This window comes from Pseudomonas sp. WS 5011, from assembly GCF_012985775.1.
GTDB lineage: Bacteria > Pseudomonadota > Gammaproteobacteria > Pseudomonadales > Pseudomonadaceae > Aquipseudomonas > Aquipseudomonas peli.
The window spans coordinates 55,237-111,211 of sequence record NZ_JAAQXA010000002.1 but is presented as its reverse complement, the minus strand read 5'-3'; the positions used below and the strand labels follow the sequence as shown (position 1 = coordinate 111,211).

General features: G+C 61.0%; 53 protein-coding genes and 1 tRNA gene (2 of these 54 running past the window's edge). 26 read left to right on the top strand and 28 right to left on the bottom strand.

Translation table 11 applies throughout. The features are described from left to right. The 3 genes in view from HBN63_RS02920 to yaaA are tightly spaced (at most 35 nt apart) and all read right to left on the bottom strand, a layout consistent with a single transcriptional unit that may run on beyond the window. A protein-coding gene (locus HBN63_RS02920; RefSeq protein WP_170048326.1) for an SDR family oxidoreductase crosses the window boundary here: on the bottom strand, window positions 1-282 show its beginning. It extends 549 nt beyond the left edge of the window; 282 of the gene's 831 nt are visible here — the first part of the coding sequence; the start codon lies at window positions 280-282; its stop codon lies beyond the left edge, outside the window. Window positions 283-317: 35 nt separating this feature from the next. Continuing rightward, the gene (locus HBN63_RS02915; protein ID WP_170048325.1) at window positions 318-782 is read right to left on the bottom strand and encodes a multidrug transporter; all 465 of its coding nucleotides are present in this window, start codon (window positions 780-782) and stop codon (window positions 318-320) included. 3 nt (window positions 783-785) lie between these two features. Further along, entirely contained in the window at window positions 786-1,565 is a 780-nt protein-coding gene (yaaA, locus tag HBN63_RS02910; RefSeq protein WP_170048324.1) for a peroxide stress protein YaaA, read from the bottom strand. Between the two features lie 139 nt (window positions 1,566-1,704). Here yaaA and dmeF point away from each other — a divergent pair, with 139 nt between their 5' ends. From dmeF to HBN63_RS02880, 6 genes are all read left to right on the top strand, one after another. Further along, complete coding sequence (dmeF, locus tag HBN63_RS02905) at window positions 1,705-2,706, top strand: CDF family Co(II)/Ni(II) efflux transporter DmeF (RefSeq protein WP_170048323.1); 1,002 nt, start codon at window positions 1,705-1,707, stop codon at window positions 2,704-2,706. Between the two features lie 301 nt (window positions 2,707-3,007). Further along, window positions 3,008-4,399: a PhoH family protein gene (locus tag HBN63_RS02900; protein WP_090248862.1), complete on the top strand. Its 1,392-nt coding sequence runs from the start codon at window positions 3,008-3,010 to the stop codon at window positions 4,397-4,399. 156 nt (window positions 4,400-4,555) lie between these two features. Continuing rightward, entirely contained in the window at window positions 4,556-5,032 is a 477-nt protein-coding gene (gene moaC / locus HBN63_RS02895) for a cyclic pyranopterin monophosphate synthase MoaC (RefSeq protein ID WP_170048322.1), read from the top strand. Next, window positions 5,029-5,271 (top strand): MoaD/ThiS family protein, encoded by a 243-nt coding sequence (locus HBN63_RS02890; protein ID WP_090248858.1) that lies wholly within the window; start codon window positions 5,029-5,031, stop codon window positions 5,269-5,271. The genes moaC and HBN63_RS02890 overlap by 4 nt, the downstream gene beginning before the upstream one ends. Before the next feature lie 2 nt (window positions 5,272-5,273). Next, window positions 5,274-5,732: a molybdopterin synthase catalytic subunit MoaE gene (gene moaE, locus HBN63_RS02885; protein WP_170048321.1), complete on the top strand. Its 459-nt coding sequence runs from the start codon at window positions 5,274-5,276 to the stop codon at window positions 5,730-5,732. Window positions 5,733-6,009: 277 nt separating this feature from the next. Beyond that, window positions 6,010-6,786 (top strand): ABC transporter substrate-binding protein, encoded by a 777-nt coding sequence (locus HBN63_RS02880; protein ID WP_170048320.1) that lies wholly within the window; start codon window positions 6,010-6,012, stop codon window positions 6,784-6,786. A gap of 58 nt (window positions 6,787-6,844) precedes the next feature. Here HBN63_RS02880 and HBN63_RS02875 read toward each other — a convergent pair whose 3' ends face one another. The 6 genes from HBN63_RS02875 to HBN63_RS02850 form a co-directional block, all read right to left on the bottom strand. After that, window positions 6,845-7,276, bottom strand: a complete 432-nt coding sequence (locus tag HBN63_RS02875; RefSeq protein WP_170048319.1) for a group II truncated hemoglobin — start codon at window positions 7,274-7,276, stop codon at window positions 6,845-6,847. Between the two features lie 66 nt (window positions 7,277-7,342). Further along, window positions 7,343-9,181: a sulfatase-like hydrolase/transferase gene (locus HBN63_RS02870; RefSeq protein ID WP_170048318.1), complete on the bottom strand. Its 1,839-nt coding sequence runs from the start codon at window positions 9,179-9,181 to the stop codon at window positions 7,343-7,345. A gap of 204 nt (window positions 9,182-9,385) precedes the next feature. Beyond that, window positions 9,386-10,015, bottom strand: coding sequence for a PAS domain-containing protein (locus HBN63_RS02865; RefSeq protein WP_170048317.1), 630 nt, complete (start codon window positions 10,013-10,015; stop codon window positions 9,386-9,388). 81 nt (window positions 10,016-10,096) lie between these two features. Continuing rightward, on the bottom strand, window positions 10,097-11,224 hold the full coding sequence (locus tag HBN63_RS02860; RefSeq protein WP_170048316.1) for an FAD-binding oxidoreductase: 1,128 nt from the start codon (window positions 11,222-11,224) through the stop codon (window positions 10,097-10,099). Beyond that, window positions 11,224-12,177 carry an ornithine cyclodeaminase family protein gene (locus HBN63_RS02855; protein WP_170048315.1) on the bottom strand — a complete coding sequence of 318 codons (954 nt, stop codon included), beginning with the start codon at window positions 12,175-12,177 and terminating at the stop codon, window positions 11,224-11,226. Before HBN63_RS02855 ends, HBN63_RS02860 begins: the two co-directional genes overlap by 1 nt. 99 nt (window positions 12,178-12,276) lie before the next feature. Next, window positions 12,277-13,224, bottom strand: coding sequence for a helix-turn-helix domain-containing protein (locus tag HBN63_RS02850; RefSeq protein WP_170048314.1), 948 nt, complete (start codon window positions 13,222-13,224; stop codon window positions 12,277-12,279). A gap of 119 nt (window positions 13,225-13,343) precedes the next feature. Here HBN63_RS02850 and HBN63_RS02845 point away from each other — a divergent pair, with 119 nt between their 5' ends. The 3 genes from HBN63_RS02845 to HBN63_RS02835 all read left to right on the top strand — a co-directional run bounded on the left by HBN63_RS02845 (window position 13,344) and on the right by HBN63_RS02835 (window position 15,175). Then, window positions 13,344-13,814, top strand: coding sequence for a nuclear transport factor 2 family protein (locus tag HBN63_RS02845; protein WP_170048313.1), 471 nt, complete (start codon window positions 13,344-13,346; stop codon window positions 13,812-13,814). A gap of 38 nt (window positions 13,815-13,852) precedes the next feature. Next, window positions 13,853-14,173, top strand: coding sequence for a GIY-YIG nuclease family protein (locus HBN63_RS02840; RefSeq protein ID WP_170048312.1), 321 nt, complete (start codon window positions 13,853-13,855; stop codon window positions 14,171-14,173). 66 nt (window positions 14,174-14,239) lie between these two features. Beyond that, the gene (locus tag HBN63_RS02835) at window positions 14,240-15,175 is read left to right on the top strand and encodes a glutathione S-transferase family protein (RefSeq protein ID WP_160085334.1); all 936 of its coding nucleotides are present in this window, start codon (window positions 14,240-14,242) and stop codon (window positions 15,173-15,175) included. Between the two features lie 33 nt (window positions 15,176-15,208). Here HBN63_RS02835 and HBN63_RS02830 read toward each other — a convergent pair whose 3' ends face one another. From HBN63_RS02830 to HBN63_RS02815, 4 genes are read right to left on the bottom strand one after another with little or no spacing between them, the layout of a single operon-like run. After that, complete coding sequence (locus tag HBN63_RS02830) at window positions 15,209-15,526, bottom strand: glutaredoxin domain-containing protein (protein ID WP_160085333.1); 318 nt, start codon at window positions 15,524-15,526, stop codon at window positions 15,209-15,211. A 47-nt stretch (window positions 15,527-15,573) separates the two neighbouring features. Next, the gene (locus HBN63_RS02825) at window positions 15,574-16,392 is read right to left on the bottom strand and encodes a hypothetical protein (protein ID WP_160085332.1); all 819 of its coding nucleotides are present in this window, start codon (window positions 16,390-16,392) and stop codon (window positions 15,574-15,576) included. A 2-nt stretch (window positions 16,393-16,394) separates the two neighbouring features. Next, window positions 16,395-17,402, bottom strand: coding sequence for a nucleoid-associated protein YejK (gene yejK / locus HBN63_RS02820; protein WP_170048311.1), 1,008 nt, complete (start codon window positions 17,400-17,402; stop codon window positions 16,395-16,397). Window positions 17,403-17,438: 36 nt separating this feature from the next. After that, window positions 17,439-18,773, bottom strand: a complete 1,335-nt coding sequence (locus HBN63_RS02815; protein ID WP_160085330.1) for a TAXI family TRAP transporter solute-binding subunit — start codon at window positions 18,771-18,773, stop codon at window positions 17,439-17,441. A 358-nt stretch (window positions 18,774-19,131) separates the two neighbouring features. On the opposite strand from HBN63_RS02815, the gene HBN63_RS02810 reads away from it, so the two are divergent. Next, the gene (locus tag HBN63_RS02810; protein ID WP_170048310.1) at window positions 19,132-19,824 is read left to right on the top strand and encodes a hypothetical protein; all 693 of its coding nucleotides are present in this window, start codon (window positions 19,132-19,134) and stop codon (window positions 19,822-19,824) included. Window positions 19,825-19,844: 20 nt separating this feature from the next. After that, on the top strand, window positions 19,845-21,692 hold the full coding sequence (locus HBN63_RS02805) for a zinc-dependent metalloprotease family protein (protein ID WP_170048309.1): 1,848 nt from the start codon (window positions 19,845-19,847) through the stop codon (window positions 21,690-21,692). 50 nt (window positions 21,693-21,742) lie between these two features. Here the strand turns inward: HBN63_RS02805 and yjeH are convergent, their stop codons facing one another. Continuing rightward, complete coding sequence (gene yjeH, locus HBN63_RS02800; protein WP_170048308.1) at window positions 21,743-23,011, bottom strand: L-methionine/branched-chain amino acid transporter; 1,269 nt, start codon at window positions 23,009-23,011, stop codon at window positions 21,743-21,745. A gap of 128 nt (window positions 23,012-23,139) precedes the next feature. Between yjeH and HBN63_RS02795 the strand changes: the two genes are divergently transcribed. The 5 genes from HBN63_RS02795 to HBN63_RS02775 all read left to right on the top strand — a co-directional run bounded on the left by HBN63_RS02795 (window position 23,140) and on the right by HBN63_RS02775 (window position 30,470). Then, the gene (locus tag HBN63_RS02795) at window positions 23,140-23,559 is read left to right on the top strand and encodes an Lrp/AsnC family transcriptional regulator (RefSeq protein ID WP_170048307.1); all 420 of its coding nucleotides are present in this window, start codon (window positions 23,140-23,142) and stop codon (window positions 23,557-23,559) included. A gap of 2 nt (window positions 23,560-23,561) precedes the next feature. Then, complete coding sequence (sbcD, locus tag HBN63_RS02790; protein WP_170048306.1) at window positions 23,562-24,782, top strand: exonuclease subunit SbcD; 1,221 nt, start codon at window positions 23,562-23,564, stop codon at window positions 24,780-24,782. Continuing rightward, window positions 24,779-28,213, top strand: a complete 3,435-nt coding sequence (locus tag HBN63_RS02785; protein WP_170048305.1) for an SbcC/MukB-like Walker B domain-containing protein — start codon at window positions 24,779-24,781, stop codon at window positions 28,211-28,213. The genes sbcD and HBN63_RS02785 overlap by 4 nt, the downstream gene beginning before the upstream one ends. A 109-nt stretch (window positions 28,214-28,322) precedes the next feature. Then, entirely contained in the window at window positions 28,323-29,114 is a 792-nt protein-coding gene (locus HBN63_RS02780; protein ID WP_170048304.1) for a transporter substrate-binding domain-containing protein, read from the top strand. A gap of 36 nt (window positions 29,115-29,150) precedes the next feature. After that, entirely contained in the window at window positions 29,151-30,470 is a 1,320-nt protein-coding gene (locus tag HBN63_RS02775) for an AarF/ABC1/UbiB kinase family protein (protein WP_262498868.1), read from the top strand. Here the strand turns inward: HBN63_RS02775 and HBN63_RS02770 are convergent. Continuing rightward, a complete protein-coding gene (locus tag HBN63_RS02770; RefSeq protein ID WP_170048303.1) occupies window positions 30,467-31,609 on the bottom strand; it encodes an ABC transporter substrate-binding protein in 1,143 nt (380 codons plus the stop codon). The two genes, HBN63_RS02775 and HBN63_RS02770, sit on opposite strands and share 4 nt — an antisense overlap. A 121-nt stretch (window positions 31,610-31,730) precedes the next feature. After that, window positions 31,731-32,525 carry a transporter substrate-binding domain-containing protein gene (locus HBN63_RS02765; RefSeq protein WP_170048302.1) on the bottom strand — a complete coding sequence of 265 codons (795 nt, stop codon included), beginning with the start codon at window positions 32,523-32,525 and terminating at the stop codon, window positions 31,731-31,733. A gap of 172 nt (window positions 32,526-32,697) precedes the next feature. Between HBN63_RS02765 and HBN63_RS02760 the strand changes: the two genes are divergently transcribed. Continuing rightward, on the top strand, window positions 32,698-34,065 hold the full coding sequence (locus HBN63_RS02760; RefSeq protein WP_170048301.1) for a hypothetical protein: 1,368 nt from the start codon (window positions 32,698-32,700) through the stop codon (window positions 34,063-34,065). A gap of 233 nt (window positions 34,066-34,298) precedes the next feature. Beyond that, window positions 34,299-35,537 carry an SLC13 family permease gene (locus tag HBN63_RS02755; RefSeq protein ID WP_170048300.1) on the top strand — a complete coding sequence of 413 codons (1,239 nt, stop codon included), beginning with the start codon at window positions 34,299-34,301 and terminating at the stop codon, window positions 35,535-35,537. Window positions 35,538-35,547: 10 nt separating this feature from the next. Here HBN63_RS02755 and rlmF read toward each other — a convergent pair whose 3' ends face one another. From rlmF to HBN63_RS02710, 9 genes are all read right to left on the bottom strand, one after another. Further along, a complete protein-coding gene (gene rlmF, locus HBN63_RS02750; protein ID WP_170048299.1) occupies window positions 35,548-36,576 on the bottom strand; it encodes a 23S rRNA (adenine(1618)-N(6))-methyltransferase RlmF in 1,029 nt (342 codons plus the stop codon). Window positions 36,577-36,666: 90 nt separating this feature from the next. Next, window positions 36,667-37,230, bottom strand: coding sequence for a VTT domain-containing protein (locus tag HBN63_RS02745; RefSeq protein WP_170048298.1), 564 nt, complete (start codon window positions 37,228-37,230; stop codon window positions 36,667-36,669). A gap of 15 nt (window positions 37,231-37,245) precedes the next feature. Then, a complete protein-coding gene (locus HBN63_RS02740; protein WP_170048297.1) occupies window positions 37,246-37,542 on the bottom strand; it encodes a winged helix-turn-helix domain-containing protein in 297 nt (98 codons plus the stop codon). 53 nt (window positions 37,543-37,595) lie between these two features. Next, window positions 37,596-38,972 carry a sodium:proton antiporter NhaD gene (gene nhaD, locus HBN63_RS02735; protein ID WP_170048296.1) on the bottom strand — a complete coding sequence of 459 codons (1,377 nt, stop codon included), beginning with the start codon at window positions 38,970-38,972 and terminating at the stop codon, window positions 37,596-37,598. Window positions 38,973-39,183: 211 nt separating this feature from the next. Continuing rightward, window positions 39,184-40,647, bottom strand: coding sequence for a Na+/H+ antiporter NhaC (gene nhaC, locus HBN63_RS02730; RefSeq protein WP_170048295.1), 1,464 nt, complete (start codon window positions 40,645-40,647; stop codon window positions 39,184-39,186). Window positions 40,648-40,748: 101 nt separating this feature from the next. Beyond that, window positions 40,749-43,580: a valine--tRNA ligase gene (locus HBN63_RS02725; RefSeq protein ID WP_170048294.1), complete on the bottom strand. Its 2,832-nt coding sequence runs from the start codon at window positions 43,578-43,580 to the stop codon at window positions 40,749-40,751. Window positions 43,581-43,692: 112 nt separating this feature from the next. Beyond that, complete coding sequence (locus HBN63_RS02720) at window positions 43,693-44,091, bottom strand: DNA polymerase III subunit chi (RefSeq protein WP_170048293.1); 399 nt, start codon at window positions 44,089-44,091, stop codon at window positions 43,693-43,695. Window positions 44,092-44,100: 9 nt separating this feature from the next. Continuing rightward, entirely contained in the window at window positions 44,101-44,520 is a 420-nt protein-coding gene (locus HBN63_RS02715; protein ID WP_170048292.1) for a DNA polymerase III subunit chi, read from the bottom strand. A gap of 244 nt (window positions 44,521-44,764) precedes the next feature. Beyond that, the gene (locus HBN63_RS02710; protein WP_170048291.1) at window positions 44,765-46,255 is read right to left on the bottom strand and encodes a leucyl aminopeptidase; all 1,491 of its coding nucleotides are present in this window, start codon (window positions 46,253-46,255) and stop codon (window positions 44,765-44,767) included. Window positions 46,256-46,398: 143 nt separating this feature from the next. Here HBN63_RS02710 and lptF point away from each other — a divergent pair, with 143 nt between their 5' ends. Together lptF and lptG are read left to right on the top strand one after the other, a co-directional pair. Next, complete coding sequence (lptF, locus tag HBN63_RS02705; protein ID WP_167142121.1) at window positions 46,399-47,520, top strand: LPS export ABC transporter permease LptF; 1,122 nt, start codon at window positions 46,399-46,401, stop codon at window positions 47,518-47,520. Beyond that, on the top strand, window positions 47,513-48,574 hold the full coding sequence (gene lptG, locus HBN63_RS02700) for an LPS export ABC transporter permease LptG (protein ID WP_170048290.1): 1,062 nt from the start codon (window positions 47,513-47,515) through the stop codon (window positions 48,572-48,574). Before lptF ends, lptG begins: the two co-directional genes overlap by 8 nt. 62 nt (window positions 48,575-48,636) lie before the next feature. Here lptG and HBN63_RS02695 read toward each other — a convergent pair whose 3' ends face one another. From HBN63_RS02695 to HBN63_RS02685, 3 genes are all read right to left on the bottom strand, one after another. Continuing rightward, the gene (locus HBN63_RS02695) at window positions 48,637-49,131 is read right to left on the bottom strand and encodes an RDD family protein (protein ID WP_160085310.1); all 495 of its coding nucleotides are present in this window, start codon (window positions 49,129-49,131) and stop codon (window positions 48,637-48,639) included. A 193-nt stretch (window positions 49,132-49,324) separates the two neighbouring features. After that, window positions 49,325-49,537, bottom strand: a complete 213-nt coding sequence (locus HBN63_RS02690) for a cold-shock protein (protein ID WP_090248782.1) — start codon at window positions 49,535-49,537, stop codon at window positions 49,325-49,327. A 361-nt stretch (window positions 49,538-49,898) separates the two neighbouring features. Further along, window positions 49,899-49,983 (bottom strand) — tRNA-Leu (locus tag HBN63_RS02685). Between the two features lie 113 nt (window positions 49,984-50,096). Between HBN63_RS02685 and queA the strand changes: the two genes are divergently transcribed. The 6 genes from queA to HBN63_RS02655 form a co-directional block, all read left to right on the top strand. Continuing rightward, window positions 50,097-51,146 (top strand): tRNA preQ1(34) S-adenosylmethionine ribosyltransferase-isomerase QueA, encoded by a 1,050-nt coding sequence (queA, locus tag HBN63_RS02680; RefSeq protein ID WP_170048289.1) that lies wholly within the window; start codon window positions 50,097-50,099, stop codon window positions 51,144-51,146. Window positions 51,147-51,160: 14 nt separating this feature from the next. Next, on the top strand, window positions 51,161-52,276 hold the full coding sequence (gene tgt, locus HBN63_RS02675; RefSeq protein ID WP_167142112.1) for a tRNA guanosine(34) transglycosylase Tgt: 1,116 nt from the start codon (window positions 51,161-51,163) through the stop codon (window positions 52,274-52,276). 39 nt (window positions 52,277-52,315) lie between these two features. Then, window positions 52,316-52,651 (top strand): preprotein translocase subunit YajC, encoded by a 336-nt coding sequence (gene yajC, locus HBN63_RS02670; RefSeq protein WP_167142106.1) that lies wholly within the window; start codon window positions 52,316-52,318, stop codon window positions 52,649-52,651. A 62-nt stretch (window positions 52,652-52,713) separates the two neighbouring features. Next, window positions 52,714-54,582: a protein translocase subunit SecD gene (secD, locus tag HBN63_RS02665; RefSeq protein WP_167142102.1), complete on the top strand. Its 1,869-nt coding sequence runs from the start codon at window positions 52,714-52,716 to the stop codon at window positions 54,580-54,582. Between the two features lie 9 nt (window positions 54,583-54,591). Then, window positions 54,592-55,497 carry a protein translocase subunit SecF gene (secF, locus tag HBN63_RS02660; protein WP_167142098.1) on the top strand — a complete coding sequence of 302 codons (906 nt, stop codon included), beginning with the start codon at window positions 54,592-54,594 and terminating at the stop codon, window positions 55,495-55,497. A 126-nt stretch (window positions 55,498-55,623) separates the two neighbouring features. After that, window positions 55,624-55,975: the 5' portion of a glycine zipper 2TM domain-containing protein gene (locus HBN63_RS02655; RefSeq protein WP_090248648.1), read on the top strand. The gene runs 185 nt beyond the window's last position; the window shows 352 of its 537 coding nt (coding positions 1-352); its start codon is at window positions 55,624-55,626; its stop codon lies off the right edge, out of view.

Sequence of the window (55,975 nt, the reverse complement as noted above, 5' to 3'; positions counted from 1 at the left end):
ACCGCCATCGAGCAGTGGGCCCATGGCGCCGTAGCCGGCGTTATTGATCAGTACGTCGAGCCCGCCGATCTCCGCTTTCAGGCGTTCGGCCAGTTGGCCCAGGCCCAGGCCATCGTTAACGTCCAGTTGTACGGCGTTAAAGCCCGCTTCGCTCAGGGCTGTGAGGTCTTCAGTTTTGCGCGCAGTGGCCCAAACTTGATAACCGGCCTGCTGGAACACCTCGGCCAAGGCGCGGCCAATGCCGCTGGAGCATCCGGTGATCAGTACGCTGGGCTGGGTCATGCAACTTTCCTTATTGTTTTAATGGGGGGTAGCCGTCAACGGCTAAAGCTGCCTTGCAGTCGCTCAGCACGAAACTCCAGGGTCTTGGCGCGGTAGCCGCTGCGCAGCGTGGGCAGCGGCAGGCAGGCTTGCCAGTCGTCACCGGGCAACAATTCGCCAGGGCCACTGTAGTGCGGGGTTTCATACAGGCGCTCGGCCAGGTTGACGCTGTCGCCAGGGCGGTAGGCGGCGATCTGCCAATGCAGCTCAAGCAGTGCGGCTTCGCTGCCATTCTTCAGGTTCAGGGCCAGCGGGCGATCCGCCGGGCAGCGCTCGGGGGCATAGTCGAGGCGTAATTCGAGGTGGGCCAGGTGGCGGTTCTCGCGGCTTTCCTGCCAGAGCACCCAACTGGCGACCAGGCCCAGGCCGATCAGCGCGCCGAGGGAGATTGGCAGTGCCTTGCTCGAGTAGCGGATCAGCAGTATCAGCCAGCTCAACAGCAGAATTGCGCCGAATAGCATTATTCAGGCCTCGGGTTGGTCACGCAGGAACACCAGACTATCAGCCTTGGAGTGTTCCGCCGAATAGCGATAGCCCTGGTAGTTGAAGTCCTTGAGGCCGGCTGGGTCAGTCAGGCGCTCTTTGATCACGTAACGGGCCATCAGGCCACGGGCTTTTTTCGCGTAGAAACTGATGATCTTGTACTGGCCGTTTTTCAGGTCTTTGAATTCGGTGTCGATGATCCGTGCATTCAACGCTTTGCGTTTCACTGCACTGAAGTATTCGTTGGACGCTAGGTTGAGCAGCACCTCGTCGCCTTGGGCCGCCAGCGCCTCATTCAGCCAGCCACTGATGCGCTCGCCCCAGAAGTCATAGAGGTTATTACCGCGCGGGTTGGCCAGTTTGGTGCCCATTTCCAGGCGATAGGGCTGCATCAGGTCGAGCGGGCGCAGCACGCCATACAGGCCGGAAAGCATGCGCAGGTGGGTTTGCGCGAAGTCGAAGTCGGCCTCGCTGAAATCCTCGGCGTTAAGCCCGGTGTACACGTCACCCTTGAATGCCAGCAGCGCCTGTTTGGCATTGGACGGATTGAACGGCCGCACCCAGCTACCGAAGCGTGCAGCGTTAAGGCCGGCGAGTTTGTCCGAGAGGTGCATCAGATCGGCGATCTGCGCCGGGGTAAAGTCGCGCAGCTGCTGGATCAGGTCCTGGGCGTGGTCGAGGTGTTCGGGTTGCGTAAAACGCGGGGTCGCTGGCGGCGTCTCGTAATCGAGGGTCTTGGCGGGGGAAATCACCATCAACATAAGCTGTGCTCCTGAAAGTCTGCGGCGATTCTAGAAGCTGCTGGCGCTTGAGACTACCTATAAGGCCAATTGAGACGCTTGACCCAGGGGCCGCCACGGGGTTGTAGTCTGCCCAGGTCGAATCCTCCAAGGAGCTGCCATGACCGCCTGCAACCATTCGCGCTGGGAGCCATCCCACGATTACCGTCCGCTGGAAACCACTGCTGAGCGTCAGGCCTGGCGTGTTGCCGCACTGACCGGGGTGACCATGCTGGTGGAGATTGTCGCCGGTTATGCGTTCAATTCCATGGCCTTGCTCGCCGATGGCTGGCACATGGCCTCGCATATGCTCGCGATTGGCCTCACCGCTCTGGCCTACATGCTGGCGCGACGCTATGCCAACGACCCACGTTTTGCTTTTGGCACCTGGAAGGTCGAGGTGCTGGCCGGGTTCGCCAGCTCACTGATGTTACTGGTGGTGGTGGCGATGCTGGCGTTCGAATCCTTCTGGCGTTTGTTGCAGCCCCAGGTGATTGCCTTCGAGATGGCGCTGTGGGTCGCCGTCGTTGGCCTGTTGGTCAACCTGGCTTCTGCCTGGCTGCTGCGTGATAGCCATGATCACGGGCATGCCCAGGGCCAGGGTCATAGTCACGCTGGCGCGCATGCGCATGCTGATCACGATCACGATCACGATCACGCAGCGCCAGCGGCGGGCAAGGACCTTAATCGCCATGCCGCCTTTATCCACGTACTGGCCGATGCGCTGACCTCGGTGGCGGCCATCATCGCCTTGCTCGGTGGCCTGCTGCTGGGCTGGGATTGGCTCGACCCGCTGATGGGCGTGATTGGCGCGGTAATTATCGCGGTGTGGGCCAAGGGCCTGCTGATCGAAACCGGCAAGGTGCTGCTCGATCGCGAGATGGACAGCCCGGTGGTCGAGCGTGTACGCAGCGCTTTGGCCGAGGAGGCGGACACTGAACTGGCGGACCTGCACCTATGGCGCGTTGGCCGGGCGCAGTTCGCCTGCATCGTCAGCGTGGTGACCCATGGCGACGACTCGGCAGATCGCTACAAGGCACGGCTGGGGGGGATTGCGGAGTTGGTGCATGTGACCGTGGAGGTCAATCGTTGTGCCGATGAGCACGGGGTGAAGCGAGGCTGACAGGTAAAAATCTTACGGCCCGAAAGCCGGTGCGACTTCCGACTTTAACGGCGACCGCACAGGTCGCCAAGCGCTATTTGTCGCTCCGATAAATAAACCGGTAAATGCCGAAAAAAACGTTTTTCTGTCATCTTTTTTGGAGTATCTAAAAGGCAAGACCGCCGAACCCTGCAGACAGGTGGCGGCCATTGGCCCTCACCTTTTTGCAGCCTTCTCAGCCTCGGCACTGAGGAGTCGACGGCCCCTCCGCGGCGCAGACTCGCCCCTGCGTTGCTTGGCTACTACAAGAAGGTGACCGAGTATGGATGACCACGGACGCTCCAAGCCCACCGCCCCAACCCTGTACGCCCTCGACACCAATGTGCTGATCCACGACCCCAACGCGCTGCTGAATTTTCAGGAGCACCACGTTGCGATTCCCATGACCGTACTGGAGGAACTGGACAAGCTTAAAACCGGCAAACAGGGCGTGGCCGCCGAGTGCCGCCAGGCCATCCGTCTAATCGACAAGATTCTCGGCAGCGCCAACCCGGAGGAAGTGGAACACGGCGTTGCCATTCAGCGTGACAAGAGCGGCCCCTGTGGGTATTTGTCGATTCTGATGAGCAAGAGCGCCACCCCAGTCACCTGGCTGCCGGAAGACCTCAACGACAACAAGATCATCAACCAACTGGTCGAGCTAAAGTCCCGCCGCCCCGGTCTCAACGTGGTGCTGGTCACCAAAGACATCAACATGCGCCTCAAGGCGCGCGCCTGTGGCATCGATTCCGAGGATTACCATACCGACCAGTTGGTCGACGACGTGTCCTTGCTGTCGCAGGGTTACCACAACATGGACGGCTCCTTCTGGGATCGCGTGAACAAGGTGGAAACCCGTCAGGACCACGGCCGTACCTGGCACCGCGTGCAGCTCATCGACAACTTGCCGGCGGTTCACGTCAACGAGTTCATCATCGACGAACAAGGCTTTGTTGGCTGGATCAAGGGCATCAAGCATGGCGAACTGCTGATTCTCGATATGCACCAGGAACCTTTGATGCATCAGGAAGCCTGGGGCCTGCGCCCGCGGGATATCTATCAGTCACTGGCGTTGTTTGCCTTGCTGGATCCGGACATCCATCTGGTCAACCTGTCCGGCGCGGCCGGTTCCGGTAAAACCATCCTGGCCCTGGCGGCGGCCATCGAACAGACCATGGTCAGCAAGCGTTATCGGCGCATTATCGCCACCCGCAGCGTGCAGGGGCTGGATCAGGAGATCGGCTTTCTACCGGGCACCGAAGCCGAGAAGATGGAGCCCTGGCTCGGCGCGATCACCGACAACCTCGAAGCCCTGCATATGGACGACGAGAATACCCATGGCAGCGTCGACTACATCCTGCAAAAGGTCCCGCTGCAGTTCAAATCCCTCAACTACATCCGGGGCCGCAGCTTCCAGCAGAGCCTGATCCTGATCGACGAATGTCAGAACCTTACCCCGCACCAGATGAAAACCATCATCACCCGTGCCGGCAGCGGTTCCAAAGTGGTGTGCTTGGGCAACCTGGCGCAGATCGATACGCCTTACCTGTCGGCGCCCAGCTCGGGCCTGACCTACCTGACGGAGCGCTTCAAAGACTTCGAGCATGGCGTGCATATCACCCTGCAGGGTGTGCCGCGCTCGATCCTCGCCGAGTACGCCGAAACCCATATGTAACGCCCCTCCACCTCGCTCGCCCTGCAGGCCGTTACGGCTGCAGGGCCGGGTGCGGACCTCGCCGCATAGCCTCCCGTCTGAATCACCTGGCATTCACAGGTGCCGAAACCTGACCCCTGGGTTTACAATCGCCGGACACCTGCCTGGAGTCTGTCTGTGTTAACCCATCTCGATGCCCAAGGCCGCGCCAATATGGTCGATGTCAGCGATAAAGCCCTGACCGTCCGTGAAGCCGTGGCAGAAGCCCTGGTGCGCATGCGCCCGCAAACCCTGCAGATGATTACCCAGGGCGATCACCCCAAGGGCGACGTGTTCGCCGTGGCGCGTATTGCCGGTATTCAGGCGGCGAAGAAAACCAGCGACCTGATTCCACTGTGCCACCCGTTGATGCTCACCAGCGTCAAAGTTGAACTGACGCCTGAAGGCGCGGATGCCGTGCGTATTACCGCACGCTGCAAGCTGACCGGGCAGACTGGGGTGGAAATGGAAGCTCTGACCGCTGCTAGCGTCGCCGCGCTGACCATCTACGACATGTGCAAAGCCGTGGATCGCGGCATGGTGATCGAAAGCGTGCGCCTGCTGGAGAAGGTCGGCGGTAAGAGTGGACACTTTGTAGCTGGGGACGAAGCATGATCCGCGTGCAGTATTTCGCCCGTTACCGCGAGGCCCTGGGTCTGGATGGTGAGCAGCTGAGCGCTGAATTCACCAGCCTTGATCAACTGCGCCAACACTTGCTGGCGCGTGGCGGGGTCTGGGAAGTACTGGCTGAGCAGAACCTGATGTGTGCACGCAATCAGGAACTCTGCAGCCTGGATGAGCCATTGGCCGCCGGCGATGAAGTGGCGTTTTTCCCTACGGTCACCGGAGGCTGAGTATGGCCATCCGCGTCCAGTCGCAACCCTTCGATCCGGGCGTTGAGCTTAACGCCCTGCATGCCGCCAACCTGGGCATTGGCGCGGTGGTCAGCTTTGTCGGCTATGTGCGTGACTTCAACGAGGGGCGCGAAGTCGGCGGCATGTTTCTCGAACACTTCCCCGGCATGACCGAGAAGGCCCTTGGCAAGATTGCCGAGGAGGCTACGCAGCGCTGGCCGCTGGTGGGAATCGAGATCATCCACCGCATCGGTCGCCTGGAGCCAGGCGAGCCAATCGTCTTTGTCGGCACCACCAGCGCCCACCGTCAGGCGGCATTCGACGCCTGCAACTTCGTCATGGACTACCTGAAAACCCGCGCGCCGTTCTGGAAGAAGGAAGACACCGCTGAAGGCCCGCGCTGGGTCGAAGGGCGCTGCTCCGATCAGGCTGCTGCCGAGCGCTGGAAACAACAACCTTAAGCGCATTGTGCATGCATCGCCTGTGCTGATATTTCAGTCGCAGTGATGGTTTTTGCCCGGTTGACGGTTTGTACATATAAGTCCAGTATGGAATTTAAAGTATAAATCGAGACTGGCAAATGACCCGTCCACGCGTGCTAATCAGCCATCGCTTTTCGCTCAGGTGTACACCTGATGCGCCTTTCTTCTGTCTTGCAGCAACCGTCGTTGCCCGCTCGACCTGCGCCGCAATGCCAGGTGGCACGGGCCTGTCACTCCCTCAGCAGGAATCCGCACAATGAAGAAAATCGTTCTGGCGGGCGGTATCGCCCTGAGCCTGATTGCATCCAGCCTGTTCGCCGCAGACAAACCCCTGCGCCTGGGTATCGAGGCTGCCTATCCACCTTTTGCCTATAAAGAAGCCAGCGGGCAGATCGCCGGCTTTGATGTGGATATCGGCAACGCCCTGTGCGCTGAGATGAAGACCGAGTGCCAATGGGTCGAGCAGGAGTTCGATGGCCTGATCCCCTCGCTCAAGGTGAAAAAGGTCGACGCCATCCTGTCGTCCATGACCATCACCGATGACCGGCGCAAATCGGTGGATTTCACCGGCAAGTACTACTACAGCCCAGCGCGCCTGGTGATGAAGGCTGGCAGCGAAGTGGCCGCCGACTTCAGCAACCTCAAGGGCAAGCGCATCGGCGTGCAGCGCTCGACCACCACCGACCGTTTCGCCAGCGAAGTGCTGGCCGCGCAAGGGGTTGAAGTGGTGCGCTACAGCTCGCAGAACGAGATCTACCTCGACCTGATCTCTGCGCGCCTGGACGGCACCTTGGCCGACGCCATCCCGGTGGATGAAGGCTTTTTGAAAACCGCCAACGGCAAGGGCTTCGCCTTTGTTGGTCCGGCGTTTACCGACCCGAAGTATTTCGGTGAAGGTGCCGGCATCGCCGTGCGCAAGGGCGATGCGGAACTGCTCGGCAAGCTGAATGCGGCCATCCAGGCGATTCGCGCCAGCGGCGAATACCAGAAGATTCAGGCCAAGTACTTCACCTTCGATATCTACGGCGACTGAGCCGCGACAGCGAAGAGGGCAAGGTCGCACATTGCGCGGCCTTGTGTTTTGCGCTGAGCTATTGGCCGGCTATACCATGCCGATTGCGACTGGCCTGCACGATCCGTTGGGCCGGCAAGCGCAGTTGGCGCAACAGGTAGTCGGCAAATGCCGGATCGTAGGGTTGCAGGGTAATGGCCTGGGCCATGCAGTTCAGCCAGCTCTGGCTCAGGGCTTCGTCTATTGGCCACTGGGCGTGAAAGCTGGGGATGGCAATGGCGCCATACTGCTCGCTGAATAGCTTGGGCCCGCCGAGCCAGCCGCTGAGGAAGCAGGCCAGCTTGTCGCTTGCCAGCGTCAGGCTTTCGCCGTGCAACTGACGCAGCGCACGGGCTTCGGGCAGTTCATCCATCAAACGGTAGAAGTCTGCCACAAGGCGCCGTAAGCCTTCGATACCGCCCGCTGACTGATAGGACACATCGTCCACACCGTACACCGCTGTTTGTTGCATCGTCTGCGCCTCTGAGCAAAGCGCGCAGTATACGGCGCGCGGTCAGGGTCGCTTCGGCCAGGGTGATCAGTGGGCGAGGAAGCGGCGCAGGTCACGCATTTCTATCTGGATCTGCGGTAACTGGCTCTGCAATACCCGGCTACTGTCTTGCAGCGGCCGGTCATCGGCATGGCTGGCCTGCAGCGCGGTAAAGCTGCCGCTGGTAAACGGCAGCACCACCTTGTACTGCTCACTGAGGAACGCCAGGCGATCCCAGTCACCGGCCAATAGTACGCGTCCAGGTTGAGCATCGAACAGGCTACGGCCAACGGCGTAATCCTGCTGCGGGTTCTGCACGCCGAGCAGGGGCATCAGAGTGGGCAGCAGGTCGGTGTGGCTGGTGCGCAGTTTTTCCTGCTGCGCAGCCTTGCCTGGAATCCACAGCACCAGCGGCACCCGCACCTGTTCGTCAACAAAGGTGGAGTTGTGGCCCCAGCGGCCTTGCTCCATAAACTCTTCGCCATGGTCGCCGGTGATCACCACCAGGGTGTTGTCCAGCAGGCCGTTCTTCTCCAGGTGCTGAGTGACACGCGCCAACTGGCTGTCGAGGTGGTTGACCGAGTTCAGGTAGCGTTTGTAGATGCCGCCGATATCGCGCTGCAAATCCATGCTGGCGTAGCTGAAGTCAGGCAGGTAATCCGGTTCGATCACCGACTCCGGCGGAAAGCTGTAATTGGCATGCGGTGACTCGAAGAACAGGAAGGTCATAAACGGCTTGGTCGGGTCGCGCTGATCGACGAATTTCAGCAGCCGATCCACATTGCGCCGATCACGCTCCCAGGTGTGGCCCTGGTCATCCTCGACCATCTGCTCACGCGGTACGTTGACGAAGAGGGTCTTGTCGAACTCCGGGTAGCTGAAGCGGGCGCTGGTGAGCAGCTTGATCTGGTAGTTCTGCTGTTGCAGGACATCGATCAGCGGGCTGCCAACGCGGGCGTCGAGCACCGGGAACCAGAGGTTCGCCGGCAGGCTGTAGAACTGGCTAAACATGCCAATGCGCGTGCCGTTACCACCGGAGTAATGGCTGACGAAATGCTGGGCGCGCTGGGCGAAGGCATGGGTCTGCGGCATCACGCGCGGGTTGAGGCTGTCGGCGCGCCAGGATTCGGCGACCAGCCAGACGATATTCAGCGGCTTGGCTGGCGGCTCGATACGCAGCGGGGCTTGCGGGTAGCGCAACTGGCCTTTCAACTCGACGCTGGCGACTTCCAGGCGTTGCGGGCGTTCCAGGCCGAATTGTCTTTCCAGCACGCGACGCATGGTCAGCGGCTGGTAGAAAGGCATGCGCTGGGCGTTTTCCAACAGCGGGCTGTAGCCGTAGAAGTGGCTGACGCCATAGCTGATGCGTTCGCCTAGGGTGACCACGATAAACAGCGGCAGCACCCAGGCCAGGCGCGCAACGGGCAGGCCGCGCATACGCGCCAGACCATGGGCCAATGCAAGCAGGCCAGCCTGCAGGGCGAAGATACCCACTGCGAGCAGCGCCACTTCGCGTTCGGTGGAGGCCGACGAGCCTAGCGCCGCGATACCGCCCGGGGTGCTGATAATGTTCCAGACAAACCCGTTGAGGTGAAAACCGTAGAGCTGCCACAGCATATGGTCGCCATACAGCGCCAGCTGCACCACGGCGGCGAGTATTACCGCCAGCACCGCAGCGGCTCTCGGCGAGAACTTCAGAGTCAGGCGAGTAATAGCCCAAACCGGCGCGATAAACAGCAGCGCATAACTGCCAATCAGCACCAGTTGGTAGAGCAGCAGCCAGGACGGTGCGGCCAGATCAAAGAAACGGCCCAGATTCAGGGCCACGGCCAGCCAGGTCAGCAGCCAATAAAAGGAATAGGGGTGACGCGATGCAACGAAAGGCATGGGCAGTCCTTCTTATAGATTTGGGACGTAATAAGGCGATAGTGCCGGCAGTCTCTCTGCTCAGGAAAACATCCCTGGCTTAACTGCGGCTTAAGCGATCTGCGAACGCGAATCAGACCGCTGCAAGTGGCTGGAGTTTCTAACTGGGTGATAGCGGATCGACAGCATTAATGCGTTAACAGGTGTGTCACCACGCGGTAGCGGTCACTCGCCCTTGACCTCTTTTAAATGCTTGTACACCGTCGCCCGGCCCATGCTCAGCACATTGGCCACGTAGTTGGCGGCGCTTTTGCCTTTGAAGGCGCCTTCGGCGTGCAGGGCTTCGACCAGCTCGCGTTTGTGCTCGCGGGTCAGCAGGTTGAGACCGAGCTGGCGCTGGCGTAGCCAGCTGTGCAGGAAGGTGTTGATGCGCTCCTGCCAGTCGTCGCGGAACAGCGCGTCGGGCTGCGGCACCAGTTTGCTGGAGGAAAGAAACAGATCCAGCGCCTGCTTGGCGGTCTCGAACAGCGAGATATTCAGGTTGATGCACAGCACCGCGATGGGCGTGCCGGTGGCGTCGCGTAGCACGCTGCTGACCGAGCGAATCTTCTGGCCGTCCCAGTTGAGCTTTTCATAAGGGCCGATGGTGCGTTCGTCGACGTCGCCACTGAGCATGTCTTCCAGCGCCGCGTCATCACCGATCACCCGTTTGGAGATGTTGTTGGCGATGTAGTCGACCTTTTGCGTGCGCAGGTCGTGCAACACCACTTCGGCGTGGGGGAAGAACAGCGTGGCGATGGCGTCGGCGATGGTGCGGTAGTTGTCCAGCTCGGGGGCAGGGCGGGGCGGCGTCATGCGGCTAACTCTTCGGGCTTGGGAGGCGTTGCGAGTGTGCCGCAAAGAGCCCGAGGCGTCATCCTCGGGCGCTGCGACTGATTATTTGAGCAGGCGGGCAGGGGAGAGCATGGCTTCCGTCAGGCCAAATTGGCGCAAGTGTTCGGGCAGCGATTCACCACGGGCCAGGGCGGCGCAGGCCATGCCCATGGCGGCGGAGGTCTGGATACCGTAACCGCCTTGCGCGGCGACCCAGAAGAAGTCCGCCACCTGCGGGTCGAAACCGCCGACCAGATCGCCATCGGCGACAAAGGAGCGCAGGCCGGCCCAAGTGTGCGCCGGGCGACGGATGCTCAGGCTGGTGTGTTCCTCGATCTGGTAGATGCCCAGGGCAATATCCAGTTCTTCCGGCTGTACATCGTGGGGCTCGACCGGGTCTGCATTGGCGGGCGAGCCGAGCAGCAGGCCGGCATCGGGCTTGAAGTAGAAGGATTCGTCCAGGCTGACCACGCAGGGCCAGGCATGGCAGTCGATGCCTTCCGGCCCGTTAAAGGTAAAGGCGGCGCGGCGTTTGGGGATCAAACCAATGGGAGCCACGCCCGCCAGAGCGGCGATCTGGTCGCACCAGCCGCCGGCGGCATTGATCAGCACCTTGGCGCGGTATTGCCCGCTGCCGCAGTCCACCAACCAGGCGTCTCCATCACGCTGGATGTGCAGCACTTCGCAGCTGTTGTGGATTTCCCCCCCCTGCTGGCGAATGCCGCGCAGGTAGCCCTGGTGCAGGGCGTCGGTGTCGATATCGGCGGCGCTGGGGTCGAGCATGGCGGCCTGCACCTTGTCGCGGCGCAGCACCGGCACCAGGGCGCAGGCTTCGTCGGCGCTAAGCAGGCGCATTTCCGCCACGCTGGCTTTGCCGCTGTCGAACTGGCGTTGCAGCTCGGCGGCATCTCCGGCGAAGTCCACCACCAGCTCACCGCGCGGGGTCAGTAGCGGGTGCTCGGCAAAACCGGCCGGCGGCGCATCGTAGAACGCGCGGCTGGCGGCGGTCAGGGCGCGCACTTGCTGCGTGCCGTAGGCCACGGTGTAGAGCGCGGCGGAGCGTCCGGTGGAGTGATAGCCGGGCAGCTGCTCACGCTCGAGCAGGATGGTTTTGCCATGGGCGGCGAGAAAGTAGCCGGTGGAGGCGCCCGCAATGCCGGCGCCGATGATCAGGTAGTCGGCCTGGTGCATCAGCAGGCCTCCTGCTTGAGCTGGTACAGCGCGTGGGCCAGGGCAACATCTTCCAGGCCCAGGCCGATGGAGCGGAAAAATACTGTGCGGCGATAGTCTGGGCGTACGGCCTTACCGCTGACGAGCTCAGCCAGATCACCCAGGATGTCGGCACTGCTCCAGCCCAGACGGCTGGCCAGGAGCATTTCCCCCGCGCTATCCGGGGTGGTAGCGCGGTAGTCGCAGTAGACATCCATATTCAGCAGGCTGGCGGGCGTTACTTCATGGGCGCGCGGCGCGTTGGTGCTGATTGAGGTGATCAGCGCCGGTTTATCCAGTTCGACGGGATCGAGCAACGGTTTCGCCGATGAAGTGCAGAGCATCACCACATCGGCATCGCGAATGGCATCTGCCTGGCTGGCGCAAAGCTGGATGCGTGGGTCGAGCTGCTGCAGCTTGAGTAGCTGCGCGCCGGTTTTGCCGGCCAGACCTGGCGAGTAGAGGCGGATGCTCTGCCACGGGCGTAGGTGTTTGGCGTAATGCACATGGGCTTGCGCCACGGCGCCGCTGCCGATCACCGCCAGGCGGTTGGCTTCGGGCGTGGCCAGGGCATCCACGGCCACTGCGGTGGTGGCGGCGGTGCGTGCGGTGGTCAGGCTGCCGGCATCACACAGCAGCAGTGGCTGGCCGGTTTGCATCGACATCAGCAGGGTCCAGGCGGTAATCAGCGGGCCTTGCTCGCGGACGATATAGGGCGAGGTTTTCACCCCGTACACACCCGCTCCGGCGAGTACGCCCAGGTAGTTGATAAAGTCGCCAGCCCCGTTGGGGAACTCCACCAGCTGCTGCGCGGGCTGCACCGCATGACCGGCGGCCAGCTCGCGGAACAGGGTGACCATGGCCTGGTGTACATCGACCTGGGCCAGCAGCTGTTCGGCAGCGGTTTTATCCAGCACATAAGGGGTGGTCGACATGGGCGGCTCCGTAACGAATTAAACAATTAATTCCATTTTGGACTTTAAGGTATTAATCGACAAGCGCCGACGCGGCATCTTGATACGCGGTGGCGACGTTCAGTGGGCCTGACGTAAGCGCTTGCGAAACGCCCCTGGGCTTTCCCCGCAGAGTTGCTTGAACAGCTTGGCAAAGGTGGCGCGGTCGGCGTAACCGACCTGCTCGGCGATCTGCTCCAGCGACGCCGGGCTGCGCAGGGCGCGCTGCGCGGCGCTGATACGCACGCGCTGCAGATAGTCGTTGGGCGTCAGCCCGGTGCTGGCCTTGAAGCGGCGCAACAGGGTGCGCGATGAGCAGTTGGCTTCAGCGGCCAGGCGGTTGAGGTCGATAGCTTCGCCGTGATGGCGGTGCAGCCACTGCAACACCCGTGCGAGCGGACAATCGCTGCTGGGCGGCGGCAGCAGCGGGGCGAAGCGTGATTGCTGACCGCGCTGGCTGTCGAACACTAGGGCATTGGCGACCTGTTGTGCCAGCGCGTCACCCGCATGCTGGCGGATCAGGTGCAGGCACAAATCGAGTCCGGCGTGTGCGCCGCCGGAGCTGAGCAATTGGCCGTCTTCGCAGACCAGTTGCTCGATCTGCAGATTGACCAGCGGGAAACGCTGGCGGAACTGGCTGGCCAGTGCCCAGTGGGTGGTGGCGCGGCGCCCATCGAGCACACCGGCAGCGGCCAGCAGAAAGGCGCTGCTGCACAGACTGGCCAGTTGTTGGGTGGGTGGGCGTTGCGCCAGCCAGGGCAGCAGGGCGGCGTTATCGCTCAGGGTGGTATCGATGGCGCTGCCGCTGGCGGCGAGCAGAATCAGCTCTGCATCCTCGGCCAGGCTCAGATCGCCATCGACCTGGATCTGCGCAAAGCCCAGATCAACCGCCTTCCCATCCAGACTGACGCGCTGCAACTCGAACAACCGTTGCTCGGCCAGGCGGTTGGCCAGCACAAAAGCATCCATGGCCATGCTCAGGCTGGAGCACACGGTTTGCGGGCAGACGTACAGGGCGATCTTCAGCATGACGTGCTCAGGCGCGATGAAATTTGGCGATTATTGACACAAGTATGTCTTTTGCGCCAATCGCGCGGCGGCGATTTAACGACAATACTGCTCGCACGTTCCCCACCGGAGTTCGCCCCATGACCCACCCCAACGCCGAGCTGATCACTCGTTTCTACCAAGCCTTCCAGCAGTTGGATGCCGAGACCATGGCCAGCTGTTACAGCGAGGATGTGCAGTTCAGCGACCCGGTTTTTACCGATCTACGTGGTGCGGCGGCTGGCGATATGTGGCGCATGCTCTGTGCCAAGGCTCAGGGCTTTTCCCTGACCTTTGATGGTGTGGCGGCGGATGATCATTCCGGGCGTGCGCGTTGGGTAGCTACTTACACCTTCAGCCAGACTGGCAATCAGGTGGTCAACCATATCGAGGCCAACTTCCGCTTCCGTGATGGCAAGATCGCTGAGCACCGCGACCATTTCGACCTGTGGCGCTGGGCTGGTCAGGCGCTGGGTATCAAGGGCCTGTTGCTGGGCTGGACACCCTTTGTGCAGAACGTCATTCGCCAGCAGGCAGCCAAAGGCTTAGCGGCTTTTCAGAAGAGCCGTTAAGCTCAGCGACCTTCTTTGCCTGTCTGCCGATCTTCGTGATGCCTGATGTGATCTCTGTGGAAACTCCTGCCGTCGCCAAGCCCTGGTTTGTCTACCTGGTGCGGGCGGCCAATGGCGCGTTGTACTGCGGCATCAGCGACGATCCACACAAGCGTTTTACCAAACACCAGAGCGGTAAGGGTGCGCGTTTCTTCCACTCCAGTCCGGCGCAGGCACTGGTGTATATCGAACCGTGCGCCGGCAAAGGCGATGCATTACGCCGTGAACGGGCGATCAAGGCCATGAGCAAGTTGGCCAAGGAAACCCTGGTGGCCGCCGTGCCTGTTATCGCCGTAGCTGATAACGCACCATCAGGCTAAGCGGGTAGGCTGCTTCGGCTTGCGCGGGTAAGCTGCTGGTTTACCTGACCCCTTGCGGAGCCTGCCATGCACGAGTTGATCCTGCACCATTACGATGCCTCACCGTTTGCCGAGAAGGCGCGCCTGATGCTGGGTTTCAAGCAGCTGTCCTGGCGCTCGGTGGATATTCCGCGAATCATGCCCAAGCCCGATTTAGTGGCGCTGACCGGTGGCTACCGCAAGACTCCTGTGCTGCAGCTGGGGGCCGATATCTACTGTGATACTGCACTGATTGCGCGTCGCCTGGACGCGGAGAAAGCAACCCCTGCGCTCTTCCCTGAGGGCCAGGAGTTCGTTACGGCGAGCTTTGCTCAGTGGGTCGACTCGCAGATTTTTCAGCATGCGGTGAGCCTGGTGTTTCAGCCAGAGTCGGTCGCGGTGCGTTTCGGCAAGCTGCCGCCTGAGGCGGTCAAGGCCTTTGTCGCCGACCGTGCCGGGCTGTTTAGTGGCGGTAGCGCCACGCGTGTACCGGTGGAGGTGGCCAAGCACAACTGGCCGTCGCTGATGGGGCGGGTTGAGCAGCAACTGGCGCGCGAGGCGGGCGACTTCCTGTTTGGTGAGCCGTCGATTGCGGACTTCTCCCTGGCCCATTGTCTGTGGTTCCTCAAAGGCACCCCAGTGACCGCGCCGCTGGTCGATGCCTATCCGAATGTCAGCGCCTGGCTCGGCCGCGTGCTGGGCTTCGGTCACGGTGCATCCAGTGCGCTGAGTGCAGAAGACGCTATCGCCATCGCCCGTGCGGCGACGCCGGCGGCTCTGCCGGACGAGCCGTTCGCGGAACCCAACGGCCTCACGGTCGGTCAGCGGGTGCAGATTGCCGCCACCGATTACGGTGTCGACCCGGTAGAGGGCGAGCTCGTGTTCGCCGGTGCTGAAGAACTGATCCTGCGCCGCGAGGATGATCGTGCCGGTACCGTGCATGTGCATTTCCCGCGGCTGGGCTTTGCCATCAAGGCGTTGTAAGAGCCTGCTTACGGTCTATTGCGCGCTGGCTTTTCAGTAGGCAGCGCGCATCGTCTGCGGATCGTAACCGTGAATCAGCGTGCCCTTGATATCCAGCAAGGGCACGCCGCGCCCACCCAAAGCCTTGAAGGTCGCCTGGCCGGCGGGGTCTTTCTCGATATCAATTTCCCGGTAGGCAATCTGATCCTGTGCCAGTTGCTCGCGGGTTTTCGCGCAGTAGCCGCACCATTGCGTGGCATACAACACCACTTCGCCTGGTCGATCAGCCAGCGGCGGTTGAAACCAGCGTTGCACCGTGTCCCAGTGTTGGAAGAGCGCCAGGGCGCTAAGCAGCAGAATGACTTTCTTCATGGGGCGTTCCTTTGCCTGCTTGTGTCGATGGTCTGGTGAACCGTGTGCTAGCTGCGCTGCAAGTCTTCCAGACTGAACGGCGGCGGGGTATCCGGCCAATCCAGTTTTAGCCGCTCCAGCTCGCGGGCCAGCAGGCTTGCCACCAGCCAGTCGCGCAGCCAGCGATGATCCGCCGGAATTACATACCAGGGTGCTGCGTCGCTGTGGCTGGCTGCAAGTTGCTCGGCCCAGCGCTGTTGGCGCAGGTCAAATTCGCGGTAGGACTGCAGGTCGCTGCTGTGCAGTTTCCAGCGTTTATGCGGTTGTTCAACACGCTCCTGCAGGCGACGCTTTTGTTCATCTCTGGATAGCTGCAAAAAGCATTTCAGCGGTTGAATCGACTGGCTGATCAGCTGCGCCTCGAAGGCGTGAATCGCCAGTTGGCGCGCGGGGAGTTCGGCGGCGCTGCACAGGCCATCCAGCGGATCGCTGATCAGCCCTTCGTAGTAACTGCGGTTGAATACCCCGAGCAGGCCCAGCCCCGGCAAACGCCGTTGATAGCGCCAGAGAAAGTCATGGCGCTGTTCGCAGGCATCGGGCTTCTGAAAACTGTGGATGCGCAGACCCTGGGGATCGAAGCTGCTGATCACCCGGCGAATCACGCCATCCTTACCGGAGCAATCGGTGCCTTGCAGGATCAGCAGCAGGGCATGACGCCGGTTGGCCCAGAGCATGCGCTGTTGCTGGTTGAGCCAGGGGCGCAGTTCTGCCAGAGCCAGTTTGGCCGTTTGCTTATCCAGGCCGAAATCGCGCGCCGGGTCCTGGGCAAAAGGCGCTGCCGGGTCACAGCGGCAGGCATCCAGCAGGCTATCCGGCAGGCGGCTCATGCTTAGTTTTTACGGCGCTTAAGCTGATCGGTCAGCTGCGTCGGCAGGTTACGGATCACCAGGGTGTCAGTGCTTTCGTCGTACTCGATCTTCGAGCCGAGCAGGTGTGCCTCGAAGCTGATCGACAGGCCTTCTGCACGCCCGGTAAAGCGCTGAAACTGGCTGAGGGTGCGTTTGTCCGCCGGAAATTCCGGGGCCATGCCGAAATCCTTGTTGCGTATATGGTCAAAGAAGGCCTTGGGCCGTTCTTCGTCGATCAGTCCGGATAGCTCATCGAGGGTGATAGGCTCGCCTTGTTTGGCCTGGTTCGCCGCATAGCTGACCAAGGTCTTGGTCTTCTCGCGGGCCTGTTCTTCCGGCAGGTCTTCACTTTCCACGAAGTCACTGAAGGCTTTCAGCAGGGTGCGTGTTTCGCCCGGGCCGTCGACGCCTTCCTGGCAGCCGATAAAGTCGCGGAAGTACTCCGAGACCTTCTTGCCGTTCTTGCCCTTGATAAAGGAGATGTACTGCTTGGAGTTGGCGTTGTTGCGCCACTCGGAGATGTTGATGCGCGCCGCTAGGTGCAGCTGGCTCAGGTCCAGGTGCTTGGCGGCGGTCACGTCCAACGCCTCGTTCACCGCCACGCCTTCACTGTGGTGCAGCAGGGCGATCGACAGGTAGTCGGTCATGCCTTGCTGATAATGAGCGAACAGCACATGGCCGCCGGTGGACAGGTTGGATTCTTCCATTAGCTTCTGCAGCTGCTCGACCGCCTGACGGCTGAATGCGGCAAAGTCCTGACCTTCGTCGAGGTAGTGCTTCAACCAGCCGCTGAACGGATAGGCACCGGACTCCTCGTGGAAAAACCCCCAGGCCTTGCCCTGCTTGGCGTTATAGCTCTCGTTGAGGTCGGCGAGCATGTTTTCGATGGCTTGCGAGGCGGCCAGCTCGGTGTCGCGAGCATGCAGCACGGCGGGAGTGCCATCAGGCTTTTTGTCGATCAGGTGAACGATGCAGTGGCGGATCGGCATAGCGGCCTCGTGGTGCGTAAACGGAAAGCGCGCATCTTACCCGACCAGCTGCTTGGCAGTCGTGCGCTGCTGCAGTGCATGCAGGCGTTCGATCATGTAGCGCAGGTGCATATGCAACTGGTACAGCTCGCTGGAGTAGGACAGCGGTACTTCAATCCGCGCCAATTCATCCTCCAGGCGTTCCAAGCGGAGGATCTCAGCATCCAGGTCGCTGGGCAGTTTGCCTTTGTAGAGCTGCTGGTCGATCTCGCGCAGGTGTTTGTACCAGCGGTAGATGCGCGCGCGGATGCGCCACTGGTAGATCGGGCCGATGGCCTTGAACAGCGGGAACAACAGCACCAACAGTGGAATTGCCAGGATGATGTAGCGGTCAGCCAGGGAGGCAATACGGAACGGCAGATAGCGCTGCAGGATGGGCAGGCCTTTGTCGTAGTAGTACTCGGCTTCGTTCAGGGTATTGAGTGATAGCGGCGGTTTGGCCGGATAGCTGCCGGCCGGGTCGAGCAGGCTGCCATTCTTCAGCACAGTTTTCGCCGCTTCGAGGATCAGCGGGGTGAGTGACGGGTGGAATTCCTCGCCGGCGACCAGCGTGGCGACCGGGCCCAGGGTCACGATGTCTCGGTCTGGTGTGTTGTGCTGCATATCGAGCATGCCTTCGCCCACCTGCAACTGACTTAAGTAGGGCAGGCGTGCTAGGTAGGCTTCGGTGCGGCGCAAGCTGACCAGGCGTACTTTGGGCTCCGCAGCCAGGCGCTGGATCAAGGCATTTTCGGCGGGGCCCACGAAGAAGGCCGCGTCCAGTTCGCCCGCTATCAGCGCATCAGCGGCCTTGCTGCCGCCCATTTGTTGCCAGCGCTGTGGGTACTGTGGCGGCTCGATGCGGTTGGCGGCAAAAAGTGCCGCGGTTACTGCCTGGGTACCACTGTTGGCGGAGCCGATGGCCAGGCGCAGCTTGATCAGATCGCTCAGGCGTTCGAATTTGACTGTGTCGCCGAGAAACAGCCACAGCGGTTCGCGGTACATCACGCCCAGGCCATTGAGGGTGCTGCGCGCCTCGTCGCTAAGGGTCAGTTCCTGGCCGCTCTGGACCATGGCCAGTTCCACGTCGCCGCGACCCAGTTTGCCTAGATTGTCTGCAGAGCCTGCGCTCTCCACCAGTTCCAGGCTGAAACCCTGTAGCGCCAGTTCGTCCCGCAGCCGCTCGCCAAATGCATGGTAGCCACCGCCCACTGCGCCGGTGGCCATGCGGGCATGCATGGGCGGTGGTGGGGCGACAAAGTAGAAGAGGGCACCGACCAAGGCGGCCACTACGGGCACGATCCACAGGTTGGTCAACAACATAATCTTTAGGTCGCGCAGGATTCTTCGCATTGCAGTTCCTTGGCCTTGCTCTGAGTGCGTAAAGGTTAACCGTCCGGCGTCTTTTTCGCCTGTTGCCCTTGTACACGTGCGTCGTGCGGGGGTGTGCCTAGCGCTCGATTTAGAGCGGAAACGAAGCGTCAGGCAGCTTTATAAGCTTCTGGAATGAGTTTTCCAGGGTTTCCCTATAGCGAATTCGTCTTTGTGGGCGGTGATGGCACTGTGATATCGATATTTTGGCGTCAATAAAACGAACAACAACCGACCGTTGCTCCACGACGGTTTAACCTGTTCCGCGGTCTGTCAGGGATGCTCTTCCGTGGTTTCGCTCTAACCCGGCTGTTGCGGGTTGAACGTAGGAAGGTGGCCTATGCCCCGACCCCTGCTTTATGTGGCAGTAGCCCTGCTTGCCTCAGGTGCCACGCTTGCCTTTTTACTGCACGAGCCTGCAACGGCTGACGTCGCTGTTACGCCTTCTGCCCCGTTGCCTTCTGCCCTGGCTGCTGCGGCGCCGTCCACCGGTTTGCTGCCGTCCAAGCCGTTCAGTGCGCCGTCGGTTGCTGCTGCGGGTGTGGTCGCGAGCACGCCAGTTAAAGACGTATCGGTACAAGCGGCTGCACCGGCTGACAACGTGATTGAGCTCTGGGACAGCCGTTCGCTGGTGCCTGAGCAGCAAGACGAAATGACCCTCTACCGCACCCACATGCCGGTTTCTGCCCTTGGCACCCTGGCCGTGGGCAAAACCCTGCAGCTGGCCGTGCCGGGGCGCAAAGAACCGCTACGCGCCACGCTGGACGAGACCCACAACACCGGTGTCGCCGTTTGGAGCGGGTCGGTGCAAGGGGGGCAGCCGGAAGACTCGCTGACCGTCGTGCGCGGGCAACTGGAGACCCACATCACCCTGGCAACCAGCGATAAGACCCTGTCGTTTGTGGTGGACAACGCCACCGGCAGCACGCTGATTACCGACCAGAACGAGCTGCTGCTGCGTGCCACCCCGGACGCCCTCGTGACCCCTGAATCCACGCCGTTGCAGCCACTCCCACCGCCAACCCGCGGCTGAGTGCTACAGGATTAGAAACCATGAAAAAATTATTCGTCTGCCTGGCCATGCTCTTGCTGGCCCCGTTGACTCAAGCTGCCACCGAACCGCGCACCGTCGATCTGCTGGTGCTCTACACCAAAGAGGCGCAAGCCCTGCCTAATGGGCGTGACATTGACGCACGCATCGCCAGCTACATCGAATTTGCCAATAACGCGTTCAAGAAAAGCAACGTCAACCTGCGTCTGCGTTTGGTCAACCGGCAACTGCTGAACTGGGCCAGCTACCCGACCATATCTGGCAAAGATTTGTCTGCGTTCGCCGCCGACCCGCGGGTACAACAACTGCGTGAAACCTACGGCGCCGACGTGGTGCAACTGATCAGCCGTACCCAAGTGGGCCAGGGCTATGGGGTGTGCGGCATTGGTTACGTGCTCTCCGGCCCGAAGAACAGCGGCACGTTCCAGAATGGCGCCTGGGCCAGTGCCTACGGCATCACCGGAGTGGATTGCAGCCTGAGCACCATGGCTCACGAGATTGGCCACAACCTTGGGCTGCGTCACTCCTACGAGCAAGACCAGACCGAGGGTTACTACACCTACCTGGCTCGGGGCATTCACCAAGGCACCTATGAGTGGGGTCGCGGCTATGGCGTGCAGGGTCGTTTCGCGACCATCATGGCCTACCCGCAGGCGTTTAACGCGTCGGTGCAGGCGCCGTTGTTTTCCACCCCAGCGCTGGCTGACAGTACCTGTGCCAACCAGGCGTGTGGCCGTGCCAGCTATGCTGACGCCGCTCGCGCGCTAAATGACATGGCCGCACACATCGCCGCACTGCGTCCGACAAAAGTGCCCGAAACGGTCAACCCCACCAGCACGCCGACCAAACCTACTACGCCCACTGCACCCACCACACCGATCTCGCCCGTAGCACCGCCGGTAACGGCTTGGTGCGCCAAGCCCGCCCTCACGAGCTTGGTAACCAACGGTGAGTTCCGCACCCTGGATGGTTGGAAAACCTTACTTAACGTGGCCAAGCTGAGCCAACTTAACGTCGGTAAAACCTGCCGTGACGACGCGTTGCAATTCGACCTGCCGGCTGGTCGCGACGATATGCTCGCCACCTCTGTCGGCGCGCTCAAGGTGGGCGCCACCTACCGGTTGAAAGCCAAGGTCATGCTCAAGGGCACCAACGTGCGCGGTAACGTGTACTTAGGCATGGTCCATGAGGAAAACGCCGGTATCAGCTACAGCAGCGCCAACGGCGCGATCAAGTCGGTGACCAGCAGCGAGTTCACGCCCATCGACATGACCTTTACCTACCAGCCGCCACCCACCGTCATTCGTAACACCTACCTGGGCCTATTAAGCGTCAACCGTTTGGGTGTGCTGCTGGACGAAGTCCAGCTCAGCGAAGTGACGCCCACCTCTGCGGTCAAGCCAGTTACGCCAGCGGCATTCAGTTGGACGTTCGACAGCGCGATCGGTGAGTGGACTGGCTTCTACGGCAGCAATCGGCTCACCGCGCTGGCGAAGACCGGCAAGTCGCTGGAGGTCTATGCGCGTAAGGCCGATGGCACTGGCGCTAGCCTGTTGTTAGCGGGCAAGGTGCAGCCAGGTTTGTCGTATCGCTTTAGTGCTGACGTGATGGTGAGCCGCACCGCCAGCGTCGCTGCGCTGTCCTATGCCTACCTCTACCTTGAAGACACGTCCGGCAAAGCTCGTACGCTGTCACTCGGTGTGGTGAATACCAAGGGCGGCGTTTGGAGCAAGTTGCAGCAGAGCTTCCAGGTGCCGGCCGGCGCTTATCGGCGCATGGAACTGCTGGTGCTTGGTACCCGCCCAGACCAATCGCTGTACCTGGATAACATCAGCCTTAACCGGCTCTAGCCGAAAAAAACTGGCGCCCGTGGTTGGGGCGCCAGTTTTTTTGCCTGACGTTAATGCGCCGAAGAGGGTGAGGTCGGCGTACGACGGCTGCGAATACAGTCCAGCGCCGCCAAGGCCAGCAGCAGGCCCATGGCATACCAGGCGTCGTTACCCAGGGCGATCATCACCAGGGCACAGAGCAGTGCGCTAAAAGCCGCTACCCAACGCCACAGCCCTTTTAACAGCACCCAACCAGCGGCCATGCTGAACAGATAAATCAGCACAAAGTTGCCATTGGCATAGCGGATGAGTTGGTCCACCGACAGTTGCATCACCGCTGCCAAGCTGGCGCACAGGGCGCAGATCACCACCACCAGCAACAAGGCGCGAGCCGGCACACCGTGATGGTTGCGTTGGGCCAGCGGGCGCGGCAATTTGCCTTCATCGGCCAGGCTCCAGATCAACCGCGCAAAGCCCTGCACATAGACATTCATCGAAGCAAAGCAGGCCAAGTAGCCGATCAGCGCACTAAGCCAACGGGCCTTGGCGCCGAACAGTTGGTCGAGCATACGCGGTAGGGACGCAGCATCGGTCTGCACATCGCCGTAGGCTTGAAAGCTCAACACCGCCACCGAAAAGGCCCAGTACACCAGGCCTGCCAGCAGCACACCCAACAGCAGCGCCAGTGGGAAGTCGCGTTCAGGGTTCTTGAACTCCTCGCCCATATGGGTAAAGGCTTCGATGCCGACAAAACACCAGAACATCACACCCAGCGCGACGGGCAACAGATGCCAGGAACCACTCAGTTCCGGCAGCAAAGATTGATTGGCGTGGGGCAAATCACCGGCCCACCAGATCAACCCCACCGTGGCAATAATCGCCAAGGCAATCGCCCCCTGCACCATGCCCGAGGCCTTTGCCGGGCGTTGGCCGAGAAGCAACATCGCCCCCAGCGTAGCGAGCTGAATCAGCAGCGCTTCACCGCGGGCGATGGCAAACAAGGCCTGGAAAAAACCGGTGGAAATATTCAGCGCCGCCGGCAAACCCACCGGCAACACCGCAAGAAACAGCAGCGCGCTGATACGCTCCATCCGCGGTCCAAAGGCGCGGCCAATCAAATGCGGCGCGCCGCCAGCGTGGGGAAAGTGCCGACCCAGCTGAGCGAAGGTAAACGCCACTGGCAGCACCAGAGCGATCAGCAGCATCCAGGCCCATAACGACGCCTCGCCGGCAGTAGTGGCGGCCAGCGCCGGGATCACAAAAATCCCGGTGCCCAGCAGTGAAGTACTTAGCAGGCCAATCCCTTGCAGCAGGCCCAATTCCGGGTTCAGACGACTCATGTTGTATGCTCTGCGGTTTCGTTCGCCATGTTAAATCGCCCGCCTGTTACAGGCTGCTGGCGAAGCGTCGGCTTTAACCGACGATCTGGCGCATTTGGCCGTCAAATTGCCTTTTTCGAGAGCCTCGCGTGGACAAGTTCGATCAGCAGATACTCGCCCTGTTACGCGCCGATGCGCGCTTACCCGTCAGCCAGATCGCCCGCGAGGTCAACCTGTCGCGTTCGGCGGTCAGCGAGCGCATTCGTCAGTTGGAACACACTGGCGTGATCAGCGGCTATCACGCTCAGGTCACGGTGCCGGGCGTTGCTGGGATCAAGGCCTATCTGGAGCTGTTCTATCAGGGAGGGCGCTGCGAGCACTATGTCGAGCTGATGCGCGTATACCCGGAAGTGCGCCGTTGCAGTGGCATCAGCGGTGAGACCGATATGCTGGTGTCCATCGAGGCCGCGTCGATGCAACGCCTGAGCGAGATTCGCGGCGAGATCGAAAACTTCCCCGGTATGCAGAAAGTGAAGACCCATATGGTGGTTAAGGATTGGGTGTTCTAAGCATGCGCATTCTGCATACCTCTGATTGGCACCTCGGCCAGCACTTTATGGGCAAGACCCGCCAGGCCGAGCATCAGGCGTTTTGTGCCTGGCTGATCGAACAGGTACGGGAGCTGGCGGTCGATGCCGTGCTGATCGCCGGCGATATCTTCGACACTGGCGCGCCGCCCAGCTACGCCCGCGAACAGTACAACCGCTTTATCGTCGAGTTGCGTGGCACCGGCTGTGTGCTGGTGGTGCTAGGCGGCAATCACGATTCAGTGGCCATGCTCGGCGAGAGCAAGACGCTGCTGGCGCAGTTGGGTACGCGGGTAATTCCCGGCGTCTGCAAGCAGCTGGATGAACAGCTGCTGGTATTGCATCGGCGCGATGGCTCGCCCGGTGCGATTCTCTGTGGTATCCCATTTATCCGCCCGCGCGATGTGTTGCTTAGTCAGGCCGGGCAGAGTGCCCAGGACAAGCAGCAGTCGCTGCAACAGGCGATCCAGCAGCACTACCAGGACCTCTACGCCTTGGCCGAGGCCAAGCGTGCCGAGCTGGGCGGCAACCTGCCGATTATCGCCACTGGGCATCTGACTACGGTCGGTGCCAGCGCCAGTGATTCGGTGCGCGAGATTTATGTCGGCAGCCTGGAGGCCTTTCCCACCAGCGCCTTTCCGCCCGCCGCTTATATCGCCCTGGGGCATATCCATCGGCCGCAGAAGGTCGGCGGGCTGGAGCATATCCGCTACTGCGGTTCGCCCATCCCCCTGAGTTTCGATGAAGCCAAACAGCAGAAAGAGGTGCTGCTGGTGGAGCTGGATAGCAGTGGCTTGCGCCAGATCACCGCGCTGCCTGTACCGCGTTTTCAGCCGCTGCTGTCCTTGCGCGGCTCGCTAAAAGAGCTGGACGTGCAGATCAAGCAAGCGGCGGAGCAAGGCAGCGCCGAACAGCCGGTTTGGCTGGAAGTGCTGGTCGGCACCGACGATTACCTAAGCGATTTGCAGCTGCGCATCGCCGCGCTGTGCGAAGGGCTGCCGGTGGAAGTGCTGCGTATCCGCCGCGAGCGCGGTAATGCCAGCGCGAGCTTGCAGGGCCAGGCCAAGGAAACCCTGGATGAGCTAAGCGTTGATGATGTATTCGCCCAACGTCTAAGCAGCGAAAGCCTGGACGAAACCGAGCAGCAGCGCCTGCTGGGGCTGTATCAACAAGTGGTAAGCGAGCTGCGCGAGGGCGAGGTATGAAGATCCTTAGCCTGCGCCTGAAAAACCTCAATTCGCTCAAAGGCGAGTGGAAGATCGACTTCACCGCCGAGCCGTTCAAAGACAACGGCCTGTTCGCTATCACCGGCCCGACTGGCGCGGGCAAGACCACACTGCTGGATGCCATCTGCCTGGCGCTGTATCACCGTACGCCGCGCATGAGTACGGTGTCGGCCAGTGCCAACGAACTGATGAGCCGGCACACCGCCGACTGCCTGGCCGAGGTCGAATTCGAGGTCAAGGGCGTCGGCTACCGCGCGTTCTGGAGCCAGCGTCGGGCACGCGACAAGGCAGATGGCGCGCTGCAAGCGCCCAAGGTCGAGCTGGCGGCCGCCGATGGGCAGATCATCACCGACAAGATCAACGAGAAGCTGCGTGAGACCGAGCGCCTCACGGGTCTCGATTTCGAGCGCTTTACCAAATCCATGCTGCTGGCTCAGGGCGGTTTCGCCGCCTTTCTCGAAGCCAACGCCAACCAGCGCGCCGAGTTGCTGGAAGAGCTGACCGGCACCGATATTTATGGACAGATTTCTCAGCGGGTGTTCGAGCAGTGCCGTGAGGTCAAGGTTGCCCTCGACCAGCTGCGTGCACGCGCTGATGGTGTCGAGCTGCTAAGCGAAGAGCAGCGTAGCGAGCTGCAAGCGCAGGCCAAGCAACTGGCTATTGATGAAGCTGCCCAGGGCACAGAGCAAACCGAGTTGCAGCGCCAGCGCCGCTGGTGCGAGGACCTGAGCAAGACCCAAACTCAGTTGCAAGCCAGCCAGCAGGCCGAGCAGGCGGCGCTGGAAGATTTACAGCAGGCCCAGCCGCAGCTGGCGCAACTGGCCGCCAGCGAGCCTGCGTTGCGTTTGCAACCGTTGCACCATGACTGGCAGCAGGCCCGCCAAAGCCTGGCGCAGACCGAGCAGGGCTTGCAGCAGAATGCCGCTGAGCAGCGCCAGATTGAGCAGACTGTTGCCGAGCACAGCTGGCAGGCCCGTGAACTTAGCGCCTTGCTGCTTGCCGATTGCCAGGCGCAGCGCCAGCAACTGGCCGAGCGTCTGCAGCAGGTGCAGCAACAACTGGCCGCGCAGCCGCAGCATGGCCGTCTGGGTGAGCAGCTGGGCAGTTGGGGCGAGCAGCTTAAGGCACGCGAGCAACAGATTGAGGAAATCGCCCAGCTGCAACTCAGTCAACAGCAGCTGCAAGAAACTATCACCGCGTTGCAGACGCAGCTGCGCCAGCAGACTGAGCAATTTGTTGCCGAACAGAATCGCCTGCAGCAGGCCCGCGAGCAGGCAGACGCCGCACAGCAGCAACAGCAGGCGCTACTGGCCGGGCGCAGTGAGGTGGCCTTGCGTGAACGCTGGCAGCAGCTGCATATCCAGGGCAGTGTGCTGACGCAGTTGGGCGAACTGGCAGCGGCCCAACAGCGCCTGACGGTCGAGCAAGAGCAGTTGGCCAGTGCGCTGACGCTATTGCGCGAGCAGCATCAGGCCAAAGGCGCCGAAGTGGCGCAGCTGCGCCTGAGCTACAAGGACTTGCAGCAACAGGTGCAGGCCCAGGAAAAACTGCTGGAGCAGGAGCAGCGCATTCAGGCCCTGGAAGCCCATCGTGCACAACTGCAAGCCGGGGAGGCCTGCCCGCTGTGTGGCTCCGAGTCGCACCCGGCAATCAGCGCCTACCAGGCACTGGATGTTTCGGCGACCAGGGCGCTGCTCAATAGCAAGCGCACTGAGCTGGAAGCCCTGACTGAACAAGGTCGGCAACTGGCTGGCGAGCTGGAAAAGCTCGCCGCCCGCCTGGAGCAGCAACAGCAGCAATTTGAACGTGGTCGGCAGACCCAGACCGAGCAGAGTGAGCGCTGGCAGGCGCTTAATGCCCAGCTGGAAACCCCGCTGGCCGATGCCATCGCCCTCGCTGAGCAGCAGGCGCAACAAAGCCTTGAGCTGCAACAACTGCAGCAGTGTCTTGAGCAACTGCAACAGCTCAACAGCCACCTTGAACAACGCCAGCAGGCGCGGCTGGGTCTGCAGCAGTTGTGTAGCGAGCTGGAACAGCAGCAGGCGCTTAATCGCCTGCAACTACAGCAACGTCAGGAGCAGGCGGAGCAAGGCCAACTGCGCTTGCAGCAGCTGCAGGGCGCTGCCGATAAGCGCACGGCTAGCCTAAGCCAAGCCCTGGCCAGCTTTGGCTATCAGTTGCCGGACGACGCCAGCGCCTGGCTGGCTGAGCGTCAGGCCGAGTGGCAGCGCTGGCAGCACAATCAGCAGCAGAGCCTGGATTTACAGCGCGAGTTAAGCGAGCTGGATCATGGGCTACAAAACGCAGCTCAGCTTGCCCAGTTCTGGCAGCAACGCTGGGATGCATTGGGTCTGGCCGATCAACCGCCCTTGGGCAGGCCAGCCGAAGCACAGGTAGCCTTGCAGCAGGTGCAGACTCAACTGGAAGAGGCGCAGCGCCGCCAGCAGCAGTTGTCCGGTAGCCGTCAGGCCCTGGCCAGCCGTTTGCAGGATGAACAAGCGCGCCTGCAACAGACCGAGCAGCTGTGGACGGCCGCTCTGGTTACCAGCCCCTTTAATGCCGAAGCCGATTATCTGGCCGCCTTGCTGGATGAGGCGCAGCGTGCCGCGTTGCAGCAATTGCGTCAGCGTCTGGATAAAGCCTTGAATGATGCTCAGGCCTTGGTCCGTGCCGCCACGCATCAATTGGCCGCCCTACAAGCCAGCCCGGCCACCGCACTTAGCCTGGTGCAGTTGGATGAGCAGCTGCTTGCTCTGAACGCCCAGCTAAAAGCCCTGAGCGAACGCCAGGGCGAAATTCGCGCCCAGCTGCAGGGTGATGATGTGCGACGGCAAGGCCAGCAAAGCCTGTTTGCCGGGATCCAAGCCAAGCAGGGCGAATACGACTTGTGGCAGCAACTAAACAGCCTGATCGGCTCGGCGGATGGCGCCAAGTACCGCAAGTTCGCCCAGGGCCTGACCCTGGATCATCTGGTCTACCTGGCCAATCAGCAGCTCGAACGCCTGCATGGCCGTTACCAGTTGGCGCGGCGTAGCAGTGGCGAACTGGAGCTGGAGGTGATCGACACCTGGCAGGCCGATGCGGCGCGTGACACCAAGACCCTGTCTGGCGGTGAGAGCTTTCTGGTCAGCCTGGCCCTGGCCTTGGCACTGTCTGATCTGGTCAGCCATAAAACCAGCATCGACTCACTGTTTCTCGATGAAGGCTTCGGCACCCTGGACGGGGAAACCCTGGAGGTGGCGCTGGATGCCCTGGATAACCTCAACGCCAGCGGCAAGATGATTGGCGTGATCAGCCACGTCGAGGCACTCAAGGAGCGCATCCCGGTGCAGCTAAAAGTGCACAAGGGCGTTGGCATGGGCTACAGCGGCCTGGATAAGCGCTTTGCGGTGAATGCGCAGGACAATTGATCTGCGCCAGCGTTGCTTGGGCTATGCCTACCTATACTGAAAAACAGCGCGCAGGAAGCCGCACCCACTATCAGGAAACGACGCTTTCCACTGTCTCGGAGCATTGCACTTGGCCAAGCTGTTGATCTGCCTGCTGTGCTGCTGTTGCCTGGTTTTTGATACCCACGCGGCCCCACGTTCGGCCGAGGCCTTGACCCTCTGTTACGAAGACCAGAACTCTTACCCCTGGGTAATGGCCGACGGCCGCGGGCTCAATCTGCAGCTGCTGCGCCTGGTTGCCGATGCCTTGCCAGTGCAGTTCAGCTTTGTTGCCGTACCCTGGAAACGCTGCCTGTCCGGGCTTGCTCAAGGTACTTATGACGGCGCTTTTGCCTCCAGCTTTAAAGAGGAACGTTTGCTTCTCGGTCGCTACCCACAGGATGCCGATGGCCGGCTGGATGAACGCAAGCGACTGCACACCTCGATCTATGCCCTGTACCGACGCAAAGACAGTCCGGTGAGCTGGAACGGTGAAGAGTTTCGCCAACTGCATGGGCGGGTGGGGGCTTTGAGCGGCTTTTCGATTGCCGATTTTATTCGCGCTCAGGGCGCCGAGGTGGATGAAACCAGCCGTGATCCCCTGGCGCTGTTGCAGATGCTCAGCCTTAAACGCATCGAAGCGGCGGCGCTACAGAGCCTGCGTGGCGACTTTGTGCTGCAGAGCAATCCTGAGCTGGCAGCGCTGCTGGAGAAGGTCAAACTGCCGCTGGAAGAGAAGGCCTACTACCTGATGCTGTCCAACGCCTATGTGGCGGATAACCCCGCGTATGCCGCACGTATCTGGGATGAAATTGAGCGTCAGCGCGAGTCGGTGACGTATCGGCAGCAGGTGCGGGATTTTCTGGCACGCTCGCAGCCCTGAGTCGGTTAATGCTTGGAGCCTGTCAAGGGCAGGTGCATGATCGTGCTTCGCCTCGATGAGTATTGCTGCATGGCCAAGCCTCCCGCCGCTCCACCGTCTGCCTCTGCGCTTGGGCGCTTTCTGACCTTGGCCGGCACTGCAACGCGTATCGGCGGTAGCGTATTGGGACAACGGTTGCGTCCAGGGCGCAGCGCGATTGATTGGCAGCCGGTGGGCGATCTGCTCACCGATGTCCTGGGTGAGATGAAAGGCCCGGTGCTGAAGCTGGGGCAAATGGCTTCGCAGTGGCAGGGTGTGTTGCCTGAGCCGGTGGCCAAGGCGCTGGCCTCGCTGCAGAACCGCGTACCGGCCTTGCCCTTTAGCGCACTTCGCGGGCACCTGCAGCAGGTGTATGGCGCGGATCTCAGGCACTTCTTCCAGCAGATTGATGAGCAGCCTTTCGCTGCTGCGTCCCTTGGCCAGGTGCATCGCGCTATAGCGGCGGATGGTCGGGCGCTGGTGCTCAAGGTGCAATACCCAGGCATCGCCGAGATCTGCCAGGCGGATCTGCGCCAGCTGCGCCGCTTATTGCCGCTGGGGCGTCTGTTCCGCGCGCCAGCCGCGCAGCTGGAAGGGCTGTATCAAGAGCTGGCAGCCGTGATTGAGGCTGAGTTGGACTACCCAGCGGAGATGCGCCGCTTGCAGGACTTTCGCGCGCATTTCGCCGATTGGCCTGGCTTGCGCCTGCCGCAGCCGCAGGAAGACCTGTGCCGGCCCGGTGTGCTGGCGCTCAGTGAGGAGGCCGGCTTGCCGTTTGCCGAGGTCAGCCAGGCCAGTGCCGACGTGCGTGAGCGCCTGGCCCTGACGCTGGTGCGCTGGTTGAGTGCCCAAGCCTTTGAGCTGGGCCTGCTGCATGCCGATCCGCATCCGGGCAATTTCGCCTACACCGCCGCCGGTGAGCTGGTGGTGTATGACTTCGGCTGTGTACAGGCGCTGTCCGCGCCCTTGCTGGCGGCCTATGTGCAAACCTACAAGGCGCTGCAGGCTCGCGACGGTGAGCAGCTGGAAAAGGCCTTCCAGGCGCTGGGAACACGCCAGCCGCAATCCACCACACCCTATGGCTTGTACCGTCAGCTGCATGGTTTGCTCGGTCCGCTGTTGCAACCTGGTGTGCACTGGGACTTTGCCGCCACGCCGTTGCATGAACAGGTGCAACGGCTGCTACCCGATGTGCTGGGTGCGTTGGGCAGCCTGCAACCCGCACCGGCCACCTTGCTGGTCAATCGCACGTTGGAAGGGCATTACTGGAACCTCAGCCGCCTCGGCGTGGCGCTGCCGGTGGCCGATCTGTTGCAGGTGCAGCTGGCTGGGCGTTAGCGCATGGTTTTAACGGGTACGGCTTGGCCATTTTCGATACGGGTCAGGAAGACCGCTCTTGAGCCCTGATGCTGACTGCGCGAGAACGCCACCTTGAAGCCGCCCAGGTCCGTTTCGAGGTGTTCAAGCGCATCGAGAAACGTCTCGCGTGTAGGCTCAGTACCGGCTTTGCGCAACGCCTGAGTAAACACCGCCGCGCCGATATAGCCCTCCAGCGAGGCATGGTCAAAATCGCCGGGTTGCATATCGGCCTGATAGGCGCGCACCAGCGCCAGTGAGCGGTCGTCAGGTGATGGCACTACCTGGGATATATACACCCCATCGCCGTCACTGCCGATCTCGCGGATAAACCCCTCGGTGCCGATAAACGACACGCTGATAAAGCGTGTATTGAAGCCCAGCGCTTTCGCCTGTTTGATCGAGGCCGCCAGTTGCCTGTAAGTGCCGACAAAGAACACCGCTTCCGGCTGGGTGCGCTGCAAGGCCTGGATGGCAGCAGTCACGTCCAGCGAATTGCGCTGGATGCGCGCCTGCGCATGAATCGTTAGGTCACGCTTGATCAGCGCGCCGTTGAGGCCACCCTTCACTGACTCACCGAAGGAGTCGTCCTGCATCAGGATGGCGATCTTGCTCAGCTTGAGGTCCTGGGTCATGCGCTCGACCAGTTGCTCGGTTTCCTCGATATAGGACGCGCGAATATTGAACACCCCAGGTCTTGCCGGTGTGCGCAGAAACTCGGCGCCGGTAAAGGGGAACAGGTAAGGCACTTGCGCCCGCAGCGCCAGCGGCACGGCGGCGCGTGAGGTGGGCGTGCCGACATAGCCGAGCAGGGCAAACACCTGCTGGGTTTTCAGCAGGCTGCGGGTGTGTGCGGCAGTCTGACTGGGCTCGTAGCCATCGTCCCGGCTGAGCAGGGTGATGCGCCGGCCATGCACACCGCCTTCGGCGTTGACGCGGTTGAAGTAGGCCTGAGCGCCATTGAGCATGCCCAAACCCAGGGCTGCCGCCGGGCCGCTCTGCGCATTGACCATGCCGATCCGCACTTCATTTGTGCTCAGGCCTGGCTCCGCTGCGCTGGCAAAACCCGGTATCAGCAGGCCGCTGATCACCAGGCAACGCAGCAGCTGTCTAGAAGTCATCGATACACTCCTTGCCCTGATCGCAGGCGACTGCAGGGCCTGCTCGTCCATTTTTTCTTATTCTGGCTGTGCATATGATTCTCTAAAGCACTCTAGTCAGTTGTGCATATAAGACCGGTTTTTACTCATTTGTGGGTGATGCTGACGGCTCCAGCTGGTACTTGCCTTGCTGTAGATCATCGAAATAACGCTGGTAACGGCCGCTGTCACGGTAAAGCTGCAGGCGCTTATTGAAGCGTTCGAGCAGCGCCGGGCTGCCTTCCAGGCTTTTCGGCAGCATCAGGTAGCTGAGGTTGACCAGCAGCGGTTTAGGGTGATGGGTGATCTTGGCCTGATCTTCTGCGCTGAAGTGGCTACGCAGGGCGGCGTAGCCGACGTTCATCTCCTGCGGGTAGAGCACCACACGCTCCTTGAGCAGTTTTTCGAAGTTCTGCTGATCGCTGGAGACGCGCTCCATCTTCACTTTGTTCTCGGCGAGAAAAGCATCGAACTGCGGGCCATAACTGTATTCCAGGCCGCCGCCGAGGGTCATGCCGGTGAGGTCATCAAAGCGCTGCCAGTCAAAGGGCAGGCTTTTCAGGTGAAAGAACACGAATTGCTCGTCGAGCAATGGCGCACTGAAGAGAAAGTCCGCCTCACGCTCGGCCTTGTGCATCCACACCGCGCTGGCGTCAAAGCGGCCCGCCGCAGCTGATGAATAAGCGCGTGGCCAGGGCAGAAATTGAAAGGTGACGCGATAGCCTTCATCGGCCAGCAGGTCACTGATCAGGTGGGCGATCACCCCGTTGTGTCGCAATTCGCTGGACAGATAAGGCGGCCAGTCGCCGACGCTGATCTTCAGTTCTGGCTGTTCGCTGGCTTGCGCGGGCAGCCCCAGCAACAGACAGAACCCGACGAACAGGTTTTTCCACTTCATCAAAGCCCCTTAGTGACTACCGGGAATATCGCCAACACGTGTTAATGACCTAGTAATACCACTGCGCAGGCGCAGATAAAACGCCATTAATGTTTCATTAAAACGTCATCGTGCGGGTGAAGACTGCTGCGGATTTGTTCAATCCCCATGTCTCTGCATAAGGATAGTTGCTGTGCTGCGAATCCCTACACTTTGCGCGCTTTTTGCCCTGGCTCCGTTGGCCTCTGCCCTTGAGCTTAAACCCCTGGCGCTGTACGAGAGCGGCTTTGCGGCCGGCACTGAAATTGTCAGCGCGCAGGCCTCGAGCATGCGCGTGATTGTGTCCAATAGCGCCGAAGGCTTGGTCGATGTGCTGCAGCTTGACCCGGCCAAGGGGCTCAATCGCATTGCCCGGCATAACCTGGTGGCAGCCGGCGCGGGGGAAATCACCTCGGCGATTTTCCACCCCAGCGAAGACCTGTTTGCCGTGTGCATCCGCAACAGCGATGGCCTGAAAAACGGTCGCGTCGAGTTGCGTTCGGTGGCCGATGGCAAGCTGCTCAATACCGTTGAAATTGGCATCTGGCCTGACAGCCTGGCGTTTTCGCCCAAGGGCGACTTCATCGTGGTGGCCAACGAAGGCGAAGGCTATGTGCGTGACGGCGAGGGTTTCCGCAGCGGTGAAGGCTCAATCAGCCTGATCGACCTGCGTGGCGGCGTGGCGGCGGCCAAGCACAGCCTGATCACCCTGCCGGACCTGAAAGGTGTCGAAGGCGCGACCCAGGCTGAGCACAAGCGTCTGGTGGAGCGGGTGATCGACGGCGAAGAGTTGAAAGTGCCGTTCGGCACCAGCCCTGAGCATATCGAACCGGAATACGTGACCTTCAGCCCGGACGGCGCACGTGCCTACGTCAGCCTGCAAGAGAACAACGCGATTGCTGTGGTGGATGTGCTGCAAGGCAAGCTGGACAAAGTCTTTGGCCTGGGCACCGTGCGCCATGCGGCGGACATCATCGATGACGGCAAGTACGCCCCGGCGGCCGAGCTGTTTGCTCTGCGCGAGCCCGATGCGCTGGCGGTGAGTGCCGATGGCCGTTACCTGGTCAGCGCTGATGAAGGCGATACCGACCCGAAAATTGCCAAAACCAAGGCTGGCTTGCCTAGCGGTGGCGGTCGCACGGTCAGTGTGTTCGATGCCATGAGCGGCAAGCTGCTCGGTGATACCGGCAGCCAGCTCGACGATATGGCCGCCCAGGCCGGTGTTTACCCGGATGCGCGCAGCCCCAACAAAGGCAGCGAGCCGGAAGGTGTGGTGAGTTTCGATGCCTTCGGCAAACGTCTGGCGGTGGCGACCCTGGAGCGTGCCGATGCCCTGGCCCTGATCGACCTGGACCAGGCCGAGCAACCCAAAGTGCTGCAAGTGGTGGGTGCCGGTGAAGGCGCAGGCTCCGGCAACCTGGCGCCGGAAGGGCTGGCCCATGTTGAGCGTGAGGGTCGGCATTTCCTGGTCACTGGCCTGGAGAAGAGCGGCAACGTGGCGGTGTTCGAGCTGCTCAAGTAATACGCCTGTTCCGGTCAGGCGCGCCGTCTGCGCCTGGCCGAGTCTCAAACAAGCCGGCCTGTGCGCCGGCTTTTTATGGCCCGCCATCCCTGGCTACTACCTTTCGCGTCGTCGCTGCGCGAGGTTGGAAATCGCGGCAGACGCTTTTTTCTTTACGGCCAGTTCCCCGTCAGCTTCAGGCCCTTTAGAGTGCTGCAGCGCAATCGCGCGGGTATGAGGGGGATAGCTGACGCATGACCGTTTGGGTCGTTTCAATTCTGTTTGTAGTGACCTACCTGGGCATGGCCGCAGGGGGCATCCGTGGCCTGCGCGTTGATCGCAGCTGGATTGCTGGCTGCGCGGCGGTGTTGCTGCTGGTCAGCGGCGCACAATCCCCTGCCGAGGCGGCCAGCCATCTGGATGCCGGTGCACTGTTGCTGCTGTTGGCGCTGATGCTGATCAGTGCGCAGTTCGATTTCTCCGGGGTATACGCCTGGCTTAACCAGCAGCTCAGCCACTATGCCGAGCAACCAGCGCTGTTGCTGCTGGGTGTGGTGGGTTTGGGCGGTGTGCTGTCGGCGCTGTTGGTTAATGACATCGTCGCCTTTGCCCTGACCCCGTTGCTGTGCCATAGCCTACTGGCCCGTGGCCTCGATCCACGGCCATTTCTCCTGGCATTGGCGCTGTCGTGCAATGCCGGCTCCTCCGCGAGCCTGATTGGTAATCCGCAGAACATTTTGATCGGCCAGGCCGGCGGTCTGGATTTCTGGTCCTATACCTGGATTGCCGCCCCGCCCGCACTGGCGGCATTGGCCATTACTTACGCGGTGATCTGGCTGCAGTGGCGCAAACGCTGGGGTACGGCCAAGCCGGCGGTACAGGCAGAGACTCCGGTGCAGCATATCTACGGCGTACGCAGCTACCTGAAGCCGCTGCTGGCCAGCCTGGTGCTGCTCGGGCTGTTTTCCACCAGCATGCCGCGGGAGATTTCCGCACTGTTGATCGCGGTGCTGGTGATGATCTCGCGTCGGGTGGACAGCCGCGATTATGTGCAGAAGGTCGACTGGAACCTATTACTGCTGTTTGCCGGGTTGTTCGTGGTGACGGGCGCGGCGATGAGCCTGCCGCAGGTCGCCGGTCTGGCCGGTAATCTGGCCGACTTGGGCCTGCTGCCGCACGGGGTGATCACCCTGGCGAGCCTGTCGCTGCTGGCCGGTAACCTGATCGGCAATGTGCCCTATGTGATGTTGCTGCTGGGCGTGTTGCCGGAGGCCAGTGAGGCCTTGCTGGTGGGCCTGGCGATCATGTCGACCCTGGCCGGCAACCTGCTGCTGATCGGCAGCGTGGTCAACCTGATCGTCGCCGAAAGCGCGCGGCGTCAGGGCGTGCCACTGAGTTTTATCGACTTTGCCCGCAGCGGCGTGCCGGTGACCCTGCTGAGTATGGGCCTGGCTGGGGTATGGCTGGCGTTGGGCGGCTGGCTGCCCTGGTAAGTCTCCGCGGTTATTGCCAGCGGTTCTGCCGCCAGCGCTGTTGCTGTTCCGGCGTTTGGAAGGTCCAGGCGACAAAGCGGCTCTGCTTCTGGCCCTGCGCCATCTCCACGGTCTGTACCTGCAGCGCGCCGGCTTTCTTCAACGCGCTGTACACGCCCGGCAGGTTGCCTGCCTTGGAAATCAAGCTGCTAAACCACAGCACCTGCTGGCCAATCTCGACACTTTCCTTGATCAACTGGCTGACAAACGCCGCTTCGCCGCCCTTGCACCACAGCTCTGCCGCCTGACCGCCGAAGTTCAGCACCGGCAGTTTGCGCTTGGGGTCGAGTTTGCCGAGGTTGCGCCATTTGCGCTTGCTGCCGCTGCTGGCTTCTTCCGCGCTGGCGTGGAAGGGCGGGTTACACAGAGTCAGGTCGAAGCGCTCATCGGCATGCAGCAAACCCTGGAAGATATGCGTGCTGTCGCGCTGCTGGCGCAGCTCAATCGCCTGGCTCAGGCCAGGATTGCCCTGCACGATGGTTTTGGCCGAGGCGATGGCGTTGGCAGCGATGTCCGAGCCGAGAAACTGCCAGGCATATTCGCGGTGACCCAGCAGTGGGTAGATGCAGTTGGCCCCCACGCCAATATCCAGCGCACGCACTTTGGCGCCGCGCGGGATATCGCCGCCGTTACTGGCGGCCAGCAGGTCTGCCAGGTAATGCAGGTAATCGGCGCGGCCTGGGATCGGCGGGCACAGATAATCCGCCGGAATATCCCAATGCTGGATGCCATAGAACTGCTTGAGCAGCGCCCGATTGAACACCTTGACCGCCGCCGGGTTAGCGAAGTCGATGCTTTCCTTGCCATAAGGATTGATGATCACGAAGGCTGCCAGCTCGGGGCTGGCCTTGATCAGCGCGGGAAAGTCATAACGGCCCTGATGGCGATTGCGTGGGTGCAACTGGCCTTTGCTCGCATCGGCCTTATTGGCCTGAGGTTTACTGGGCGCGGTGCGCGGTGCGGCAGGTTTTCGGCTGGGGCGTTTCGGCGGCAAGGACATGGCAGACGAATCTAAGGCTTGGGGCGCGGGATTTTCCCACAGCTGGGCGCAGGTTGCTTGCCGACTGTAGGTAAGCGCTGTGTGCCGGCCCTAGTGGGCAATATTGAGCAACATGGCCAGGTAGTCGAAGAACACGCAGTACAGGGCAACGGGCAGCGGCAGGCCGAGCAGGGTGCCGAGCAGGTAGATGCGAAAGGGCACGCCAGACAAGGCCAGCGTGTAGTTCAACGCCGGCACGGTCTGAAACAGCATGCGTAGACTGATGATGCTGACCAGCGGATTGCGATCAAGGCCGCTTAGCAGGCGTTGCGCCAGCGGGTTGTTCAACTCACGCAGGGCGTTTCCGCCCAGATAGCGAATGGTGATGTAGGTGACGGTGCAGGACACGCAGGCCGCGATATAGGTGACGACACCGCCATACACCCGTCCCAGGGCCAGCACTGCAGCGGCGAGAAATACCCAGCCGGGAATCTGGATCAGATTGCCCAGGGCAAATAGCAGGGTAAACAGCAGCAGACCGACGACCGGGTGCATCAGGAGCAGCGCTTGCAAGGCGTCGAGGTTGAACTGCGCGCGGATGCCCAGGGTTTCGAACAGCACGAACAGAGCCAGCAGAAACAGGATGACCAGCAGCAGGCGGGAGGAACTGCGCATGGCGGCCTCGTGGCTTCAGGGGTAGCCGAGTACGGCTTTTATCTGCGCCAGGTTGGCGGCAATCCACTGCGGATTGATCGCGCCCCAGTCACGAATCTCGTAGTGCCCGGCGTTATTGCGCTCACCGTTTTGCTGGGCAAAGGTGCACTCGATATCCAGCTCGGCCAGGGCGCTCAGGGTGTCCTGGGCGGTACGCCGGGGCATGCCGGTGGCGTCCATCAAGGCGGGTACGTTGGTTGCCGTGCCGCTGTCGATCAGCCAGGCCACGTACAGGCGGCGGTAGAAGCTGCTGCGGGTTTTGCTTACATCCATGGGCATGTACCTGGTGTTATGCCGTGCGCCGGGGCGCACGGCCTGATTGACGGTCAGCTCAAGGTGGCAATCGCGATATAGGTCGCGGCCCCTGAAATGTAACCGAGGAAGGCCAGCAGGCTGATCCTTTTCAGATACCAGATAAAGTTGATCTTCTCCATGCCCATGGCCGCAACGCCGGCCGCAGAACCGATGATCAGGCAGCTGCCGCCGGTGCCGGCGCAATAGGCGAGCATTTCCCAGAAAGTGCCGTTGACCTGGAAATTGCTCAGCCAGGCGGTGTCGGCACCGGCCAGCGCAAGAGCCTCCGGTGTGACCAGTGGGTACATCTTCATGGCGCCGGCTACCAGCGGTACGTTATCGACCACCGACGACAGCAGGCCGATGGCGATATTGATCGCATACACATTGCCCAGGCTTTCACGCAGTGCAACGGCGACCTGTGTAAGGTGGCCGGCGGTGGCCAGGCTGGAGACCGCCAGCAGAATGCCGAGGAAGAACAGCACGCTGGTGGTGTCGATACGTCGCAGTACGCCAACCACCGAGAGCGGGTGCTTGTCTTCGTCGTTCTTGCCGCGGTGAATCACTTCGGTGACCACCCAGAGCACGCCCAGACCGAAAAGGATGCCCATATACGGCGGCAGGTGGGTCACGGTCTTGAATACCGGCACGAACACCAGAGCGCCAATGCCCAGGGCAAACACCAGGTTGCGCTCGAAGGGCGTAGTCGGGTCGCGGCGTTCCTCGTCCGATTCGCTGATCAGGGGGCGCTGGATTTCGCCCTTCATGGTCATGCTGAGTACCAGCAGCGGCACCAGCAGGCAGACCACGCTGGGGATAAACAGGTTGGCGATGATGCCGCTGGTGGTGACTTGATTGCCGATCCACAGCATGGTGGTGGTCACGTCACCAATCGGCGACCAGGCGCCACCGGCGTTGGCGGCGATCACCACGATACCGACGTAGAACCAGCGCTCTTTTTGATCCGCTACCAGTTTGCGCAGCAGCGAAACCATGACGATGGTGGTGGTCAGGTTATCCAGCACGGCCGAGAGGAAGAAGGTGATCAGCGCCACAACCCAGAGCAGGGTGACGCGCTTGTTGGTGCGAATGCGGTCGGTGATGACCTTGAAGCCTTCATGGGCGTCGATCAGCTCGACGATGGTCATGGCGCCCATCAGGAAGAACAGGATCTCGGAGATTTCGCCCAGGTGATGGCGCAGCTCTTCGGTGACGTGATGGTCATTGCCACTGGCCCCGGCGGTGGCAGCACCGATCAGCGGCAGAATGCTGTCCGCACCGAGGACCAGCAGGGTCCAGCAAATCACCGCAGTCAGGATGGCCGACGCGGCTTTATCGATTTTCAGCGGGTGTTCGAGGGCGATGCACAGGTAACCGAGGACAAAGATCAGTGCCATCAACGCATACATGGTCAGAATTCCATTTGCAGGGCTTTTTTATTGATTTAGAGGTGCCGCGAGCTTTTGATGCGTGGACGAAGATGCCTGAAATGCTCAGAAATTGGGAGGGTATTTATCGTCAGTTAGCCTGCCTGCGACTTGCATAGGCGTTTTCTGACTGACCGGTTAGCGCTCACGAGCCCGGACTGCGCGGGATACGCAGTCGCGGGCGGGTTTTGGCTCAGGCCTGCGACAGGTCGTCGCGTTCAGCGCTGGCCGGCATCACGGGCTGCGGCGCGAAGATAAACGCCAGGCAGATGGCCAACAGCGGCATCAGTAGATTGAAGAAGCAGTACGGCAGGTAACTCAGGGTTGCCACGCCGAGGGTCGCGGCCATATACGCGCCGCAGGTGTTCCACGGCACCAGTACCGAGGTCAGGGTGCCGCCGTCTTCCAGGGCGCGTGACAGGTTGACCGGGGCCAGCCCGCGTTTTTCATACTCAGCGCGGTACATACGGCCCGGCAGCACCAGGGCGATGTACTGGTCGGCGGTGATGATATTGGTGCCGATGGTGGTGGCAATGGTGCTGGCGATCAGGCTGCTGGTGCTTTTCGCCAGGTGCAGGGTGCTTTGCAGCAGGCGTTGCAGCAGGCCGAGTTTTTCCAGCACGCCGCCAAAGCACATGGCGCAGATGATCAGCCACACCGTGGTGAGCATGCTGGCCATGCCGCCCTTGGACAGCAGGCCGTCCAGCGCCGGGTTGCCGCTGCTGGATTCATAACCGGCGAACAGTGCCGTCCACACGGTTTTCAGCGGCGCCAGGCTGCCGGCCGCAGGGTCAGCCAGGCGCGCCATTACTTCGGGCTGAAACACCACTGCGAACACGCCGCCGAGCAGCGCGGCAACAAACACCGCTGGAAAGGCCGCCCACTGGCGCACTGCGAGAAACAGCAGCAGGACTACCGGCAGCAGCAGGTGCCAGCCCAGGCTGAACTGGCTTTCCAGCGCCTGCAGCACTTCGGCGATGCGTGCGGTGTCATGGCTGCCGTTCGCCTGCTGGCCGAGGATAAAGAACAGCACCAGGGCAATGCCCAGCACCGGCACCGTGGTGCGTAGCATCAGGCGGATATGCGCAAACAGATCAGCCCCAGCTGCGGCAGGCGCCAGGTTGGTGGTGTCTGACAGCGGCGAGAGTTTGTCGCCGAAGTAGGCGCCGGAAATGATCGCCCCGGCGGTAATCGCCGGGTCCAGGCCCAGGCCCGCCGCCACGCCCATCAGGCCGATGCCGAGGGTGCCGGCCACGGTCCAGGAGCTGCCGATGGACAGTGCGGTAAGGGCGCAGATCAGGCAGCTGGTGACGTAGAAGTATTCCGCCGAGATCAGCTTGAGGCCCAGCCAGATCATGGTCGGCACGGTGCCGGCAAGAATCCAGGTGCCGATCAGCGCGCCGACCGCCAGCAGAATCAGGTTGGCCTTCATCGCCATATGGATGCCGGCGAGGATGCCTTCCTCAATCTGTGCCCACCGCAGGCCATTCTTCAGACCGACCAAGCCGGCGACAAAGGCGGCGCTCATCAGCGCGATCTGGTTCGGCCCGCTGGAGGAGCTGTCGCCGTACAGGTAAACGGAGAGGCCCAGCAGCAGCACCAGCACGCCAATCGGCAGCAGGGCATCCAGCAGGGACGGGGAGCGTGTATCAGTCATGGGTGTACCGGTCGATCAATGAAACTGTGGCTGGAAAGCCCAACCCAGAAAAAACGAAACCCGCGCCGGTAAGGGCGCGGGCTGCGGGTGTTGCCAGAGGATCAGAGTGCGGCGATCTTGCCGCGCTGCTCAACCATCTTGCTCAGGGCTTGCTCAGCTTCGGCCAGCTTGGCGCGCTCTTTATCGAGCACTTCGGCCGGCGCCTTGGCGACGAAGCCTTCGTTGCTCAGCTTGCCGCCGACGCGCTGCACTTCACCGGAGAGACGGGCGATCTCTTTATCCAGGCGCGCCAGTTCGGCGTCCTTGTCGATCAGCCCGGCCATCGGCACCAGCACCTGCATATCGCCGACCAGAGCGGTGGCGGACATCGGCGCTTCTTCGCTCGCTTCCAGCACGCGTACCGACTCCAGCTTGGCCAGCTTGTTCAGCAACGGCGCGTTGTCGGCCAGACGACGCAGGTCTTCCGCGCTGGCGTTCTGCAGGATGATATCGATGCGCTTGGCCATGGAAATTTTCATCTCGCCACGGATCTGCCGCAGGCCGAGCATCAGCTGCTTGACCCACTCAATGTCGCCTTCGGCGGCGGCGTCTATGCGGCTCTCATTGGCCACCGGCCAGGCCTGCAGCATGATGGTGTCGCCAGTGACGCCAGCCTGCGCCTTGATGCGCTGCCAGATTTCTTCGGTGATAAACGGCATAAACGGATGGGCCAGACGCAGCGCCACTTCCAGCACACGGATCAGCGTGCGGCGGGTGCCGCGCTGACGTTCGATCGGTGCGGCTTCGTCCCACAGCACCGGCTTGACCAGCTCCAGGTACCAGGCGCAGTACTCGTCCCAGATAAACTCGTAGAGCGCTTGCGCGGCCAGGTCGAAGCGGAAGGCGTCGAGCTGGCGGGTGACTTCGGCTTCGGTGCGCTGCAGCGACGAGATGATCCAGCGGTCCACCGAGGACAGCTCGACCGGCTCACCGTTGACGCCGGTGTCCTGGCCGTCGGTGTTTTCCAGCACGAAGTTGGCGGCGTTCCAGATCTTGTTGCAGAAGTTGCGGTAACCCTCGACGCGGCCCATGTCGAACTTGATATCGCGACCGGTGGACGCCAGCGCCAGGTTGGTAAAGCGCAGGGCGTCGGTGCCGTAGGCGGCGATGCCCTCGGGGAACTCGGCGCGGGTCTGCTTGGCGATTTTCTCGGCCAACTTGGGCTGCATCATGCCGCTGGTGCGTTTCTCCAGCAGCTCATCCAGGGTAATGCCATCGACGATATCCAGCGGGTCGAGCACGTTGCCCTTGGACTTGGACATCTTCTGGCCTTGGCCGTCGCGCACCAGGCCATGCACATAGACGGTCTTGAACGGAATCTGCCCGGTCAGGTGGGTCGACAGCATGATCATCCGGGCGACCCAGAAGAAGATGATGTCGAAGCCGGTGACCAGCACGTCGGTGGGGTGGAAGGTCTCCAATTCTTCGGTCTGCTGCGGCCAGCCGAGGGTGGAGAAGGTCCACAGACCAGAGCTGAACCAGGTGTCCAGAACGTCTTCGTCCTGACGCAGGTTGGCGTCGCCCAGGTTATGGGTGGCGCGTACTTCCGCCTCGTCACGGCCAACATAGACGTTGCCGGCATCGTCGTACCAGGCCGGGATGCGGTGGCCCCACCAGAGCTGACGGCTGATGCACCAGTCCTGGATATCGCGCATCCAGCTGAAGTACATGTTTTCGTACTGCTTGGGCACGAACTGGATCTCACCGCTCTCGACCACGGCGATGGCCTTTTCGGCCAGCGGCTTGGTGCTGACATACCACTGGTCGGTCAGCCACGGCTCGATGATGGTGCCGGAGCGGTCGCCTTTCGGCACTTTCAGGGCGTGGGCATCGATGCTTTCCAAGAGGCCGGCGGCCTCGAAGGCGGCAACAATCTGCTTGCGCGCCTCGAAACGATCCAGGCCGGCGTATTCGGCCGGCAGGCTGCAGTCGATCTGGCTGTTGACGCTGCCATCGACATTGAACGCCTGGACCTGTGCGAGCACGGCGGCGTTCTTGTCGAAGATATTCAGAAGTGGCAGGTTGTGACGCTTGCCGACTTCATAGTCGTTGAAATCGTGGGCCGGGGTGATCTTCACGCAGCCGGTGCCGAATTCAGGGTCGCAGTAATCGTCGGCGATGATCGGGATACGCCGGCCAACCAGCGGCAGCTCGACGAAGGTGCCGATCAGCGCTTGATAGCGCTCGTCACTAGGGTTTACCGCGACGGCGCTGTCGCCAAGCATGGTTTCCGGGCGAGTGGTGGCAACGATCAGGTAATCCTTGCCGTCGGCGGTTTTGTTGCCGTCGGCCAGCGGGTAGCGCAGGTTCCACAGGCTGCCTTTCTCGTCGTGGCTTTCCACTTCGAGGTCGGAGATGGCGGTGTGGAACTTGGTGTCCCAGTTGACCAGGCGCTTGCCGCGGTAGATCAGGCCGTCTTTGTGCAGGCGCACGAAGGCTTCTTTAACGGCTTCGGACAGGCCGTCGTCCATGGTGAAGCGTTCGCGCGACCAGTCTACCGAACTGCCCAGGCGACGGATCTGCCGGGTGATGGTGCCGCCGGATTGCTCTTTCCATTCCCAGACTTTCTCCAGGAATTTCTCGCGGCCCAGATCGTGACGGCCAATGCCGTCGGCGGCCAGCTGACGCTCTACCACCATCTGGGTGGCGATACCGGCGTGGTCGGTGCCCGGCTGCCACAGGGTGTTGCGGCCCTGCATGCGGCGGAAACGAATCAGCGCATCCATGATCGAGTTGTTGAAACCATGGCCCATGTGCAGGCTGCCGGTGACGTTCGGCGGCGGGATCATGATGGTGTAGGGCTCGCCCGAACCTTGTGGGGCGAAATAGTTGTTCGCCTCCCAGTTCTGGTACAGGGCGGTTTCAATGGCGTGCGGCTGGTAGGTCTTGTCCATGCGCGGCGGGACCCTTATGACGGCTAGACGGAAAAGCCGGCAAGTATAGCGGGGATGGCCTATATGACGTAAGAGCGCGCGTGGTGTGGCTGACTGGTGGGCGTGCGTGTGCTTACGGACGACGCGGCGGCAGCAGTCGCGTCAGGCGCGCATCCAGGCGGCGTTTCAGCTCGGCCTCGATCTGCGGCACGAAATCGTCGATCACATCCTGCAGGATCAACTGGGCGGCGGCGCGCAGTTCACTGTCCAGGCGGTTCAGTTCGCTGTCGCGGCTGACGCTCTGGCTCACGGTTTCACGCAGGGTTTGCGCAACCGTTGGCTTGGGCGCGGGTGCTGGGGCGGCGGCCACGGGCGGCGGAGTAACGATTTCCGAGAGCAGGGGGATGCTGTCCGGGTCGAGGGAATCGACCAGCAGCGGTGGTTCGAGGTTTTCATCGCCCAGCAGTTGGCGGATCGACTCCAGGTCGTTCAGCAGTTGGGCGGGTTTTTGCGGCGGTTTTGGGGTGTCCATACTGTGCAACTAGAGTTCGACTCGTTTGGGATCATACCCGCGCTGCCGGTAGCTGCGGAAATTCTCCCGGCAGGCGGTCAGCAGGTCGGGTTCCTGGTTGACGATTTCAATCACCCGGCTAAAGCGCTCGACCTGGGGTGAAAGGGTGCTGCCGAGGTTGATCAGCACGCCCTGAGTACTGCTGGGTTCTTCGTCCTGGCCAATCACCACCGGTGCGTACGCGTCATCCTGGTAGAGGCTGTGAGGCACAAAGCTTTCCGCTTTGAAACGCCATAACAGTTCATCCACCTCGCTGCATTGCCGCGCATCGCTGCCGCGCAGAAACACCGGCAGGCCGGCGCGCCAGGCTTTCATCGCCAGCTGGCAGGCTGCGCGCAGGCGCTCGGCCGGCACGGCAGTAGACAGTACATAGAATTCTATTCGGGGCATGACGGCACGGTTTGGCGTTAGTTGCAGGAGCGGCTTGCTGACAGGCGCGCAGCTTACCAGTCAATCGCGGTTAACACCGCTCCTACTAATGCGCCTGGAACGTAGAACCTGTTTCGGATCTCGCGAGCTAGAGCGAGACAAGGCAACAATGGCCGAGGAAGCGGAGTTTACGAGCTGTAAATGAGCATTCCGAGGCCATTTTTAACGCCGTATCGCCGACGCGCAGCAGATCCGATACAGGTTCTCAGGCGTTGCTGCGATCCAGCAGGTACTGCGTCAGCATCGGCACCGGACGACCGGTCGCGCCTTTGTCCTTGCCACCACTGATCCAGGCGGTGCCGGCGATATCCAGGTGCGCCCAGTTGTAGGCCTTGGCAAAGCGAGAAAGGAAGCAGCCAGCGGTAATGGTGCCGGCTTTTGGCCCGCCGATATTGGCGATGTCGGCGAACGGGCTGTCCAGCTGCTCCTGGTATTCGTCATACAGCGGCAGCTGCCAGGCACGGTCGTCGGCGGTCAGGCCGGCGCCGAGGATCTGCTGCACCAGTTCGTCGTTGTTGCCCATCAGGCCGGAGACATTGCTGCCCAGGGCCACGATGCAGGCGCCGGTGAGGGTGGCGATGTCGATCACAGCCTGCGGCTTGAAGCGCTCGGCATAGGTCAGGGTGTCGCACAGCACCAGACGGCCTTCGGCATCGGTGTTGAGGATTTCCACGGTCTGCCCGCTCATGGTGGTGACGATATCACCGGGACGCGTGGCGCCGCCGCTCGGCATGTTCTCGGCGCAGGCCAGCAGGCACACCAGGTTGATCGGCAGTTGCAGCTCCAGAACGGCCTTGAGGGTGCCGAACACGCTGGCGGCGCCGCACATGTCGTACTTCATCTCATCCATGCCGGCAGCCGGCTTGATGCTGATGCCGCCGGTGTCGAAGGTGATGCCTTTGCCAACTAGGGCGTAGGGCTTCTCGTTCTTTTTGCCGCCCTGATAGTTGAGCACGATCATCCGTGGCGGTTGGTCGCTGCCCTGGGCCACGGCGAGGAAGGCGCCGGCGCCGAGCTCATTGAGCTTTTTCTCATCAAGGATTTCGACCTTGAGGTTCTTGTAGGCCTTGCCCAGGTTCTTGGCTTCTTCGGCGAGATAGCTTGGGTGGCAGAGATTCGGCGGCAGATTGCCAAGGTCTTTGGTAAAGGCCATGCCGGTGGCAATCGCCTGGGCGTGCGTGCTAGCGCGCTCAGCGTCGGCCAGGTTGGCTTTGTCCGTGAGCAGGGTGAGCTTCTTCAGCGCGCCGGCTTCGGCCTTCTGGCTCTTGAAGCGGTCGAAGCAGTAGCCGGCGTCGGCCAGGCTTTCCACCATCAGGCGGGTTTTGCCGTAGGTTTCGCGGCCCTTGACCTGCAGCTCGTCGAGCGCGAGTACCGCGTCGCTGCCGCCGAGGCTTTTCAGGTTGTTGTAAACGGCTGTGATCAATTTGCGCAGTTGGCGGTCAGACAGTTCGCTGTCTTTACCGGTGCCGACCAGCAGCACGCGTTCGGCTTTGAGATTTGGCAGGTTGTGCACCAGCAGAGTCTGGCCGACCTTGCCAGCCAGGTCGCCGCGCTTGAGCAGTGCGCTGATCGCGCCAGCGCTGGCGGTGTCGATGGCCTTGGCGGTTTCACCGAGTTTTTTGCCCTCACCAACAGGGATAACCAGGGTGGCGGTTTTTAGTGTTTCTGGGCGTGCGCTTTTAACAATAAATTCCATTACGTGGTGTCCCCAAGACAAGGCGTCGGTATTGCAGGATAATGCCGGCTATTTTTCGATGGTTCGCCAGTTGGGCGAGCCGGCAAGCAGTGCGGCTAGTTTGATCTTAGCCGCCTGAGCCTGACAACCCTGGAGTGTCTGGTTTGATCGTCTTCCGTTATCTGTCTCGTGAAGTGTTGTTGACCCTGAGTGCCGTGAGCGCGGTGCTGTTGGTCATCATTATGAGTGGCCGTTTTATCCGTTACCTGGCTCAGGCAGCGCAAGGGCTGCTCGATCCCGGTGTGCTGCTGCTGATCATGGCGTACCGCATTCCTGGTTTTTTGCAGCTGATTCTGCCGCTGGCGTTGTTTCTCGGCTTCCTGCTGGCGTATGGCCGCATGTACCTCGACAGCGAGATGACCGTATTGTCGGCCACCGGCATGAGCCAGCAACGCTTGTTTGCCTACAGCCTGGCACCCGCAACCCTGGTGGCGCTGCTGGCCGGCTGGCTGAGCCTGGGGCTGGCACCGCAAGGCATTGAGCATGTGGCGCGGATTTTGAACCAGCAGAGCGCCATGACGGAGCTGGATACCCTGGAGCCTGGGCGTTTTCAGTCGATGAAGAATGGCTCGCGGGTGACCTACACCGAGGAGTTGTCCGAGGACCGCGGCTCGCTGGCTGGGGTGTTTATCTCCGAGAAGCAGCTGTCCAGCAGTGGTGATAAGGAGCGTGGTATCTCCGTGCTGGTGGCTGAATCCGGCCGCCAGGAGATTCAAGCGGACGGCAGTCGCTACCTGATTCTGGAAAATGGCTACCGCTATGACGGTAACCCAGGCCAGGCGGACTACCGCGCCATCCAGTACGAAACCTACGGCGTGCTATTGCCCAAGCCGGAAGTGGCAGTGGAGATCACCGATCGCGAGGCCATGCCTACGCGCGAGCTAATTGGCAGTGACAAGCCGCGTATGCAGTCTGAGCTGCAGTGGCGTTTGTCGATTCCAGTACTGGTCTTTGTCGTCACTCTGCTGGCCGTGCCCCTGTCGCGGGTTAACCCACGGCAGGGGCGCTTTCTCAAGCTGTTGCCGGCCATTCTGCTGTACATGGCTTACCTGGCGCTGCTGATTGGCGCGCGCGGTGCTTTGGATAAAGAAAAGATCCCCGCAGGCCTGGGCTTGTGGTGGGTGCATGGGCTGTTCGCATTGATCGGGCTGCTGTTGCTGTATTGGGAGCCGTTGCGCTTGCGCTGGGCGGCTCGTCGTGTGGCGTTGGAGGTGGCCCGTGGTTAAGTTGGATCGCTACATCGGCGCACAGGTGTTTGTCGCCATTCTTGCTGTGTTAGGCATCATCGTCGGTCTGGCACTGCTGTTTGCCTTTATCGATGAGCTTGGGGATGTCGAAGGCAACTACGGCCTGCTGGATGCCCTGGGGTATGTGCTGCTGACGGCACCGCGGCGAATTTATGAAATGTTGCCGATGGCCGCCTTGATTGGCTGTTTGATCGGGTTGGGCTCGCTGGCCAGTAACAGCGAGCTGACCATCATGCGTGCGGCGGGTGTATCGATCGGGCGGATTGTCTGGGCGGTGATGAAACCGATGCTGGTGCTGATGCTGGTCGGCGTGCTGATTGGCGAGTACCTGGCGCCTTACAGCGAAAATCAGGCTCAGGCCAGTCGCGCCATGGCCCAAGGCGGCGGCGAAGCGCAGAGCGCCAAGCGTGGCCTGTGGCATCGCCAGGGGCAGGAATATGTGCACATCAACGCCGTGCAGCCCAATGGCGTGCTGCTCGGGGTGACTCGCTACCGCTTCGACGACCACAAGCGTATGCAGTCCTCCAGCTTCGCTCGACGTGCGCAGTATCAGGGTGATCACTGGCAGCTGGAAGATGTTGCAACCACGCACTTCCGTGAGCGCAGCAGTGAGGTCATCAAGCAGGACAATGAGCGCTGGGATGTCGAGTTGACGCCGCAGCTGCTTGGCACCGTGGTCCTGGCACCTGATGCCCTGTCGATGACTGGGTTGTGGAACTATATCCACTACCTGGCCGAGCAGGGGCTGAATAACAGTCAGTACTGGTTGTCGTTCTGGACCAAAGTGCTGCAGCCGCTGGTAACCGCTGCGCTGGTGTTGATGGCGATTTCCTTTATCTTCGGCCCGCTGCGCTCTGTGACTTTGGGGCAGCGGGTGTTTACCGGGGTGCTGGTGGGTTTCGTCTTCAAGATCAGTCAGGACTTGCTCGGCCCATCGAGCTTGGTGTTCGGCTTCTCGCCGCTGCTGGCGGTGTTGATTCCAGCCGGTATCTGCGCGCTGGCCGGCGTTTGGTTGCTGCGCCGCGCCGGTTGATTCAGGCGTAAAAAAGCCGGCGTGCACTTAGTGTGCACGCCGGCTTTTTTGTATCTGGAGGTCTACTTCTTGTGGATGTTTTTCGGCAGCTGAATCACTTGGCTGTCCGAGTAGATGTCATGCCAGCTGCGCTTTTCTTTATCCCAAAGCACCCACAGAAACCCCAGGCCCAGCAGTAGCCAGGAGCCGATGGCAACCAGAAAACGCAGCAATGCCTGCCATAGGCTGATCGCCGTACCGTCGGGATTCTGAATGCGCAGGCCCCACACCTGCATGCCCAGTGTCTGGCCGTTATGCGTCCAGAACTTGGCGAAGAAGCCAAACAGGCTGAGAAACAGCACGGTCGAGAGCAGCGGGTCGCCATCCAAGGCACCAGCGTCGGACATCTGCTTTAGTTGCGCCTCGCCGTAGAAACCCATCAGGATCAGCTTGTAGACAAAGGTCACGACGATCAGCAGGGCGATACACAGCAGGAAGTCATAAAACATCGCGGCGAGGCGGCGGATTAGCCCCGCGGTGGGGAATTCACCCTGCGGGCGCAGCAGGTGTTTCGTCATGGTCGGCTCTTTAGTTATTCGGCTGGCGGAATGGCGGCAACAATAAGGCATCCGTGGGGGTGGTCGGCCATAAAAAATGATCGGTAATCATTTTTAGCCTTGCCCAGCGACGGCTCCCAAGGATGGTCGTCATGGATGGCAAGGCACAAAAAACCCCTGATGTTGCCATCAGGGGTTCTTCAATACGGCAGGATTATTCCTGGATTTGCACTTCGTCAGCCTGCATGCCTTTCTGGCCTTGCACCGCGATAAAGCTGACTTTCTGACCTTCTTTCAGGCTCTTGAAGCCGTTGCCTTGGATCGCGCGGAAGTGCACGAACAGATCCGGACCGCTTTCTGGCGTGATAAAGCCAAAACCTTTCTCGTCGTTAAACCACTTCACGGTACCGTTCTGACGATTCGACATGATGTATTTCCTTGAACCTTGAGTTGATGACAGCCGCTACTCGGCATGAGGGGCTGAATACTGGTTGCAAGGTGGCAGGCGACGTCGAGCGGGATGTAGCGGATCTGGATGATCTACTGCACCAGGTCACGATTTTCGGCGACCCATGCAAACACAGTGGGGCAGACTTTACGCCAACTTCCCGGCAAATGCCAAGCCCGTGCAGGGCATGTAATTGCTGGGGTTCAGATGTTTTCTGCGGCGCGTTGAGTGTGCCTTTATGGCGCGTTTGCGCGTGAGAAAGAGGCCGCATCTGCATGCGCCCGGCTTTTTCGTAGGCAATAAAAAAGGCCTTGAATCTCAAGGCCTTTCTTCGAATCTATGGTGCCCCGGGGGAGACTCGAACTCCCACTTCTTTCGAAAACGGATTTTGAATCCGCCGCGTCTACCGGTTCCGCCACCGGGGCACAATGGCGGCGCAGTATAGGGATGGTGTTGGGGTTGGTCAATCCACTTGCGTGGTCAGAATGCACTATTTCCGGTAAGCTCTGCCGCCCTGCTAGACGACCTCTTCCTGACCATGCGTGTTGCCGACTTCAATTTCGAGCTGCCTGACGCTCTGATTGCCCGCCACCCCCTCGCCGAACGCCGTGCCAGCCGCTTGCTGGTGCTTGATGGGCCGACGGGGGAGCTGGCGCATAAACAATTCAGTGACCTGCTGGATTACCTGCGTCCTGGCGATCTGATGGTGTTCAACAACACTCGGGTGATTCCGGCGCGGCTGTTTGGCCAGAAGGCCTCCGGCGGCAAACTGGAAATTTTGGTTGAACGGGTGTTGGACAGTCAGCGCGTGCTGGCCCATGTGCGTTCGAGCAAATCACCCAAGCCGGGCTCGACCATCCTGATCGACGGCGGTGGCGAAGCCGAAATGGTCGCGCGACACGATGCGCTGTTCGAGCTGCGTTTTGCTGAAGACGTGCTGCCGCTGCTCGAGCGGGTCGGGCATATGCCGCTGCCGCCTTACATTGATCGGCCGGACGAGCAAGCGGATCGCGAGCGCTACCAAACGGTGTATGCCGACCGAGCCGGCGCTGTTGCGGCGCCGACCGCCGGGCTGCATTTTGATCAGCAGCTGCTCGCGGCAATTGCCGAGAAGGGTGTTGAGCAGGCGTTCGTGACCCTCCACGTCGGTGCGGGCACCTTTCAGCCGGTTCGCGTTGAGCGCATCGAAGATCATCACATGCACAGCGAATGGTTGGAGGTCGGCCAGGATGTGGTCGATGCCGTTGCCGCTTGCCGCGCGCGTGGCGGTCGGGTGGTTGCCGTCGGCACCACCAGCGTGCGTTCGTTGGAAAGCGCCGCCCGCGATGGTGTGCTCAAAGCGTTCAGTGGTGACACCGATATCTTTATCTATCCAGGCCGGCCGCTGCATGTGGTCGACGCGCTGGTGACCAACTTCCATTTGCCGGAATCGACGCTGTTGATGCTGGTGTCGGCGTTTGCCGGTTACCCGGAAACCATGGCGGCCTATCAGGCGGCGATTGCCGGTGAATACCGTTTTTTCAGTTACGGTGATGCCATGTTCATCACCCGCAACCCCGCACCGCGCGGGCCAGAGGAACAGCTATGACGCGCACGTGCCGCATGTCTTTCGAATTGTTGGCGACTGAGGGCAAGGCGCGCCGTGGTCGGCTGACCTTTCCGCGCGGCGTGGTGGAAACCCCGGCGTTTATGCCGGTGGGCACCTACGGCACGGTCAAGGGCATGCTGCCGCGTGATATCGAGGCGATTGGTGCGCAGATCATCCTCGGCAACACCTTCCACCTGTGGTTGCGTCCTGGCACGGAAGTGATCAAGAAGCACGGCGATCTGCATGACTTTATGCAGTGGCAGGGGCCGATCCTTACTGACTCCGGCGGTTTCCAGGTGTTCAGCCTCGGCGCCATGCGCAAGATTAAGGAGGAGGGCGTGTACTTCGCCTCTCCGGTCGATGGCGCCAAGGTGTTTATGGGGCCGGAAGAGTCGATGCAGGTGCAGCGCGACCTGGGTTCGGACATCGTGATGATTTTCGACGAATGCACGCCGTATCCGGCCGAGTTCGATGTGGCCAAGCGTTCGATGGAGTTGTCGCTGCGCTGGGCCAAGCGTTCGAAAGAGGCGCATGGCGACAGCACGGCGGCGCTGTTTGGCATCGTTCAGGGCGGCATGCACGAGGAATTGCGCAAAGTCTCTCTGGATGGCCTAGAGCAGATCGGTTTTGACGGTTATGCCATTGGTGGTCTGTCGGTCGGCGAGCCGAAAGACGAGATGATCAAGGTGCTGGATTACTTGCCGCCGCAATTGCCAGCCGACAAGCCGCGCTACCTGATGGGCGTGGGCAAACCAGAAGACTTGGTGGAAGGCGTGCGCCGCGGTGTGGACATGTTCGACTGCGTGATGCCGACTCGCAACGCGCGCAATGGCCACCTGTTTGTCGACACTGGCGTGCTGAAAATTCGCAATGCCTTTCATAAGCACGACGATTCGCCGCTGGACCCAACCTGCGACTGTTACACCTGCAAACATTTCTCCCGTGCCTATCTGCATCATCTGGATAAATGTGGCGAAATGCTCGGTAGCATGCTCAATACAATCCACAACTTACGGCATTATCAGGTGCTCATGGCTGGTTTGCGTGAGGCTATTCAACAGGGTACATTGGCCGCCTTTGTCGATGCCTTCTATGCCAAGCGCGGGCTGCCAACGCCGCCTCTGGATTGATTCCCAACCTTTTAAAGACCCTTGCAACAGGAGTGTTACATGAGCTTTTTTATCCCCGCTGCTTTCGCTGAAGGCGCCGCACCGGCTGCCGGTCCTGCTGGTAGTGGCTTTGAATGGGTGTTTCTGCTCGGCTTTCTGGTCATCTTCTATCTGATGATCTGGCGTCCACAGGCCAAGCGTGCCAAAGAGCACAAAGGTCTGATCAGCGGCCTGCAGAAAGGTGATGAAGTGGTCACCAGCGGTGGTATCGCCGGCAAGGTGTCGAAGGTTTCCGATGACTTCGTAGTAATCGAGGTATCGGACACCGTCGAGCTGAAGATTCAGAAAGTGGCCATCGCCGCTTCGCTGCCTAAAGGCACGCTGAAAGCGATCTAAGCCATACACCTTTACCATTCGACGGGGCGCTTAATGCGCCCCGCGTCATAACGGGCGGCGTCATGCTCAACAAGTTTCCCATCTGGAAGTACCTGCTGATTCTGGCTGTGCTGGCAATCGGTTTTCTCTATTCCGCGCCCAATCTGTACCCGGATGATCCGGCGATCCAGATCAGTGGCAACAGCTCCGCCATGCGCGTCGAGCAGGCTGATCTGGATCGCGCCAGTCGCGCGCTGGAAGCGGCCGGTATCAGTGTAAAAGCCGCCAGCCTGGCCAATCAGGGGCGTGCCGGTTTGCTGCGCTTGAACAGCGCTGAAGACCAGTTGCCTGCCAAAGAGTTGGTACGCAAGGCGTTGAGCGATGAGTTCGTTGTGGCGCTCAACCTGGCGCAAACCACCCCGGATTGGCTGCGTAATCTGGGCGGCAGCCCGATGAAGCTGGGTCTGGACTTGTCCGGTGGTGTGCACTTCCTGATGGAAGTGGACATGGACAAGGCCCTGGATGCTCGTCGCAAGGTTTACGAAGGTGAGGTCAAGAGCCTGCTGCGCAAAGAGCGCGTGCGTTATCGCAGCCTGCCTGAGTTGGATGGCGCCATCCAGCTTGGCTTTGCCGATGAAGCGACGCTGGAGAAAGCGCAGCAGCTGATTCGCAAGGACTTTACCGATTTTGACATGACCACTGTGCAGCGTGGTGGGCAGCAGGTGTTGCGACTGGCGCTAACTCAGGCCAAGTTGGTCGAGATTCGTGAGTACTCGATCAAGCAGAACCTGACTACTGTGCGTAACCGGGTCAATGAGCTCGGTGTGGCTGAGCCGTTGGTGCAGCGTCAGGGTGCCAACCGCATTGTGGTTGAGCTGCCGGGTGTGCAGGACACCGCCGAAGCTAAACGTATTCTCGGCAAGACCGCCAACCTGGAGTTTCGTCTTGCCGCAGAGCCGGATGCTGCTAAGGCTGCGACCGAAAGTTTCGAGTTCCGTCAGGAGGGTCGTCCGCCAGCCCAGCTGGAGCGTGATCTGATCATCACGGGTGACCAGGTCACCGATGCGCAGGCCAGCTTCGATGAGAACGGTAGTCCGCAGGTGAATATCCGTCTGGATGGCCGTGGCGGTGACCTGATGAATCGCGCGACCCGCAACAACGTCGGTCGTAGCATGGCGGTGATCTTTATCGAGCAGAAGCCGGTAACCCGCTACGTGCGCCAAGTGGTTGATGGTGTCGAGAAAGAAGTCGAGCTGCAGACCTTCGTCGAAGAGAAGAAGATCATCAGTCTGGCCACCATTCAGTCGCCGCTGGGTAGTCAGTTCCGCATCACCGGTCTTGATGGTCAAGGCGAGTCGTCTGAGCTGGCTCTGTTGCTGCGCGCTGGTGGTTTGGCTGCGCCGATGTACTTCGCGGAAGAGCGCACCATCGGCCCTAGCCTGGGTGCTGACAACATCACCAAGGGCGTGACTGCTTCGATGTGGGCGATGCTGTTTGTTTCGCTGTTTATCATCGCCATTTACCGCTTCTTCGGTGTGCTGGCGACCATTGCTCTGGGCTTTAACATGGTGCTGCTGCTGGCGCTGATGTCGTTGCTCAGTGCCACGCTGACTCTGCCGGGTATCGCCGGTATCGTGCTGACCATGGGTATGGCGGTGGACGCTAACGTGCTGATCTTCTCGCGTATTCGTGAAGAGATCGCCAATGGCATGTCGATCCAGCGTGCTATCCATGAAGGCTTTGATCGGGCTTATTCGGCGATTGTCGATGCCAACCTGACCACCCTGTTGGTGGGCGGCATTCTGTTCGCCATGGGTACCGGGCCGGTCAAAGGCTTCGCGGTGACTCTGTCGCTGGGTATTCTCACCTCGATGTTTACCGCCATTCTGGTGACGCGTTGCATGGTCAACCTGACTTGCGGCGGGCGTGACTTCAAGAAGTTGTGGATTTAAGGGGCTGTGATGAATCGTACGATCAACTTCATGGGGGTACGCAATATTGCGTTCGCCTTCACCCTGCTGCTGACGTTGCTGGCACTGGTTAGCCTGTTTACCAAAGGGCTGAACCTGGGGCTGGATTTTACCGGTGGTACGCAAATCGAGCTGAGCTACGAGCAGCCGGCAGACCTCGGTAATATCCGTGAGCAGCTGGCTGGCGCTGGCTATGCCGATGCCGTGGTGCAGAGCTTTGGTGCCACCACCGATGTGGTGGTCCGCATGCAGGGCGATGACCCTGAGCTGGGTAATAAAGTAGCCGCAGCGTTGCGCCAAGCCGGAGAGCAGCTTGAGGTGAAAAAGGTCGAGTTCGTCGGCCCGCAGGTGGGTGAAGAGCTGCGCGATCAGGGTGGTCTTGGTCTGCTGCTGGCATTGGGCGGGGTGATGCTCTACCTGGCCTTCCGCTTCCAGTGGAAGTTCGGTTTAGGGGCGATTATCTCGCTGATCCATGACGTAATTGTCACTCTCGGCATTCTCTCGTTCTTCCAGATCACCTTCGATCTGACGGTGATGGCGGCGCTGCTGGCGATCATCGGTTACTCGCTGAATGACACCATTGTGGTGTTCGATCGGGTGCGTGAGAACTTCCGCGTGCTGCGCAAGGCAACATTGATCGAAAACATCAACATCTCCACCACGCAGACCCTGCTGCGCACCATGGCAACCTCAATCTCCACTTTGCTGGCAATTGCTGCGTTGCTGCTGTTCGCCGGCGACAATCTGTTTGGCTTCTCGGTAGCGCTGTTTATCGGTGTGAGTGCGGGTACCTACTCCTCGGTCTATATCGCTAACGTGGTGCTGGTGTGGCTCGATCTGACGGTCGATGACCTGATTCCGCCGGTGGTCGAAGAAGAGGTTGATGAGCGCCCATAATTCTGTGCGCTTTATCGCAAATGGTTGAATGAGCCGGGCAGGTGTTGAACTTGCCCGGTTTTTTTATGCTCCAAGGCTGGGAGTTAGGCGCGTTAAGCGCTAAGCAGCGGTTTCAAGGAGGCCTGTATGAACAAGTCAATGTTGGTTGGTGCTGTGTTGGGGGCGGTGGGTGTGACGGCGGGCGGAGCGGTGGCCACTTACAGCCTCGTCAGTGCGCCTGAATATGCCGAAGTGCTGGCCGTTAAACCGGTCAAGGAAACCATCAAAACCCCGCGGGAAGTCTGCAAGGATGTGGCGGTCACTCGTCAGGCTCCGGTCAAGGACGAGCACCAGATAGCCGGTACGGCGATTGGTGCTGTGGTGGGTGGTCTGCTCGGCAACCAGGTGGGCGGCGGTAACGGCAAGAAACTGGCGACTGTTGCGGGGGCGGTGGGTGGTGGCTATGCCGGCAATAAGGCGCAGGAGCACTTACAGAGCC

What these genes read in the sequence shown, in the direction of transcription:
- HBN63_RS02915 (WP_170048325.1), bottom strand. Translation starts at nt 782, where the DNA reads ATGCTATTCGGCGCAATTCTGCTGTTGAGCTGGCTGATACTGCTGATC.
- yaaA (WP_170048324.1), bottom strand. Translation starts at nt 1,565, where the DNA reads ATGTTGATGGTGATTTCCCCCGCCAAGACCCTCGATTACGAGACGCCG.
- dmeF (WP_170048323.1), top strand. Translation starts at nt 1,705, where the DNA reads ATGACCGCCTGCAACCATTCGCGCTGGGAGCCATCCCACGATTACCGT.
- HBN63_RS02900 (WP_090248862.1), top strand. Translation starts at nt 3,008, where the DNA reads ATGGATGACCACGGACGCTCCAAGCCCACCGCCCCAACCCTGTACGCC.
- HBN63_RS02890 (WP_090248858.1), top strand. Translation starts at nt 5,029, where the DNA reads ATGATCCGCGTGCAGTATTTCGCCCGTTACCGCGAGGCCCTGGGTCTG.
- moaE (WP_170048321.1), top strand. Translation starts at nt 5,274, where the DNA reads ATGGCCATCCGCGTCCAGTCGCAACCCTTCGATCCGGGCGTTGAGCTT.
- HBN63_RS02880 (WP_170048320.1), top strand. Translation starts at nt 6,010, where the DNA reads ATGAAGAAAATCGTTCTGGCGGGCGGTATCGCCCTGAGCCTGATTGCA.
- HBN63_RS02875 (WP_170048319.1), bottom strand. Translation starts at nt 7,276, where the DNA reads ATGCAACAAACAGCGGTGTACGGTGTGGACGATGTGTCCTATCAGTCA.
- HBN63_RS02870 (WP_170048318.1), bottom strand. Translation starts at nt 9,181, where the DNA reads ATGCCTTTCGTTGCATCGCGTCACCCCTATTCCTTTTATTGGCTGCTG.
- HBN63_RS02865 (WP_170048317.1), bottom strand. Translation starts at nt 10,015, where the DNA reads ATGACGCCGCCCCGCCCTGCCCCCGAGCTGGACAACTACCGCACCATC.
- HBN63_RS02860 (WP_170048316.1), bottom strand. Translation starts at nt 11,224, where the DNA reads ATGCACCAGGCCGACTACCTGATCATCGGCGCCGGCATTGCGGGCGCC.
- HBN63_RS02855 (WP_170048315.1), bottom strand. Translation starts at nt 12,177, where the DNA reads ATGTCGACCACCCCTTATGTGCTGGATAAAACCGCTGCCGAACAGCTG.
- HBN63_RS02850 (WP_170048314.1), bottom strand. Translation starts at nt 13,224, where the DNA reads ATGCTGAAGATCGCCCTGTACGTCTGCCCGCAAACCGTGTGCTCCAGC.
- HBN63_RS02845 (WP_170048313.1), top strand. Translation starts at nt 13,344, where the DNA reads ATGACCCACCCCAACGCCGAGCTGATCACTCGTTTCTACCAAGCCTTC.
- HBN63_RS02840 (WP_170048312.1), top strand. Translation starts at nt 13,853, where the DNA reads ATGCCTGATGTGATCTCTGTGGAAACTCCTGCCGTCGCCAAGCCCTGG.
- HBN63_RS02835 (WP_160085334.1), top strand. Translation starts at nt 14,240, where the DNA reads ATGCACGAGTTGATCCTGCACCATTACGATGCCTCACCGTTTGCCGAG.
- HBN63_RS02830 (WP_160085333.1), bottom strand. Translation starts at nt 15,526, where the DNA reads ATGAAGAAAGTCATTCTGCTGCTTAGCGCCCTGGCGCTCTTCCAACAC.
- HBN63_RS02825 (WP_160085332.1), bottom strand. Translation starts at nt 16,392, where the DNA reads ATGAGCCGCCTGCCGGATAGCCTGCTGGATGCCTGCCGCTGTGACCCG.
- yejK (WP_170048311.1), bottom strand. Translation starts at nt 17,402, where the DNA reads ATGCCGATCCGCCACTGCATCGTTCACCTGATCGACAAAAAGCCTGAT.
- HBN63_RS02815 (WP_160085330.1), bottom strand. Translation starts at nt 18,773, where the DNA reads ATGCGAAGAATCCTGCGCGACCTAAAGATTATGTTGTTGACCAACCTG.
- HBN63_RS02810 (WP_170048310.1), top strand. Translation starts at nt 19,132, where the DNA reads ATGCCCCGACCCCTGCTTTATGTGGCAGTAGCCCTGCTTGCCTCAGGT.
- HBN63_RS02805 (WP_170048309.1), top strand. Translation starts at nt 19,845, where the DNA reads ATGAAAAAATTATTCGTCTGCCTGGCCATGCTCTTGCTGGCCCCGTTG.
- yjeH (WP_170048308.1), bottom strand. Translation starts at nt 23,011, where the DNA reads ATGAGTCGTCTGAACCCGGAATTGGGCCTGCTGCAAGGGATTGGCCTG.
- sbcD (WP_170048306.1), top strand. Translation starts at nt 23,562, where the DNA reads ATGCGCATTCTGCATACCTCTGATTGGCACCTCGGCCAGCACTTTATG.
- HBN63_RS02785 (WP_170048305.1), top strand. Translation starts at nt 24,779, where the DNA reads ATGAAGATCCTTAGCCTGCGCCTGAAAAACCTCAATTCGCTCAAAGGC.
- HBN63_RS02775 (WP_262498868.1), top strand. Translation starts at nt 29,151, where the DNA reads ATGATCGTGCTTCGCCTCGATGAGTATTGCTGCATGGCCAAGCCTCCC.
- HBN63_RS02770 (WP_170048303.1), bottom strand. Translation starts at nt 31,609, where the DNA reads ATGACTTCTAGACAGCTGCTGCGTTGCCTGGTGATCAGCGGCCTGCTG.
- HBN63_RS02765 (WP_170048302.1), bottom strand. Translation starts at nt 32,525, where the DNA reads ATGAAGTGGAAAAACCTGTTCGTCGGGTTCTGTCTGTTGCTGGGGCTG.
- HBN63_RS02755 (WP_170048300.1), top strand. Translation starts at nt 34,299, where the DNA reads ATGACCGTTTGGGTCGTTTCAATTCTGTTTGTAGTGACCTACCTGGGC.
- rlmF (WP_170048299.1), bottom strand. Translation starts at nt 36,576, where the DNA reads ATGTCCTTGCCGCCGAAACGCCCCAGCCGAAAACCTGCCGCACCGCGC.
- HBN63_RS02745 (WP_170048298.1), bottom strand. Translation starts at nt 37,230, where the DNA reads ATGCGCAGTTCCTCCCGCCTGCTGCTGGTCATCCTGTTTCTGCTGGCT.
- HBN63_RS02740 (WP_170048297.1), bottom strand. Translation starts at nt 37,542, where the DNA reads ATGGATGTAAGCAAAACCCGCAGCAGCTTCTACCGCCGCCTGTACGTG.
- nhaD (WP_170048296.1), bottom strand. Translation starts at nt 38,972, where the DNA reads ATGTATGCGTTGATGGCACTGATCTTTGTCCTCGGTTACCTGTGCATC.
- nhaC (WP_170048295.1), bottom strand. Translation starts at nt 40,647, where the DNA reads ATGACTGATACACGCTCCCCGTCCCTGCTGGATGCCCTGCTGCCGATT.
- HBN63_RS02725 (WP_170048294.1), bottom strand. Translation starts at nt 43,580, where the DNA reads ATGGACAAGACCTACCAGCCGCACGCCATTGAAACCGCCCTGTACCAG.
- HBN63_RS02720 (WP_170048293.1), bottom strand. Translation starts at nt 44,091, where the DNA reads ATGGACACCCCAAAACCGCCGCAAAAACCCGCCCAACTGCTGAACGAC.
- HBN63_RS02715 (WP_170048292.1), bottom strand. Translation starts at nt 44,520, where the DNA reads ATGCCCCGAATAGAATTCTATGTACTGTCTACTGCCGTGCCGGCCGAG.
- HBN63_RS02710 (WP_170048291.1), bottom strand. Translation starts at nt 46,255, where the DNA reads ATGGAATTTATTGTTAAAAGCGCACGCCCAGAAACACTAAAAACCGCC.
- HBN63_RS02695 (WP_160085310.1), bottom strand. Translation starts at nt 49,131, where the DNA reads ATGACGAAACACCTGCTGCGCCCGCAGGGTGAATTCCCCACCGCGGGG.
- HBN63_RS02690 (WP_090248782.1), bottom strand. Translation starts at nt 49,537, where the DNA reads ATGTCGAATCGTCAGAACGGTACCGTGAAGTGGTTTAACGACGAGAAA.
- queA (WP_170048289.1), top strand. Translation starts at nt 50,097, where the DNA reads ATGCGTGTTGCCGACTTCAATTTCGAGCTGCCTGACGCTCTGATTGCC.
- tgt (WP_167142112.1), top strand. Translation starts at nt 51,161, where the DNA reads ATGTCTTTCGAATTGTTGGCGACTGAGGGCAAGGCGCGCCGTGGTCGG.
- yajC (WP_167142106.1), top strand. Translation starts at nt 52,316, where the DNA reads ATGAGCTTTTTTATCCCCGCTGCTTTCGCTGAAGGCGCCGCACCGGCT.
- secD (WP_167142102.1), top strand. Translation starts at nt 52,714, where the DNA reads ATGCTCAACAAGTTTCCCATCTGGAAGTACCTGCTGATTCTGGCTGTG.
- secF (WP_167142098.1), top strand. Translation starts at nt 54,592, where the DNA reads ATGAATCGTACGATCAACTTCATGGGGGTACGCAATATTGCGTTCGCC.